This window comes from Rhodococcus triatomae, assembly GCF_014217785.1.
GTDB lineage: Bacteria > Actinomycetota > Actinomycetes > Mycobacteriales > Mycobacteriaceae > Rhodococcus_F > Rhodococcus_F triatomae.
Genome location: NZ_CP048814.1, coordinates 2681330 through 2739000, shown reverse-complemented (window position 1 = coordinate 2739000; position 57671 = coordinate 2681330). Strand labels below are relative to the sequence as shown.

Genomic DNA, 57671 nt, shown 5'->3' with positions numbered 1-57671 from the left:
CGGCGACCAGGCCCAGGCGCTCACCCTGGAGGTTGAAACGGCTGACCAGCCCGTCCAGGGTGGAGGTGAACATGTCCTGGTTGGAGGCCTGCGCGTACCGGCGGTCCGAACGCGCGAACGGAATGCGGTTACCGCCGACGATCGCGACGGGACGCTGCTGCCTTCCGCTGCGCTTGGTCGCCGCCGCTGACTTCGTGTTGGTGCGAGCTTTGCTGGTCACTGAGGTCTCCATGGTCTGGTGCGGTGTACCTGTTGGCTACTATTCTTACTCAGGAGTAAGTTACTTGTCGACACCGCATCGTTTTCGGTGGCGACCGAACCCGTACGAGACCCCCGCCAACACGACGACAGAAGGTAGGACCGTGGCAGCCAGCAAGGGAGCCCCCGACCTGTACTCGCAATTCCTCTCCTCCGCCCCCGGCGCGTTCATCGCGTCGAAGGCGGGCCTGCCGAAACCGGAGCCCCTGCGCCGGTACAAGGCGGGCGAACCGCCCCTCGCCGGGCCGGTGCTCATCGGCGGAAACGGCCGCCTCGTCGAGCCGCTGCGCGAGCTCCTCGCCGATTACCCGGTGGCCCAGCCGCACGACACCAAGCTCGGCGGCCTCGTCTTCGACGCCACCGGGATCGGATCGGCCGCCGACCTCGAGCAGCTCTACGAGTTCTTCAAGCCGGTGATCCGCAACCTCGCGCCCAGCGCCCGCGTCGTCGTCCTCGGCACCACTCCCGAGGACACCGCGAGCGTGGACGAGCACATCGCGCAGCGCGCTCTCGAAGGATTCACCCGCAGCGTCGGCAAGGAGGTCAAGCGCGGCGCCACGGCCCAGCTCGTGTACGTCTCGTCGAAGGCCTCCACCGGACTCAGCGGCGTCGAGTCCACCCTCCGCTTCCTCCTCTCGGCCAAGTCCACCTATGTCGACGGCCAGGTCATCCGCGTCGGCGCCGAGGACTCGGTCGCCCCGAAGAACTGGGAGAAGCCGCTCGACGGCAAGGTCGCCGTCGTCACCGGCGCGGCGCGCGGCATCGGCGCCACCATCGCCGAGGTCCTGGCCAGGGACGGTGCCCACGTCGTGTGCGCCGACATCCCGGCCGCGGGAGAGGCACTGTCGGAGACCGCGAACAAGGTCGGCGGAACCGCCCTCGCCCTGGACGTCACCGCCGACGACGCCGGCGAGAAGCTCGCCGAGCACGTTCTCGAGCGTCACGGCGGAGCGGACATCGTCGTCCACAACGCCGGCATCACCCGCGACAAGACTCTCGCCAACATGGACGAGGGCCGCTGGAACATGGTCATCGGCGTCAATCTCCTGGCACCGCAGAAGATCACCGACATCCTCGTCGCGAAGGGCGCCCTGAAGGAGGGCGGCCGCGTGATCGACGTGTCGTCGATCGCCGGCATCGCGGGCAACCGCGGCCAGACCAACTACGGCACGTCGAAGGCCGGTGTCATCGGTCTCGTGCAGGCCTCGGCACCGGTTCTCGCGGAGAAGAAGATCACGATCAACGCGGTGGCCCCCGGCTTCATCGAGACCGCCATGACGGCCGCGATCCCGTTCGCCACCCGTGAGGCCGGACGACGGATGAACTCGCTGCTCCAGGGCGGTCAGACGGTCGACGTCGCGGAAACCGTGGCCTACTTCGCGAGCCCCGCGTCCAACGCCGTGACCGGACAGATCGTCCGTGTCTGCGGCCAGAGCCTGATCGGCGCCTGATGGGAGGCAAGGTGATCGAGCTCTCCGAGGCCCCGGGGACCCTGGACGTCTACCTCGGGGCGGTGCGCAGCGCCCTCCCCGTCGTCGGCGCGAGCGGCACCTCCGTTCCGGACACCACCTTCGCCCTGAAGGGCCTGAAGGTGGATCCGGACAACCTCGCCGCCTACTGCAAGGCGACGGGCCTGCGCTTCGGCGACAGCCTGCCGCTGACCTATCCGTTCACCCTGGTATTCCCCGTGGTGATGAAACTGATGGTCTCGCAGGGCTTCCCGTTCCCGGCCATCGGTTCGGTGCACGCCGAGAACGTCATCGAGCAGACCCGTCCGATCTCGGTGAGCGAGCCGCTCGACCTGACGGTGCACGCGGAGAATCTCCGCGAGCACCGCAAGGGCCTGCTCGTCGACCTGGTCAGCGAGGTCCGGGTGGGCCGGGAACTGGTGTGGCGGCAGGTGTCGAGCTTCCTCAAGCAGCAGCGGACGTCGCTGTCCGACCAGCCGGGACCGGAGCCGAAGCCGGAGGAGGTGCCGCCCCCGGCGCTGCGTGTCGCCCGCGTCGACCAGGCCACCATCAGCCGCTACGCGGCGGTCTCCGGTGACCGTAACCCGATCCATGTCTCCTCGTTGGGCGCCAAGGCCTTCGGATTCCCGAAGACCATCGCGCACGGGATGTGGAGCGCCGCGGCCATCCTGTCCACCGTCGAGGGGCGGATCCCGGACGCGGTGACCTACAGTGTGCGCTTCGGCAAGCCGATCCTGCTGCCGGCGACGCTGAACATGTATGCCGACCGGACCCCCGAGGGCTGGGACCTGGCCATCCGGCATCCCAAGAAGGGCTACCCGCACCTCACGGCAACCCTGCGCTGACTCCTCACTGCCCCTGCCTCCGCCTCCCCACCGCCTGGGTGAACGGACCCTTCGGCTCGTCAGACCGGTCGAATGGTCCCTTCACCCAGCGGGGGAGGGAGCAGGGGGCGGCGCGGGGAGGCGAGGGACGCAGGGGCGCAGAAGGGGACTCGGGAGAAGCGGGTGGCGCGATGCCTACTCGGACTTCTTCTTTCCCGAGAGGCCGCGCCATGCGAGGGCCTCGAGCAGATCCGCCGCCGCGGCGGGGGTGATCTCCCCGCCCGCCACGCGGTCCGCGACGGCCTCGCCGGCACCGACCAGTGCCACGGCGACCATGTGGAAGTCCTGTCCGGGAAGAGGTTCCCGGGTACTCGCCGCAAGCAGCGCGGCGGTCAGTTCGATGAGGCGGTCGCGAGCGGACTGCACCGAACCCATGAACGCCTGCTGGCCCAGCGCCTGCCGGTACAGCACCATCCAGGAATTGCGGTGCTCCCCGACGAAATCGAGGAACACCTCGATGGCCTTCCGCAACTGCTCGCGCGGAGTCAGGCCCGGGTCGCCGGCGGGGGTGAACGCCTCCGCGAATCGCAGACCCTCACGCTGGATACACGCCGCGAACAGCTCGTCCTTCGACCCGTAGTAGAGGTAGAGCATCGGCTTGGAGATCTCGGCCCGGGCGGCGATCGCATCCATGGAGGTCTCGTGGAATCCCCTCTCGGAGAACACCTCGACGGCGGCATCGAGCATCTGCTGTTCGCGCACCGCACGCGGCAGTCGTTTCGTGCCGCCAGCCATCCATCCTCCAACCGTGGTAAGAGTCAGACCTTACTCTACGGTAGGAACGACCCGGACGAGACCCGTTCCGGGCTCAGTACGCGCGACCTTCCTGGTAGGCGCGCACCCGCTCCTTCTGGGCGATCGTCTTCTCGGTCGGCACGGCGTGCGGGTTGAGGCAGTACGGCTGCGGCTGCCACACCATCTGGCCACTCGACCAGTCCAGCTTCCACTCCCACGGGCACTCCACCGGCAGCTCGCACACGTGCCCCTTCGGGCAGGTCGCCTGAACCGGCGCGGCCGGAGTCGCGGACACCGGCGCCGCGAACGCGAGCGAGCCCGCACCGAGCGCACCCACCGCGAGGGCACCACCGATCAACGCGCGAATCTTCACCAGGAACTCCCCATCGGACGGCAACGGACGCAGCGACCCTAGCAGGGCACCGCACCCTTGGCGCGCGCCACCGTCAGCACCGCCTCGTCCACCCGCTGCGCGGGCAGTTCCCCGGACGCGACAAGGGTTTCCAGGTGATCGAGCACCCGGGGCACGTCGTCGGTGGTCAACCACAACGCGACATCGACGCCGGCACCCAACGCGGCGGCGACGGCATCGGTGATGTCGTATCGGTCCGTGATCGCCTGCATCCCGCTGAGGTCGTCCGTGAAGATCGGACCGGTGAACGGCGGGCCCCCGTACCCGACTCCACCGCGGAGCAACGCCACGGCGTCGGGGCTGACACTGGTCGGGACGTTCGGCGCCGTCAGGCCCGGCACCTCGAGATGGCCCAGCATGACGCCGACGCCGGTGTCGACGAGATCGCGGAACGGCTGCAGGTCCGAGGTCTGCAACTGCTCGAGCGGAGGTGTCGTCACCGCGCCGGTGTGCGAGTCCCCCGATCCCGAACCGTGGCCGGGGAAGTGCTTGATCACCGGCAGGATCCCGGCGTCACGCATGCCGCGTGCGTAGGCGTCCGCATACAGGGTGACCGTCGCGGGGTCGTCCGAGAACGACCGGTCGCCGATCACCGAGTTGTCCGGCTGGGAACTGACGTCGACGACCGGGGCGTAGTTGACGGTGATGCCCAGGTCGGCGAGACCGCGACCCCGCTCCAACGCCATCTGATACGTCTGTTCCACCGTCATGGTCGCGGCGGTCACTCGGGCGGAAGGGTCGGGCCCGAGCAGGTTCGACACCCGCGACACCCGACCGCCCTCCTCGTCGATGGTGACCATGAGCGGCAGCTCCGACGCGGACGCGACCTGCGGCACCTCCCGGTTCGCGAGCATGGACTCGTCCGTCCAGCTGCCGACGAAGATCCCGCCGATCTGCTCGTCCCGCACCACGGCGAGGGCGTCCGCGGTGCCCGTCACCCCGACGTTGAGCAGCTGGGCCAGCTTCTGCCGCTGGGACAGGTTCGCCAGCAGATCCGCACCGCACGTCTGCGCGAGCGTTCTCGGATCCGGCGTCGGCTCGCCTGCCGGGGTGGTCGGAGGGGCAGCCGCGGCCGACGGCGTCGGCTCCGCCCCGGTGTCCCCCGAGGCACACCCCGCGACCAGGCCGGCACACGTGAACGTGGCCGCCACGACAAGGGAAATCTTCGAACGCATGGCCCCGACGGTAGACGAGCACGTCGGGAAGGGGTCGATCGGCGCATCCTCTTGATAGTCTGACCTCGAACAGTGAGCTCGTACGATTCGTTCCCCCACCAGGAGGATCTCGTGCCCGCCGACCTCGTGATGATCGCCTATGACGGCTCCGAGAACGCCAAGCGAGCCGTCGAGTACGCCGCGCGATTCCTCCTCACCCGCCACGCCGTGGTCGTGACCGCCTGGGAGCCGATGGTGCGCCAGGCCGCCCGCATGTCCGGCCTGTCCGGGGTGATGCAGCCCGAATGGGTGCCCGACGAGGACCACGAGGACGTGGCACTGACCGACGCGAAAGCCGTCAACCAGGAGGGACTCGACCTCGCCCGCTCCGCAGGGGTCGACGCCGAGGGGCGGTGCGTGGAATGTGCCACCACCATCTGGACCGCCATCGTCGAAGCCGCCGACGAGATGGACGTCGACATCATCGTCACCGGAACACGGGGCACCACCGGACTGCGGTCTCTGCTGCAGAGCAGCGTGGCCGATCACGTGCTGCGGCACAGCCACCGGCCCGTGCTGATCGTCCCGCCCGGCAAGTGAGGTCCGCCGGGCGTCGGCACCGCGGTCACGTCCACAGATCGCCGGTTCCGGCACACCGATCCACCTGCGAGATCGTCCCGGGTGATACCTTGGCCCGAGAAATTCGTACGCGGCGGTAGCCGCGCAGGCGACAAGTGGGAGAGAAACATGGCGAAGTTCCTGGTGCCCGGGGTAGTCAGCGCCGTTGCCGGAGCAGTTCTGGGCACCGTGACCGTGCTGGGCGTCACCGCCGCAGCGCAGCAGAACAGCCGTCCGGAGATCGACCGCAGCGGCAACGCCAACTCGTCCGTGCTGAACCAGGTTGAGTACGGCGAGCGCTGACGCCGCAGACCGCAGTTCCGACGAGGCCGTCGCTCCCTCGGCCGATCCGCTGTCGCGGCGGAGCCCGACCGATCCGCTGTCGCGGCGGTGGCTGTTCGCCGCCACCGCTCTCGCGTTCGTTCTCAGTTTCCTGCAGTCGCCGGGGCTGATCGCCGCCGACACCAAGTACGACCTGACCGAGAATCCCCTCGGATTCCTCGGGCGCGCCGCACACCTGTGGAGTAGTCAGGCCCCGATGGGGCAGGTCCAGAACCAGGCGTACGGATACTTCTTCCCACACGGCGCGTTCTTCGCGCTCGGCGATCTCGCCCACGTACCCGCCTGGATCACCCAGCGACTGTGGTGGGCGTTGGTTCTGGTCGCCGGATTCTGGGGTGTGATCCGGCTGGCCGAGGCACTCGGTATCGGATCGCGCAGTTCCCGGATCATCGCCGCGGTCGCCTTCGCGCTGTCCCCGCGCGTCCTCACCACGCTCGGCTCGATCTCGTCCGAGACCCTGCCGATGATGCTGGCGCCGTGGGTGCTCCTCCCCCTCGTGTACGTCACCCGCCCGAGGCCCGGCGCACCGCCACGTTCGCTGCCCCGGCTGGCCGCGCAGTCCGCGCTGGCCGTTGCGCTCATGGGTGCCGTCAACGCCGTCGCCACGCTGCTCGCCTGCCTCGTCGCCGGTCTCTGGTGGATCGCGCACCGGCCGAACCGGCGGTGGTGGGTGTTCACGGCCTGGTGGATCCCGTGCCTCGTCGCCGCGACGGTGTGGTGGGTCGTCCCGCTGCTCCTGCTGGGCCGGGTCAGCCCGCCGTTCCTCGACTACATCGAGTCCTCCGGGGTCACCACCCAGTGGACCTCACTCGCCGAGGTGCTCCGCGGCACCGGGAGCTGGACGCCGTTCGTCTCTCCCGAACGCATCGCGGGTGCCGTCCTCGTCACCCAGCCCGCCGTCGTCGTCGCCACCGGCCTGATCGCCGCCGCCGGGCTGGCGGGGCTCGCGATGCGCTCGATGCCCGCCCGCGGCCGACTCGTCCTGATCCTGATGGTCGGTATCGCCGGCCTGGCCGTGGGGTACGCCGGGGAGCTCGCGTCCCCGGTCGCGGACCAGGTGCGGATGTTCCTCGACGGCGCCGGGGCCCCGCTGCGGAACGTGCACAAACTGGAACCGCTGGTGCGCCTGCCACTCGTCCTCGGACTGGCGCACCTGCTCGCGAAGGTGCCGCTGCCCGGATCCGTCCCCGGCCCGCGGTGGCGCTCGGCCCTCGCCCACCCCGAACGGGAGCCGATGGTCGCCGTCACCACCGCGCTGCTCATCGCGATCACCCTCACCACCTCCCTGGCCTGGACCGGCAAACTCGCACCGCGGGGGGCCTACGCGGAGGTGCCCGGTCACTGGCACGAGGCCGCACGGTGGCTGGAGGAGAACACCCGCGGTGACGGCCCTGGCGACTCCGACACCGGCCGTGCCCTGGTGGTGCCCGGTGCCCCGTTCGGCGACCAGGTGTGGGGGCTCACCCGCGACGAACCGTTGCAGGCGCTCGCCGACACCCCGTGGGCGGTACGCGACTCGGTCCCGCTGACCCCGCCCGGCACGATCCGCGCCCTGGACTCGGTCCAACGCCTGATCGCCGACGGCCGCCCCTCGGACGGCCTCGCCGCGACCCTGCTCGGGCAGGGCGTGCACTACCTCGTCGTCCGCAACGACCTGCACCCGGACACCTCGCGATCACCGCGGCCGATCCTCGTACATCAGGCGATCGAGGGATCGCCCGGCTTGACGAAGGTCGCCGAGTTCGGCGAGGACATCGGACCGGAACCGGTGGAAGACCTGGTCCGCGACGGCGACCTGCGACCCGCCTACCCGGCGATCGAGATCTTTCGGGTGGAGCTGCCCGGCACTGCCGGAACGGTCGCCCCCGGCCCGTACACCGTCGACGCCGCCACGGTGCCACGGGTCCAGGGCGGGCCGGAGTCGGTGCAGCGGCTCCACGAGAACGGCGCAGTACCCGGCCCGGGTCCGGTGCTGCTCGCCGCGGACGCCGAGCGCGCCGGCCTCCCCGTGGATTCGCTGATCGTCACCGACACCCCCCGCAACCGGGAGACCGACTACGGGCAGGTCGACAACCACAGCTCGGGACTCCGTGCCCCCGACGACCCGCGGCGTACCCACAACCTCGTCGCCGACTACCCCGTGCCCGACACCCCGCTCGTCGAGGGCGAATGGGAAGGTGCCCGCGTCAGCGTGTCGAGTTCCGCCGCGGACGCCACCCAGCTCGGGGGCACGTCGCCCGGTTCCGGCGCCGCCGCCGTCGTGGACGGGGACACCGCCACCGGGTGGTTCAGCAACGTGTTGCACGGGGCGCTCGGCCAGTGGGTGCAATTCGACCTCGACACCCCTGTCAGCAGCGGCGTCGTCCACGTCACCACCAGTCCGGCGGCGCTGGGGCCCGCGGTCCGCTGGATGGAACTGTCCACCGCCAACGGCACCACCGCGGTACGCGTGGACCAGCCCGGGGAGCCGGTGACGGTCGCGTTGCCCGGCGGCACGACCGACTGGTTCCGGATCACCGCCACCCGGACCGCGGACGGGAGCGGGGGCGTCCAGTTCGGTGTCGGCGAGATCGCGATCGAGGACTTCGGCACGGCGGACGCGGCGACGGGTATCGAGCCGCAGATGGTTCCGGTCACGCACCGCACGGTGCTGCCGCCCACGCCGCCGGGCGCCCAGGTCACCGGCTGGGACCTGAGCCAGGAGTTGCCGGGCCGCGCCGCCTGTGTGGAAGGACCGGACCGGGTGCGCTGCGGCAACGCGTTCGCCATGCCGCCCGAGGAAGGCAGCTCCTTCACCCGCACCCTGTCGGTTCCCGACGCGGCCACCGTCACCCCGCAACTGACCGTTCGGGCCAGGCCCGGCGCCCCGCTCGAGGACCTTCTCGCCCGGGACGCGCCGACTGCCCGGGGGCGCAGCGACCTCCCCGATCTGCGCGGCGGCGCCTACGCCGCGACCGACGGGGATCCCCGCACCTCGTGGACCGCGGCGCGCGACACCGTCGGCGGGCGGACCGAGAAACCGACCCTCACCATCGAGCTCCCCGCACCGACGGAGGTCACCGGGCTCGAACTGACCGCGAGCCCGGGGGATCTGCCCGCCACCGCGCAACGGGTGGCCGTCGACCTCGGCAACGGAACCCAGGTACGGGACGTCGGCGACGACGGCATCGTCGAGCTCGCCCCGTACGAGACCGATCGCATCGTCCTGAGCATCGTGTCGTGGGACGAGCTCTACGACGCGGGCGGATTCGGTCTGACGCGGCTCCCCGCCGGGCTGGCGGAAGTGGGTGTGCTCGGCGCGGACGGGCAGCCACTGCCCGGCTCCGGCGTCCTCCCCGAGTCGGAGGCGAGCGGCCGCATCGTGTCCGTGGGCTGCGACGCCGGCCCTGTGCTCTCGATCGGCGGTCACGTCGTCCGCACCCAGCTCTCGGCCACGGTCGGCGAATTGCTCTCCGGTGCACCGGTGGTCGCGACCGCGTGCGACGACGCCTCCGCTCCGCTCCCGTCCGGCCGGGTGGACGTCGCCGCGGACCCGACATCGGCATTCGTCGTGGACAGCCTGCGGCTGCCGGTTCTTCCGGAGGCCCCGCAGGCAGCGGACCGGAGCCCGGTCACGGCCACCGCGTGGACGGACTCCCACCGCGAGGTCACTCTCGCCCCCGCGGACGGGAGCGGGGAGGACCGGCTCCTGGTGGTGCCCGAGAGCACGAACATCGGGTGGGTCGCGACCACCGAGGACGGCACCGAACTGAGCCCGGTGGTGGTGAACGGCTGGCAGCAGGGTTGGGTCGTCCCGGCCGGGGCCACCGGAACGGTGACGCTGGACTACCCCCTCGACCGCTGGTACCGGACAGGCATCTTCGGTGGACTGCTGCTCCTGCTTCCCCTGGCTCTGCTGGCACTGTGGCCCACGCGCTGCGCCCCGCGCGAGTTCGGACCCGCACCGCGCCCGTGGCGCAGCACCACCGCGGCGTGGCTGGGAGTACTCGCCACGGCGACCGTCGCGGCGGGAGTCACGGGCGCCGTGATCGTGCTACTCGGCACGGCCGGGGCGCTGGGGCTGGCCCGGTGGCGTGGACCCGCCACCGCCGCCCGGACCCTGGTCGGCGTCGCCGGGGTGGCGACCACGACCGGGATGCTGCTGCTCTCCACCGGACCGTGGCGCGGCCCGGACGGCTACGTGGGCCACTCGTGGCTGATTCAGTTCGCGGTACTCACCGGGCTGGTGGCGGCCGGGCTCGCGGTGGTGCCCCTCGGACGGTCGGCCCGCCGGGCCTGGCGACGCTGGACCTCGCGGCGGGACGGTTCCTCGATCAGCGCGTAGCTGATCGAGGCGACGGCGATGCTGAGCACCGTCGTCGTCACCAGCACGAACACGAATCGCCCGGAGAACGGCGGGATCCCGAACGTCGGGAACACGATGGAGAGCACGGCCAGGTGCCAGATGAAGATGCCGTAGGACCAGCGGCCGAACGCCAGACCCACCGGGCTCACCAGGTAGCGGTAGCGCCGCTCCCGGCCGAGGACGAGGGGCGCGACCAGGGCGAAGCTCATCACCGCACCCAGCACGATCTTCACCGCGTACTGCCATGGTGCCGGCTGCACCAGCCCGGGCGGGCCGGCCAGGTCGGTCGTGGCGAGCCCGAACGCGACCGCGGCGATCACCGTCATCAGCCCGCGGCGATCGGCGAGTCGATGAATCCAGGTGCGCGGCACGACGGCCAGCTCCGCGATCAGCATGCCCGCCGCGAACCAGGGCACGAACCCGGGGAGCCAGTTGTCGTGATTGACGTGCTCCGGGGTCGGCACGGGCAGGAACGCCCACACCAGGCTCACCGCCGAGGCCGTGAGCAACACCGGGATCCGCAGCCGCGCCGACACGCCCCGCAACCGGACCATCGACAACGCGATCAACGGCAGGAGCAGATAGAACGCCACCTCCACCGACAGGCTCCACATCTGGGTCAGCCCGTCGGTGAGGGTCAGTGGGACGAACACCTGGACCAACGCCAGATTCGACACCCACGTGCGCACACCCGCGCCGTCCGCGGCAGGCAGGAAGGCGAGCACGACGACGACGGCGACCCAGTACGCGGGCAGGATCCGGGTCGCGCGCGAGAGCCAGTACCGCAGCATCGTGTGCGGCATCCCGATTCCGCGCGCCGCCGCCGCGTGCGGACGCCACAGCAGGAATCCGGACAGCGCGAAGAACAGGGCGACCGCCAGGTCCAGGCGGCCGAGCACACGTCCGAGCACGTCGGGACCGGTGGTGGCGGTCTGGAACGCGACGTGGGTGACGAGGACGCCGAGCGCTGCGAGGCCGCGCATGCCCTCGAGCGCCGGGATGAAACGGCGGGCGGTGTCGGCAGCGGGCGGTGTCGCGCGGACCCGACTGGGTGTACTGGTCATCGAGTCCAGTTTGCCTCGTGTCGGTGGAGGTGGGGGCAGCGCGGGGCCGGACGGGCGACGAGGACCTGCCTCCACCGTCCGCGCAGGCCGGGAGTCTAGGATCCGGAAGGACACGAATCGACATCGGGCTGTTAGTGTCATGCCTCACGTGGCGTCGAATGTCGGCACCACGCGATCCGTGCAGCCGTGCTGCCGGTGGGGGTACCTCGATAGTCGTCAACTCGGGATAGGAGAGACAGCATGGCGGAGCGCTCAGGGCCGAGCCGGATATTCGCGTGCATTCTGGTCGGTCTGGGGGCACTGCTCCTCGCAGTCGCCGTCCTCATCCCGTCCTACACCGTCGGCAAGCTGGAGAAGACGCCCCTCGATCTCGAGGTGACGACGATTGCCAGCGGCAAGGGCAGCGTCCTCGACTCGGCGGCACTGCTGCAGGGCAACGCGACGGTCGACACGGACGTGGACCTGGTCGCCCAGCGCTACGTCACCGTCGAGGAGCCGTCCGACTCCGAGATCATGACGGTGCAGGCCGGTCAGACCGTGCGACGCACCGACAAGCGGGGTGACACCGGCATCCTCACCGCCACCGTCGACCGCGTCACGCTGGACCGCGTCACGTCGATGCCGACGAACGACCCGGTCGGCACCGTGCAGACCCAGTCCGACGTCCCCGGCACCGAGGTCCCCCGCGAAGGTCTCCAGTACAAGTTCCCGTTCAACACCGAACAGCAGAGCTACCCGTACTTCGACCTCAACGCCCGTGAGACCAAGGACATCGACTTCGTCGAGGAAACCGAGATCAACGGCCTGAAGGTCTACCACTTCACGCAGGAAGTGGGCCCGGTCGATCTCTCCGCAGCAGTTCCGGAGGCACCGACCAACAAGCTCGAGCTCCCGGCCGAGACCTGGGGCGTCCCCGGCGGCGAGGTCCCGATCACGATGACTCGCTGGTACACCAACACCCGCGACCTGTGGGTCGAGCCCAAGACCGGCGTCGTCGTCAAGGGCCAGGAGCAGATGCACCAGTACTACGGCCGCTCGGCGAACCAGCCCGAGGTCGACGTGCTCAACGTGACGTTCCCGTTCGACGAGGAGACCATCGAGTTCCAGGTCGAGCAGGCACGCAACGGCCTCGACCAGCTCAGCACGTTCGGCCGCACCCTGCCGATCGTGGCCGGGATCCTCGGTGTCCTCGCCGTCATCGCCGGCGTGATCCTGGGCCTGCGCGGCGGACGCGGCGGCAAGGGCGACCCCGCTCCCGCGTCCGGGGGCTTCACTCCCCCCGGTGGCGCCGGTGCCGTCGACCCGAATGCCCCGACGACGGAGATCCCGCGCGACTGGACCACGGACCAGACCGAGCAGATCCCGGTCGTCGATCCGCGGGACGATCCACGCGACGATCCGCGGCGCTAGCTGCCACGGTTCCCCGCACCGACTCGGTCAGGCCCCCTCCGGATTTCCGGAGGGGGCCTGACCCGTTCCGGAGCAGCTGCGCACCGGTCCCCGTTCCCGGAGCCGGTTCACTCGACGGGACGCACCGCGTCGTATCGCGCGGCGCGGACGGCCAGCACTCCCATCACCACCGCGCACAGGACGGCGACGGAGGCCGCGACGGTGACGAATCGGCCGATGGTGGTGCCGACGGTGAGCAGGAGCGCGATCTCGACGGCCAGCCCGATCCAGGCGACGACGGCGAGGTGGGTGCGCTCGCCCGCGATCGCGGACAGCAGAGCCCCCTGGAGCACCGCCAGCGAGGCCCCCTGGAGCGCGAACACCCACAGCAGCGACTGCACCGGCCGGTACTCGTCGCCGACCACGAGCGGAGCCAAGGGTGCGGCGAGGGCGGCACCGACGACGAGCAGGCTCCCGAGCCCGACGAGGACCCCGAGCGCCGAGCGGATCGCGGCCGCCGACTGCGCGGGATTCGCCATCCGTGGGTAGAGCACGACACCGACCGCCTGCGGCAGCCAGAACGCCGCCTTGGTGGCGACCGCGCCGAGCGCGTACAGGCCGGCGTCGTGCTCGGAGAGCGCCATGCGGGCAAGGACCAGATCGATCGACGACAGCGCGATCAACGCGAGCTGCACCTGAGAGGCCGCGAGCACGTCGCGGACGCCGAAGTGCATCCTCGTTCCGGCTGCGGTGTCCCCGGAGAAGATCCGGGCACCGACCGCGACCGTGAGGGTGCCCACCGCGGAGGCGGCGAGCGCGGCGCCGGGTCCACCCCCGAATCCGAGGACGACCACGGCGGGAACGACCTTCCCGAGACCCGCGGAGGCCAGGACGGCACTGAGGGCGACGAAACGGCCCTGCCCCTGGAGAAGCCCCTGTTCCCCGGCGAGGAGCACCAGCACGGGGGCGGTGGCCAGCGCCGCCGAGGTCGCGAGGATGCCGGTGTCGAGAGCCCAGGACACCACCGGTACGGCGGCCGCGGCGAGGACCGCCACGATCACCACGCACCGGCCGGCCAGGGCACGGCCGGCGTGGGAACTCGCCCCGCGCACGACCTCGCGGGCCACCACGGTCTGCAGCGCCAGCGCGGGAACCGCGAGCACCAGTTGCGCGGCGAGCAGGCTGGCGAACTCGCCGTACCCGGCGGGACCGAGCCAGCGGCTCGCCGGCAGGTGGAGCAGGTATGCGGCGATGTTCGCGGCCATCGACCCCGCCGTCACCAGAGTCATCCCGGCCACGGCGGAGCGGGCGTCGGAGGACGACTCGGCGCGAGGTGACATTCGCTCATGATGCACCACGTAGGGTGCCGAACATGACCGTCCGGGCCCACCGCGCGCACACTTCGGCGCCCTGGGTTCGCCTCGTCCCCTGGATTCACAGCCTGGTGCTCACGGTCCTCGTTCTCGGGCCGCTGTTCGGCCCCGGTTACCTGCTGCTGCGCGACGCAGTGAGCACGCCGCGCTCGTACCTCACCGACACCGCCCTCGGCCTCACCGGCGCGGCGGCACGGGCCGTACCCCAGGACGTGGCGCTCGCGTTCGCGTCGTCGGTCCTCGACGGCGGGATCGTGGTGAAGGTGCTGCTCCTGGGGGCGCTCACCGCTGCCGGTGCCGGTGCGGCGGCCATGGTCCGCACGCTGCTGCCGACAGCCCGTCTCGGTGCGCAGCTGCTGGCCGCGACGGTCACCCTCTGGAACCCCTACGTCGCCGAACGACTGCTGCAGGGGCACTGGAGCCTGCTCGTCGGATACGCGGCGCTGCCGTGGGCCGTGTGCGCCGCCGTCGCGGTGCGACGCCGCCGTCGCGGCGGGTGGTGGGCGCTCGGGGCCACGCTGGCGGTCGCCGGACTCACCCCGACCGGTGTGGTGCTGGTAGCAGTGGCCGTGGCCGTGGTGCTGGCCGCACCCGGCGGTGGGCCCGTCCTCCGCCGCCTGACGGGCCTGCTCGGGCTGTTCCTGGTCGCGTCGGCGCCGTGGCTGACCGCGACGGTCGTCGCGGGGGGCGAGGGCACCTCGGACCCGGGCGGGGTCGCGGCGTTCGCGGCGCGGGCCGAGCCGGGGCTCGCCACGATCGGCAGCCTCGCCGGGCTCGGCGGAATCTGGAACTCACAGGCCGTACCCGGGACACGGACGACCCTGTTCGCCGTCGTCGGGACGGTGGCGCTCCTGGCGATCGTGGCCTGCGGAGTGCCCGCGCTGTGGCGCCGTCGACGCAATCCGGTGACGAGCGCCCTGGCGTTGCTGGCCGTCGCCGCCGTCGCGCTCCCCGCACTCGCCGCCACCCCGTGGGGACTCGAGGCAGGCGGCTGGATCGTCGAAACCGTCCCGGGGGCCGGACTGCTGCGGGACGCCCAGAAGTGGGTCGCGCTCGCGGTCCCCGGGTACGCGTGCGCGGCCGCCGCGGCGGTGCTGCCGCGGCGGCGCGGACCACTGTCGACGCCCGAGGGCAGCATCACCGCCGCGGCCGGGGCGATCCTCCTCGTCGTCGTCAGCCTGCCCGACCTCGCCTGGGGGGTCGGGGGAGCGCTCCGGCCGGTGCCGTACTCGCCGGAGTGGCGGGAGGTCACGCAGGCGGTGTCGGAGGATCCCGGCGACGTCGCGGTGCTGCCCCCCGGGATGTTCCGGATCGTCGGCGGCGCGCCCGCCCTGGATCCCGCGCCGCGGCTGCTGCCCGCGGACGTCCTGCAGAGTGGCGAACTCGTCGTCGGCGGGGAGGCCGTCAGCGGGGAAGGCACTCGCGCTGCCGAGGCCGAGCGGACCCTGCTGGCCGGGGGAGCGCCGGAGGAACTCGCCGCTCTCGGCGTCCGCTGGGTCCTGGTCGAGCACCCGGCGGAGGCGGACCCGGGTGATTTCGGAGCCGCGGCGGACACGCTCGATCGCCTCGCTCCCGTCGTGACGGGCGAGGAACTCTCGCTCTACCGGGTGCCGGGTGCGGTGGTCGATCACGCGCCGGGCAGCGGCGCGCGCGCCGTCTCCCTCGCGGCACACGCCGCCTGGGCCGGACTACTGGTGGTGGGGCTCGCCGGTGCGCTCGCGACCCGACGGCGCCACCAGCCCCGCCGTACGTCGCCCTGACACCGTCCCGGCGAGTACGTCGCGCACACCGGCGCCCGTCTGCGCCCAGGAGAACTCGGCGGCACGGACGCGGGCCTTCTCACCGAGCACGGACCGGGCCTCCGGATCGGTGAGCAGCGACCGCACGGCACCGGTGAGGGCATCGACGTCGGGGGCTTCCGCGCTGCCGACGAGGACGCCGGTGACCCCGTCCACGATCGAGTCGGTGAGGCCCTTGGAACTGCGATAGCCGACGGTGGGCACGCCGTGCTGGGCGGCCTCGACGACGGCCAGGCCCCAGCCCTCCTTCCGAGAGGGCATCACGTGCACCCAGGAGCGGGCGAGCAGTTCGTGCTTGCGACGCTCCTCGACGTGGCCGTGGAAGGTCACGGCGTGACCGATGCCCAGTGCGGCGGCGCGCTCGCGCAGGTTCTCCTCCCACCAGCCGCCACCGACGACGTCCAGGTGGAGTCCGTCGATCCGGGGCGCGAGCGCCGCCACCACCTCGAGGGCATCCTCGATCTGCTTGTGCGGAACCAGCCGGGACAGGACACAGATGCTGGGGTGCGCCGTGCGGGTGCGGGCACTGCCCGCCTCCACCTCGGCAGGCACCTCGTCGACTCCGTTGCGGACGACGGCGATGCGTTCCCGGTCGACGCCGAGCTCCACCAGTTCGTCCGCCGACGGCAACGACACCGTGAGGTACTGGCTGTCACGGTGCGTGCGCGGCGACAGCCGGGATTCGATCCACCAGCCGATCCGGCCCATGAGCCGGCCGGCCACCGGCCACTGCTCGCGATGGCAGTGGTGGACCAGGACCGTGACGGGGGCTCCGGCGACGAGCCGGGAGAAGAACGGGATGCCGTTCTGGGTGTCGACGACGGCGTCGGGGCGGATGCCTGCGAGCGGTCCGATGCCCGCCCTGCCCGCCGCGATCGCGAGCAGTGCCCGCGGGTAGACGGTGAGCCTCCCGCCGCCGCGGCTGATCCGCATGCCGTCGACGGTCTCGCTGCGCGCGGCACCGGGATAGCGCGCGGTGCGCAGGGTGACCGCGATGCCCCGCGCGGCGAGCTGCGCACCCACCTGCTCGAGGTAGCGCTCGCTCCCGCCACCCTGGGGGTGGCCGGTATCGCGCCAGCAGAGCAGCAGAACCTCTCGCACGTGCGTGTACTCCCGAATATGTGTCCGTGTTCGCGGCGCTCGCGAACTCCCGATCCGGCCGGCGCGGCCGACGGGCACCAGACTAGCCACCCACGCCGCCGCGTAGGGCGGGTGTGGCTAGGGTTCTTCCTCGTGAGCCCGTCTTCCGTCACCGCCGCGTTCGCGCGCCGAGCCACCCTGTCGCGCTCGTTCTCCCTGCTCAGCGACTTCAAGTACGAGCAGACGGACCCCGACGTCTTCTACGGAGCCCTGGCCCGCGATTCCGTCGAACTCGTCGGTGACCTGTACCTGGGCGCGACCGGCCGCTCGCTCGACGACGTCGTCGTGCTCGACGTCGGTGGCGGACCCGGCTACTTCGCGGACGCGTTCTCGGGCGCGGGCGCACGGTACGTCCCGGTCGAACCGGATCCGAGCGAGATGCACGCGGCCGGGCTGAGCGTCGGGTCCTCGGTGCGCGGATCGGGCCTCGCCCTGCCGATCCGGGACGGCTCGGTGGACGTGTGTTTCTCGTCGAATGTCGCCGAACACGTCGCCCGCCCGTGGGACATGGCGGAGGAGATGCTGCGGGTCACCCGACCGGGAGGAATCGCGATCCTGTCGTACACGCTGTGGTGGGGGCCGTTCGGCGGACACGAGACCGGGCCGTGGCACTATCTGGGTGGCGAATACGCGGCCCGTCGCTATCGCCGGATCACCGGCCACGAACCGAAGAACCGTTTCGGGGTGTCCCTGTTCGACGTGGGTGCGAAGGACGGGCTGCGCTGGGCGCGGCGCACCCCGAACGGCGAGTTGCTGGCCGCGTTCCCGCGCTACCATCCGCGGTGGGCGTGGTGGATGGTGCGCGTCCCGGCACTGCGCGAGCTGCTGGTGAGCAACCTGGTACTGGTGCTGCGCAAGCCCTGACACCGGATCGGCGAGGCGGGATCCCATGCGGTTGGCACTGGACGTCGGGGGCACGAAGATCGCGGCCGGAATCGTCTCCGACGACGCGACGGTGCCTCACCCTCGTGTCGTCCGGACTCCGCCGCGCGACGTCTGGGGCGCGGCGGAGGATCTGCTCCGTGCGCTCGCGGGCAGCGGTCTCGCAGGCGACCGCCGCGCAGCCGACGGTGCAGATGTCGAGGCGGTGGGAGTCTCCTGCGCCGGACCCGTCGATCTGGTGGCGGGGACGGTGGCACCGATCAACATCCCGGAATGGTCCGGCGGGTTCGCCCTGCGCACGGCGGTGCGCACGTCTTTTCCCGGGGCGAGCGTGCGCATGGTCGCGGACGGCGCCGCGATCGCGCTGGGCGAGCATAGGCACGGCGCGGGCCGGGGAGTCGACGACCTGCTGGCACTGGTGACCTCGACGGGGGTGGGTGGAGGAATCGTCCTCGGCGGGAGGCTGGTGCCCGGGCGCACCGGGAACGCCGGGCACATCGGCCACGTCGTCGCGGTGGGAGGGACGGAGCAGTGCGCCTGCGGTGGCATCGGCTGTCTGGAGACGGTCGCGAGCGGCCCGGCGGCGGTGCGGTGGGCCACCGCCCGCGGCTGGAGCGGTCGGACCGGCGTCGACCTGGCACGCGACGCCGGGGCCGGTGACCCGGTCGCGTCCGCCGCACTCGCCCGCGCCGGCACCGCCCTGGGCGAGGCGGTGGCGTCGGCGGCGGCTCTGCTCGATGTCGAACTCGCCGTCGTCGGGGGTGGATTCTCCGCCGCGGGCGCTCCTCTGTGGAATCCGCTGATCGCCGCGGCACGCCGGCACGCCCGACTGTCCTTCCTGGCAGAACTGCAGGTCGTCCCCGCGCAGCTCGGTTCGGCGGCCAGCCTCGCCGGTGCCGCGACACTCGCGGGCGAGGATCCGCCTGTTCCCTAATTCTGCAACGTGTTCTAGTGTTCGAGATCACAGAACATGTTGGGAGGTGCAGGTGAGTGCAATCCCCGCCGGCGACCAGGAGAACTTCTCCGAGGTCGCCCGGCCCAGCGATTCCCGTCGCGATCCGGACACGCTCCGCACACGGCTCGAACAGTGGCTGGCCACGAAGGTCCCCGGCGGCACACCCGTCGTCACCGAGGTGCACGAGCCCGACGCGAACGGTATGTCCAGCGAGACGATTCTCTTCGACGCCGTCTGGGACGACGAGCACCATCCGCTGGTGGCCCGGGTGGCGCCGACCGAGACCGCGATCCCGGTCTTCCCGTCCTACGATCTGCACCAGCAATTCACCGTCATGAACCGCCTGTTCGAACTCGGCGCCGCACCGGTGCCCCGGGTCTACTGGTCCGAGCCGGACCCGGAGCCACTGGGCGCCCCGTTCTTCGTGATGGAGCGGGCCGCCGGCCGCATCCCGCCCGACGTCATGCCCTACAACTTCGGCTCCTGGGTCACCGAGGGCACCGACGCCGACCGCACGCTCATGGAACGCGAATCCGTCGCGGTCCTCGGCGCGCTCCACGCGATCGCCGAGCCCGCGACCACGTTCCCGTTCCTGCTGTCCCCGGGCTGCGGGACGTCGGCGGGCGAAACCTTCCGCGCCCACGTGCAGGCTCAGCGCGCCTACTACGAATGGACCACCCGCACCGGCCCGCGCTCGCCGCTCGTCGAACGAGGCTTCGACTGGATCGAGCAGCGACTGCCCGACGATCCGTCCCCGGCGGTGTTCTGCTGGGGTGACGCCCGGATCGGCAACATCGTCTACGACGGCTTCCGGCCACGCGCGGTACTCGACTGGGAGATGGCCACGCTCGGCCCCCGCGAGATGGACCTCGGTTGGATGGTGTTCCTGCACCGCTTCTTCGAGGACATCGCCTCCGTCGCCGGGCTGGACGGCCTGCCGGACTTCCTGCGGATCGACGAGGCCGCGGCCACCTACCACGCCCTCACCGGACACGCACCGATCGACCTGCCCTACTACGTCGTGTACGCGGCGCTGCGGCACGCGACCATCATGCTCCGGATCCAGACGCGGGCCATCCATTTCGGTCAGGCCGCACCGCCGGACGATCCCGACGACATGATCCTGCACCGCAGTTCGCTCGAGGCGATGCTCGACGACACCTACTGGGAGAGGTTGCGATGATCCCCGACGACGCCCTGTCGCCGATGGACGACTATCCGATCCATCAGATCGCCGAACCGATTCGGCGGGTCGCGACGTCGGATCGCAACTTCTACGATCGCTACTATTTCAACTGCTATCCGTCGCCCGATCCGGATCTGTTCCTCATCGTGGGGCTCGGCCAGTACCCGAATCTCGGTGTGCAGGACGGGTTCGCGGTGCTCCGGCGCGGCGACGACCACCTCGTCGTCCGAGCGTCCGCCGCGCTCGGCACCGACCGTACCGACACCCGGGTCGGGCCGCTGCGGGTCGAGGTCCTCGAGGGCCTACGCCGGTTGCGGGTCGTTCTCGACGACAACGAGCACGGACTGGCCTTCGACCTGACGTTCACCGGCTCGGTTCCCGCCACCCTCGAACCCCGCCACTTCCGGCGCCAGCTCGAGCGAATCACGTTCGACACCAAGCGTTTCGTGCAGACGGGGTCGTGGGAAGGCACACTCACCGTCGACGGCACGAGCACCGCGGTGAACGGATGGCTCGGCAACCGGGACCGCTCGTGGGGAGTGCGTCCGGTCGGCGAGGCGGAGCCGCCGGGCAGGCGCGCCGTCGACGGCATCGCGAACTTCTTCTGGATCTACTCGGTGATGCAGTTCGACGAGTTCGCCGTATCCGTCATCGTCCAGGAGGACGAGCGCGGACGGCGGATCGTCGAGGAGGCCGTACGCATCTGGCCCGACGCCGCCACGGAACCCGAGTGGCTGGGCCGCCCCGAACACGAACTGCGTTTCGCCCCGGGCACCCGCGACGTGGTCGGTGCGTCCCTGAGTTTCCACCGGCCCACCGGCGAGGTGACGACCGTCGACGCCACCCTGCTGATCCCCAACTACATCGGCATCGGCACCGGATACGGACTCGAACAGGACTGGCGGCACGGGATGTGGCAGGGCGACCTCGTCGTCCAGGGGCTGAGGCGACAGGTCTCCGAGATCGACCCCGCGCTGCGCATGTTCTGTCCCGTCGACAACCTGGCGTCGTTCGAGTTACACGACGACGGCGAGAAGTTCACCGGCACGGGCCTGTTCGAAGTGGCCGCGATCGGGCCCCACGACAAGTACGGCTTCACCGGCTTCACCGACACGGCGCCCTGACCGGCGCGCCGAGAGCACACCGCACCCGACTCACGAGGAATGGACTGATGACCGACAACACGCTGACCGAATACGACCGGCTCTACATCGGCGGACGGTGGGTGGACGCCGCGACCGACGAGGTGCTCGACGTCTTCTCCCCCGCCACCGGCGCCAAGGTGGGCAGCGCACGCGTCGCGTCGGCCGCGGACATCGACACCGCGGTCGCGGCGGCCCGCACCGCGTTCGACGACGGGCCCTGGTCACGGACCACGCCCGCCGAGCGTGGCGAGATCCTCGCCAAGGCCGCGAAACTCATCGAGGAACGCGGCGCGAGCCTGGCCGAGCTTCTCTCCTCGGAAATGGGCCAGCCGCCCGCGATGGTCACGATGATGCAGCAGACGCCCTCGCTCGGCACCCTGAACTTCTATGCCGCCCTGGCGAGCGACTTCGAGTGGGAACAGACCCGGACCGGCATCTTCGGGCAGACGCGGGTCGTCCGCGAGCCCGTCGGCGTCGTCGCCGCCGTCCTGGCCTGGAACGTGCCGATGTTCCTCGCCGTGAACAAGCTCGCGCCTGCCCTGCTCGCCGGCTGCACAGTCCTGCTCAAGCCCGCACCCGAGGCGCCGCTCGGGGTCCATGCCATCGCCGAGATCTTCACGGAGGCCGGCGTTCCCGAAGGGGTGATCTCGGTACTTCCCGGTGGGGCGGAGACCGGCGAGAATCTGGTCTCGCACCCGGACATCGACAAGATCACGTTCACCGGATCGAGTGCCGTGGGGCGGCACATCGGCGAGATCGCCGCGCGCAATCTCAAGCGGTGTTCCCTCGAACTCGGTGGCAAGTCCGCCGCGATCATCCTCGAGGACGCCGACCTGGCGTCCACGATGCCGATGCTGGTGATGTCGGGGCTGATGAACACCGGGCAGGCGTGTGTCGCACAGACCCGGATCCTCGCCCCGCGGTCCCGCTACGACGAGGTGGTCGACGGCCTCGTGGCCGGCGCCCAGCTGATGCAGGTGGGCGACCCGTCCGATCCCGCAACCCAACTCGGCCCGCTGATCTCGGAGAAGCAGCGCGACCGGGTCGAGGAGTACATCGCGAAGGGCAAGGAGGAGGGTGCCCGGCTCGTCCTGGGCGGCGAGCGACCCGACGGCCTCGGTGACGGCTGGTACGTCACGCCGACCGTCTTCGCCGACGTGGACAACTCCATGACGATCGCGCAGGAGGAGATCTTCGGTCCCGTCCTGTCGGTCATCCCCTACGACTCCGAGGACGAGGCGGTCAAGATCGCGAACGACTCGGACTACGGCCTCGCGGGCTCGGTCTTCACCACCGACGTCGAGCACGGCGTGGAGGTGGCCAAGCGAATCCGTACGGGCACGTACGCGATCAACTGGTACGCCTTCGATCCCGGCTCCCCGTTCGGCGGGTACAAGAACTCCGGGATCGGCCGCGAGAACGGACCCGAGGGCCTCGAATCGTTCTGCGAGACCAAGTCGATCCTCATGCCGCTCGGCTACACCGGCTGACCCTCTCCGGCGCCGGCGCCCCACTCCGGCACGATGTCACACGGGTTCGTTCAGATCGAACCGGTGTGACATCGTGCAGGCAGCCGACGAGTCGGTTACCGGCGAGCGTCCGAGACATGAACGCTCGCAACCCTCCTGTGTCCGGCTCGTCGGCACGGCTACTCTGGCCGTCTCTCCGCCCCACCGCGGGGAGACGGCCAGAGCACGACCGAACCGGAGCGCGCATGTCGACCACCACCGACCACCCGAAACCCAGCCCCACGCTCGCCGTGGTGCGGGCCGCGCTGCCCACGCTGGGACCCAGCGAACAGCGGGTGGCGCGCACGATCCTCGCCCGTCCGCGGGAGATCTCCGACTTCTCCACCGCCGATCTGGCGAGCGCCTCCGGCACCTCGCAGGCCACCGTCGTCCGTGCCTGTCAGCGCCTCGGCTTCCGCGGGTACCAGCATCTGCGGCTCGAGCTCGCGCGCATCCCGGCCACCGAGGACCGGCAGACGGGCTCGCCGGTGGACGAGGCGTTCTCGGCCGCGTCGACCGCACTCACGGCCACCAGGAACGCCGTGGACGAGTCCGCCTTCGATGCCACGGTGGAGCGCCTCGTCCACGCCGGACGCGTCCTGATGGTCGGAAACGGGTTCTCGTCGCCGCCCATCCAGGACGCGGCGCTGCGGTTCACGACGATCGGCCGCACCGTGGAGGCTCCGTTGGACATCCTCGCCCAGCAGTTCTCCTCCCGGCTGCTCACCGGGTCCGATCTCTGTCTGGCCGTGAGCTACTCGGGTGCCAACACCCACACGCTGCGGGCGTGCGCGGCCGCGCGCGACCAGGGCGCGACCGTCGTCGCCGTCACCAGCTACAGCCACTCGCCGCTCGCCCGCCTCAGCGACCACCTGCTCTGGGCCGGCGCGGGCCTGCTCGAACACGAGGCCGACTCCTTCGGTTGCCGGATCAGCCAGTCCGCGATCCTCTACGCCCTGTGGCGCGCCACCCTTGCCCACCCCGCTGCACTTCCCGCGGCCCGAACGGCCGACTCCGGTGCCCGCGAGGTCGTCGCCGACGCCCTCAGCGACGAGGGCACCGAGCGTTAACCCAGTCGCCTTCACACATTCGCCTCCGCTCCGCCACCCATTCAGTCCGTCACCGCACGCTGTCGTCGGATGAAACGTCGTTCCCGGTCCAGTGGAACGTTGAGTGGAAGGCGAACCGTGACCACCCTCGAGGTTGCCGGCACCTACAACCTGCGCGACGCCGGAGCCGTCGCAGGCACACCGGGGGTGCTGTATCGCTCTGCCGCCCTGGACGGGCTCGAGCCCGCGGGCGTCCGCCGCCTCGGCGATCTGGGAGTGGGCACCGTTCTCGATCTCCGCGACGCCTCCGAACGTCCACTGCCCGAGACGGATCCGTCGTGGACCGTCGAGTGGGTTCCGCTCTACGACCCGGACACCGGGCCACCGACCCACGGCGACATCACCGACGTCTACCGGGACCTGCTCGACCGTCGTGGCCGACAGATGGCGGCGGCGGTCGCCGCGGTGGCGCGTGCGACGGCACCCGTCCTCGTGCACTGCACCGCGGGAAAGGACCGGACCGGACTGGTGGTCGCTCTCGCGCTGACAGCGGCCGGCGTGCCCGACGACGCCGTCGTCGACGACTACGCGAGGTCCGGGCCCCTGGTGCGCCCGCGCCGCGAAGGGACCGCCCGAGAACTGCTCGCCGCGCAGGACCTCACCGTCGACCAGCACCGTTCCTCGCTCGAGCTGCATCTCGACTCGCCTGCCTCGGCGCTCCACACGGCCCTGGCACACGTGCGCGACCGGTACGGCTCCGTCCGCCACTACCTTCTGCACCACGGTGCGAGCGCGGCCGATCTCGCACGTCTCGACGAGAGGCTCTCCCCCCGTGATGATCTCACTCTCCTCCACGTGAGCGACATCCACGGTTCGAGCGATGCCGGCTCGAGCGAGACCTCCGGACGGATCGACCGGCTCGCGCAGGTGGTCGACCACGTGCTGGGTTCCACGTTCGCCCCGGATGCCCTGATCGTCACCGGCGATCTCGTGCACGAGGGCGACGTCGCCGCCTACCGCCCGGTGGCCGACGCCCTGGAACATGCCGCCCGACGGCTCGCCTGCCCTGTCCTCACCGTGCCGGGAAACCACGACGACCCCGCACTCCTCCGTTCCGTTCTCGCTCCGCCGCGGGTACTGCGCGTGGGCGGATTCCGGCTGGTGGGCATCGACAGCAGCTCCGGCCGCGTCCACGACGACGAACTGGCCTGGCTGCGTGCCGAACTCGCGACTCCGTACGGCCGCGGAACGATTCTCGCGCTGCACCATCCGCCCATCCCGTCGGTGGCCGCCTCGCTCGCCGGGCGCGGGCTCCTGAACGCGGACGCTCTCACGGACGCCGTGCGCGGGTCCGATGTCGTCGCCGTGCTCGCCGGGCACTACCACCATCCGATGAGTGGACACCTCGCGGGAGTGCCCGTATGGGTCGGGGGTTCGCTGGCGTACCTGCAGGACGTACGAACGGGTCCGGACGCCGTCGTGGGTCTCGATGCGCCGTCCTACTCCCTCGTACGCGCCGGATCCACCGGGGTCACCTTCCTGCCGATGTCGCCCACCGACGAGAAGGTGCTGTTCCGAACGTCACCGTCCGCCACCGCCATAGCCACCTGAACCCCCTGCTCCACCCCACACACCCGTTCGAGGAGAAGAGAAACGTGACACCGCTACGTCGACTACTGGCCGGCGCCGCCCTCGGGGCCGTGACGGTCCTCGCCGCCGCCTGCTCCGAGCCCGCCGCATCCGACACCGCCACCTCCGACACCGGCTCGGGATCCGGAGACACGATCACCGTGTACACCTCCGAACCGCAGGCCAAGATCGACGCACTGACCGCGGCGTTCACCGAGGAGACCGGGATCGCCGTCGAGGTCTTCCGCGCCGGTACCGGAGACCTCAACGCGCGCATCGCTTCCGAGCGCGCCACCGGGAGCGTGGCGGCGGACGTGCTGCTGGCTGCCGACGCACCCACCTTCGAGGGATACAAGAAGGACGGGCTGCTGCTGCAGTACACCCCGGCCGAGGCCGGGGCCCTGAACCCCGACGTCGTGGACCCGGACGGCTACTACGTCGGCACCCGCATCATCCCGACGGTGATCGCGTACAACACAAACGACGTCACCGATCCGCCCACCTCGTGGCAGGACCTCACCGACCCGGAGTACTCCGAGCGGATCGTCCTCCCCAACCCCGACGTCTCCGGGGCGGCCGCGTACAACGTCGCCGTGTGGTCGACCACGCCGGGCCTCGGTGAGCCGTGGATCGAGGCACTGGCCGGGAACCGTCCCGTCGTCGCCGAGAGCAACGGTCCGGTCGCCCAGGCCGTCGCCGCGGGCACCCAGCCGGTCGGCATCGTCGTCGACTACCTCGTGCGGGAGCTGTCCGCGAAGGGCTCGCCCATCGCCCTCTCCTACCCGACCGACGGCGTACCGTACGTCTCCCAGCCCGCGGGGATCTTCAGCGATTCCGCGCAGCCCGAGGCCGCGAAGAAGTTCGTCGACTTCCTGATCGGCCGGCGCGGCCAGGAACTCGCCGTGTCGCAGGACTACCTGCCGGTGCGGGCAGACGTGGGAACGCCGGACGGTGCGCCCGCGCTCGAGGACCTCGAACTGCTGACTCCCGATCTCGAGGAGATCACCGCCGTCCAGCCCGAGGCGGTGCGGGCGTTCAATGCCCTCGTCGGTTAACGGCAGGCCCTCGTCGGCCAACGGCAGGCCCTCGTCGGCTGACGGCAGCGGCGCCGCCCGGGTTCGACCCGGGCGGCGCCCTGCCCCGCTCACCGGGAACGGACCGCGCCGGGCTCGGATCGACGGCGTCGACGGCGCCCGGGTGCTCCTGTGGGTGATCGTGGCGGCTCTCGTCGTCGCACCGCTCGGTACGGTCGTCTCGCTCGGTCTCGCCGACAACCACGTCCCGCAATTGGTGGACGACGGCGTCGTCGTGGCCGCGCGGAACAGCGTCGTCTCCGCCGGACTGTCCGCAATCCTCGCGGTCGTGCTCGCCACGGCGATGGCACTCCTCCTCGATCGCACGAACCTGCCCGGCCGCGCGGCACTCCGGCTGATGCTGTTGAGCCCCCTGCTGATTCCTCCGTTCGTGGGCGCGATCGCCTGGACCGGACTCCTCGGTCCCAGTGGGATTCTCAATACCTTCCGGTCCGGCCCGCTCTGGAACATCTACGGTGGCGACGGCGTGGTCTTCCTGCTGACGGTCCATTCGTATCCACTGGCCTATCTCGTCATCGCGGCCGCACTACGCCGCGTCCCCGGCGATCTCGAGCAGGCCGCGCGCATTTCCGGCGCCTCCGCCTGGTACGCGTTGCGGACGGTGACGTTGCCGCTGCTCCGGCCCGCCCTGCTCGCGGCATTCACTCTCACGGCGGTGTCGAATCTCGCCGACTTCGGCATTCCGGCGCTGGTGGGGCTGCCGGAGCGGTACGTCACCCTGTCGACGATGGTCTACCGGTACATCCAGTCCGGCACCGTGGATCGTCCCCTCGAGGTGGTCTCGACCATCGGCATCGCGTTGCTGGTGCTCGCGGTGCTCGCCGTCGGCGTCGACCGCCTCCTCGCCCGGCGCTCGTGGCATCTGGACGGACCGGTCACCGCACCCCAGACGCTGCCGCTGGGTGCGGCCCGCGTGCCCGCGGCCGTGATCGCGTGGACGGCCGGTTCCGCACTGACGGTCCTGCCGATCCTCGCGCTCGCGACCCAGGCGTTGCTTCCCGCACCCGGCGTTCCCCTGCGCTGGGAGAATCTCACTCTGGACAGTCTCGTCGCGGCAACGACGGCGCCGGGAACCCTCGTGGGCGTGAAGAACTCGCTGTTCCTCGCGGTCGGCGCGGCGATCGTGTGCACCGTGCTGGGGTTGGCCGTCGGCGTCCTCACGACCCGGACACGGTCGCGGGACAACACCGCGCTCACGCTGGTCGCCCTGTTGCCACAGGCCGTCCCGGGACTGGTCATCGCCGTCGGCTGGTTGATCGTCGGCCGCTATACGGGGCTCTTCGACACCCGTTGGATCATCCTGTGCGCCTACGTCACGGCATTCCTCGCCATCGTCGTCCAGGCGGTGCGCGCGCCACTGCTCTCCACCCCGGCCGCACTCGAGGAAGCCGCGCGATCGGCGGGCGCGTCGCGGATGCGTGCACTGTTCGACGTGCCCTGGCGCATGACGATTCCCGCCGCACTGACCGGCGGGGTCCTCGTCGCCCTCACCGCCGTGCGCGAACTCACCATGTCGGTCCTGCTCGTGGCCCCGGGCACGCAGACCCTGGGGGTGTCGATCTTCAACCTGCAGCAGGCCGGCGACTACAACGCGGCCGCCGCGCTGTCGCTCCTGGTGGCCCTGGTCGGCATCGCAGGGCTCGGACTGTTCGCGTCCTCGAAGGCGGCGCGATGATCGAATCCTCCATTCCGACAACGACCTCCGCCCGACCATTCCCCTATCCCCGGAGCACATCGCATGGCCGCCATCACGCTCACTGACGTCGATCTCGACTATCCCGACGGCACCGCCGGTCTGCGGCGGATCGACCTGGACATCGACGACGGTGAATTCGTCGCCCTCGTCGGCCCCTCCGGCTCCGGCAAGACGACGCTGCTGCGCACCGTCGCCGGCTTCCTCGCCCCGACCGCGGGCACCATCCGATTGGGAGACGAGGTCGTCGCCGACGGCCGACGGGCGACACCGCCGGAACACCGGCAGTTGGGCATGGTGTTCCAGCAGCACGCGATCTGGCCACACCGCAGCGTAGGCCGCAACGTCTCGTACCCTCTCGAGCGAGCCGGAGTACCGAAACGCACACGGGGACAACGGGTCGACGAGGTTCTCGAACTGGTCGGCCTGGCCGGTTTCCGAGACCGTGACCCGGCCACGTTGTCCGGAGGGCAGCGCCAGCGCGTCGCACTCGCCCGGGCGCTCGCGGCGTCGCCCCGGGCCCTCCTGCTCGACGAGGCGCTGTCCGCACTGGACGAGCCGTTGCGCGACCGGCTGCGGCTCGAACTCCGCTCACTCACTCGCGCGGCTCGCCTGACGGTCGTCCACGTGACCCACGACCGTGCGGAGGCTCTCGCCCTGGCCGACCGGATCGCCGTGCTCGACTCCGGCCGGATCCAGCAGATCGGCACACCGGAAGAGGTCTTGTCCCAGCCGGCCTCGGCGTTCGTGGCAGGCTTCCTCTCCGATGCCAATCTGTGGGACGGCCGAATGGAGCACGGCTCCTTCCGGACGCAGCGTCATCGGTGGGAGGTCCGGGGCGAGCTGATCGAGCGCGCTCGCGCGGGAGCGGGGACGATCGCAGTGCTGCCCGGCGACGTCGAACTGTGCGGCTCCGACGAGGCCGTCTTCGAGGGCATCGTCAGTTCGTCGTTGTTCGGTCGCGACGCCAACGACGTCGTGGTCACCAGCCGAGGTACGGACATCCGGTGTGCGGTGCCGGGCCGGCGACCCGTCGTCGGTGACCGGGTGTCGCTGCGAGTGCGACGCGCACTGTTCTATCCGAGCGACGACGCCGCACGCGGAACGACCACGGCACCGGCAGTACTCGAGGAGGTCCGATGAGCGGCCGTGACGGATCGACCCGAATCGCGCTGGTGCGGCACGGCGAGACCGAGTGGAATCGGCGGCGTCTCCTGCAGGGTGCCACCGACATCCCGCTGAACGACACCGGCCGGTCTCAGGCCCGCCAGACCGGCGCCGTCCTGGCAGCCGAATCCTGGACGGCCCTGGTGAGTTCACCGCTCGTCCGCGCCCGGGAGACCGCCGAGATCATCGGCGCCGCACTCGGACTCGCCCCGTGCCGTACCGACCCGGACCTGATCGAGCGGAGCTACGGTGCAGCCGAAGGGCTGACCCGCGAGCACGCCCACCGGGAATGGCCGCACGGACCGGCTCCGGGCACGGAGGAGATCTCCGCGGCGGTGCTGCGTGGGCGACGCGCCCTGCGCACTCTCGTCGAGGACCTTCCCGGCGCGTCGATCGTGGCAGTCACCCACGGCGCCCTGGTCCGCGGGCTGCTCGAGTCGCTGCTGGGCGAGCCGGTACCCCGCATCCCCAACGGCGCGATCTCCGTGGTGCGCCACACGGCAGGCGACTGGACCGTCGAGAGCGTGGGGACCGGCCCGCCCACCCGGCCTGCCGTCGGCTCACCATGTCGTTGATCCAGACGGCGCACGTCGGATAACCCTCGAGGGACGTGTGGGACGGCCACCGCTCAGATGTACATCGCGGGATCGATGTACGTCGTCGGGTCCACGAGGTCCTGGTGCTGGGCCTGCGTGCGCCTGCGGACGGTCGCGGGGATTCCCACGGCAATGGCATCCGGCGGGACGTCGCGGGTGACGACGGCGTTGGCGCCGACGGCACTGTCGTCACCGACGACCACCGGTCCCAGGATCTTCGCCCCGGCGCCGACGGTGACGCGGTTACCGAGGGTGGGGTGCCGCTTCGTCGCCTCGAGCGAGCGACCGCCGAGGGTGACGCCGTGATAGAGCATCACGTCGTCACCGATCTCCGCGGTCTCGCCGATCACCACCCCCATGCCGTGGTCGATGAAGAACCGGCGCCCGATCCGCGCAGCGGGGTGGATCTCGATCCCGGTGAGGAAGCGGGTGAACTGGGCGAGGATCCGGGCGGGGCCACGGAGTGCCGGGCGCTGCCACATCGCGTACGCGACGCGATGCGACCAGATGGCGTGCAGGCCCGAGTACACGACGGCGTTCTCGACGTCGCCGCGGGCCGCCGGGTCGTGGCTGCGCGCGGCCCGCAAATCCTCGTGCAGGATGCGCAGCAGCCTCGTGTCGCCGATGCGCAGCAGTGCCACGATCAGTCCCGGATGTGCTCGAACAGCGGAGTGGAGATGTAGCGCTCGCCGAAGTCGGGAACCACGACGACGATCAGCTTGCCCGCGTTCTCCGGACGCTTGGCCAGCTCCAGCGCGCCCCACACGTTGGCGCCGGCGGAGATGCCACCCAGGATGCCCTCGTCGGTGCCGAGCGCCCGGGCCACCCGCACCGCATCGTCGAATTCGACGTCGATGATCTCGTCGTAGATCTCGCGATCGAGTACATCCGGCACGAAGTTCGCCCCGATGCCCTGGATCTTGTGCGGGCCGGGCTCGCCGCCGGTGAGGATGGGCGAGTCGGCGGGTTCGACACCGACGATGGTGACCTCGGGCTTGTACTTGCGCAGCGTGCGGCCCACACCCGTGAGCGTGCCACCGGTGCCGATACCCGCGACGAAGATGTCGACGGCGCCCGCGGTGTCGGCCCAGACCTCCTCGCCGGTGGTGGCCTCGTGGATGGCGGGATTGGCCGGGTTCGCGAACTGGCGGGCCAGGATCGCGTTGTCGGTGGTCGCGACGATCTCCTCCGCCTTGCGCACCGCTCCCGCCATGCCCTCCGCACCGGGGGTCAGCACGATCTCGGCACCGTAGGCGCGCAGCATCACCCGACGTTCCGTCGACATCGTCTCCGGCATCGTGAGGATCACCTTGTAGCCACGGGCGGCGGCGACCATCGCCAGCGCGATGCCGGTGTTGCCGGAGGTGCCCTCGACGATGGTGCCGCCCGGCTTCAGCTCGCCCGCCTTCTCGGCGGCGTCGATGATCGCGACGCCGATGCGATCCTTGACGCTGTTGGCCGGGTTGTAGAACTCGAGCTTGGCAACGACCTGGGCTCCGAGGCCTTCCGTGAGACGGTTCAACCGCACCAGCGGCGTCCGTCCGACCAGCTCGCTGACGTTCTCGTGGATTCCACTCATCGGTCGATCCTCCTCCTGGCCGGGTTCCGACCGGTATGTGACGTTTTCACCATTGGACCGCCCGTCCCCGACGCGCCGGCACTCGGGGCCTCTCGACTTCGGGCGTACTACCTGCAGAAACAGCGAATGTCACATTCTCCCGCAAATTCGGGAGAATGTGACATTCGTCGTGAGCGAAAAGGTTGACGATCAGCCGAGACGCTGCTTGAGTGCCTCGAACTCGTCCCGGACGCCGGACGGCACCTTCTCACCGAGGAATTCGAACCACTCCTCGATCAGCGGCACCTCTTCCTTCCATTCGTCGACCGAGACGGCGAGCGCCTCGTCCACGTCACCGGCTTCGACGTCCAGGCCGTCCAGGTCCAGATCCGCAGCGGTCGGCACGTACCCGATCGGAGTGGGCTGGGCACCGGCCTTGTGCTCGATCCGGTCCACGATCCACTTGAGGACGCGGGAGTTCTCGCCGAAACCGGGCCACAGGAAGCGGCCGTCGTCACCGCGGCGGAACCAGTTCACGTAGAAGATCTTCGGCAGCTTCTCCGCATCGGCGTTCTTGCCGATGTTGATCCAGTGGTTGATGTAGTCGCCGGCGTTGTAGCCGATGAACGGCAGCATCGCCATCGGGTCGCGGCGGACGGTGCCGACCTTGCCCTCGGCGGCCGCGGTCTGCTCGGACGAGAGCGTGGCACCGAGGAAGGTTCCGTGCTGCCAGTCGAGGGACTCGCTGACCAGTGGAACCGTGGTCTTGCGGCGCCCACCGAACAGGATCGCCGAGATCGGCACACCCTGCGGGTCGTCCCACTCCGGGGCGAGGATCGGGCACTGCGACATCGGGGTGCAGTACCGCGAGTTCGGGTGCGCGGCCTTGGTGTCGGACTCCGGCGTCCAGTCGTTTCCGAGCCAGTCGATCAGGTGCTCGGGGGTGCCCTCGAGGCCCTCCCACCACACGTCACCGTCGTCGGTGCGCGCCACGTTCGTGTAGAGCGTGTTGCCCGCGTCCACGGTCTTCATGGCGTTGGGGTTCGAGCCGTGGTTGGTGCCGGGAGCGACACCGAAGAAGCCGAATTCGGGGTTGACGGCGTAGAGGCGGCCGTCCTTGCCGAAACGCATCCATGCGATGTCGTCGCCGAGGGTCTCGGCACGCCAGCCCGGGATGGTCGGCTGGATCATCGCGAGGTTCGTCTTGCCGCAGGCGGAGGGGAACGCTGCCGCGATGTAGTAGTTCTTGTTCTCCGGCGAGATCAGCTTGAGGATGAGCATGTGCTCGGCCAGCCAGCCCTCGTCGTGGGCCATCGCCGAGGCGATGCGCAGCGAGTAGCACTTCTTGCCGAGCAGGGCGTTGCCGCCGTAGCCGGATCCGTAGGACCAGATCTCCCGGTCCTCCGGGAAGTGGGTGATGTACTTCGTGTCGTTGCACGGCCACGGCACGTCCTGCTGGCCCGGCTCGAGCGGAGCGCCCACCGAGTGCAGTGCCTTGACGAACGGTTTGTCCGTGCCGAGCTTGTCGAGGGCGGCCGCACCCATGCGGGTCATGATCTTCATCGACACCACGACGTACTCGGAGTCGGTGATCTCGACGCCCAGTTTCGGATCCTCCGCGCCGAGCGGGCCCATGCAGAACGGCACCACGTACATGGTGCGTCCGCGCATGCTGCCCCGGTAGAGCTCGGTCATGATCGACCGCATCTCCGCCGGGTCCATCCAGTTGTTGGTGGGGCCGGCGTCGATCTCCTCCTTCGAGCAGATGTACGTGCGCGACTCGACACGTGCCACGTCCGACGGGTCCGAGTTGCCGAGGAACGAATTCGGCTTCTTCTCGTCGTTCAGGCGGGTGAAGGTACCTGCCTCGACCAGCTGCGACGTCAGACGATCCCATTCCTCTTCGGATCCGTCTGCCCAGACGACACGATCGGGCTGGGTGAGCTCGGCAACCTCGCGCACCCAGGCGAGCAGCTCACTGTGCTGCGTGGGGGGAGTGCCATCGGTTCCGTTCAGACCGGGAATGGTCGCTGAGGTCATCAAACTCTCCTGGGGTGGGCCGGGATCGGATGCGTGCACCATCCGATTTCCCCTCTCGGCGGGGCCACGCCAGGCCGTCCACAGGCGCATGGACGACGCGGGCGCCGGGTGTCCTATTCATAGAGGTTAACTCGACAAGTACCCCCATCGACAACCGGGTGCGGTCGGATCTGTCACAGGATCGATCCAGTACCACCCGGTGACGCGACACCCCGCAGCGCAGGAGAGGTGGCTCACCTCACAGGCCGGAGAGACTGCCCTCGTCCGTCCGGGTCCAGGACTCGGACCCGTCGTCGGCGCGCCGGAACTCCCAGGATTCGAATCCACCGTCCGAGTCGAACATCGTGAGGTGGTCGGCATCGCCGTCGCCATCCGTGTCCGAGGCGACGACGGTGGAATCCCCGACCGAGAAGGTCTGGGTGTCGAGGACCCCGTCTCCGTCGATGTCGTGGGTCAGGTGTGTGAGAGCGACCGGGCCGGAATCGTGGCCGAAGGTCTCCGGATCGAGCTCGGGCAGCAGTGGACTGTCCATGGTTGCCATCGGGTCTCCCCCTTCACGCACGGTCGGTGAGACGACGGTAGCGCGCTCACCCCGGTCCGCGGGAGCCCCCGGCGTCGTTTTCTCGCTCAGTATGACGCACGACATGCCGACCGTCCTCGCTCGCGAGCTCCTGCGCGGCCTCTGCCAACACTTCCAGGTCCTTCTCGCAGGCGGCGAGCTTGCCGGCCCGCTGACCGTTGAGCCTGCGCAGCTCGAGATCTATCGCGGCCAGCCGTTCGTCGACCTCGGCGGCGTGGGCGCGAGCATCGGCGATGATCTGTTCACCGAGCCGCGATTCCGCCTCGAGCAGCCGGGCGAGAACGATCTGTTCCCATCGGCCCCGCACGTGCGCGACGGTCTCGTTCGCCCACTGGCGCATGTGGGCGCGATCGGCGATGTGCGCACGCGCACGCATCAACCACCAGGCGGCACCGGCGCCGAGCACCAAGGTCACGGGTATCGACGCGATGTCCAGGGCGGGGACCGTGGTCAGCGGCGACACGGCGAGCCGCCCGAGCCCCAGTCCCGCGGAGGCGCCGAGGAGGATCGCCATCTGGTCCTCGAGACCACGGCGGCGGCGCTCGGGGCCCTCGAAGTCGTCGGAGTCACCCCCGGGACCGGCGGAGACGGACGGGACGGGGGCGGCGGCCGGCACCCCCGGTCCGGCAGCCGACACGGTGGTACCGACCGACCGCGCCAGATCCTCGACCCGGCGCGCGACCAGATCCTCGACGATCGCGGTGTGCTCGGCCGACTGCTCGGCCAGCCGGGACGGGAAGTCGGCGAGCGCGCGGCGGTCGGCCCGGTCGATGTCGGTACGGGCCGTGGTCGTCGCCGTCCGGGCCAGGCCGGCGACCTCGTGCAACAGTTCCACCTTGGCCAGTTGGACCCGGCCGCGCAGCGCGGCGACCCGCTCGGCACGGCCACCGTCACGACGCGCGGCGACCCGGACCCGTTCCGCGCGCAGCGCGGCCTCCGCGGTGCCGGCTCGGACGGCGCGGGCAGTGCCGGCGATCATCTCCTCGGTGTTCGCCACCAATGCACGCGAACTCTCGACACGACGCTGCGGTGTCCGGCGCGCCCGAGCCGCGTCGAGAATCGCAGTGAGCAGCTCCTCGACGCCCGACGGGCCCCGCGCGGACACCGGGTGGATGGGTGTCCGGCCGAAGCGGGAGTCGTGCCGGGCCAGCAACTCGGCGTTCCGCTCCGCCACCGACGGCCAGTCCCGGTGCACGTCCGTCTTGTTGAGTGCGAACACCACGTCGACGGGCAGCGGCACCGTCGAATCCACCGGCCTCGGCGCGGCGGCGTCGAGAACGGCGAGCTCTTCGCGGCCCAGCGCCGCGGAAGCATCGAGCAGCATGAGCACGACCGAGGCCTCGGCGGGGTCGGCGACGATGTCGACGCCCGCCGGTACGCGGCGGCGCAGTTCGTCTTCGATCGTGCTCTTTCCGGATCGAGGCGGTCCCGCCACGTGGACACCGTCGGCACCGAGCCGGCGCAGCCCCTCGGGGTTCCATCGGGCGATGACCGACCGGGCGGCCGACGGGACGGCCGAGGACGGATCGTCTCGGACGGAACCTGCGGGGCCGGTCGTCACGTGCCGTGCCCGACGGTCGGGGTCCGTGCCGACCTCGCCCAGATCCTGATGCACTCACGATGGATGTCGCGGATCCGGCTGCGGCGCCGCGGCGAGCCCTCCTCGGCGAGGCGCGCCTTCCACCACGCCGCGCAGCGCAGCGCATCCTCGGCGGTCGCGGGATACTCCGGTTCCCGTGCGGCGAGGTCCGGCAGCCCGGCGCGCGCCACCCGAGCGGCGAGGCCGACCGCACGATCGCCGACGAGGAACGTCTCCAGAACGTCGCGGGCCGAACTCCTGGCCGCCTGGATCCGCACCTCGTCCAGCAGAGCCGCCCCGCGGGACGCGAGCACCTGCTCGATCAGGTCGGTCAGCGCGGGCCGCAACACCGTGCCGTTGGCGTGCGCACCCGCCGCGACGAGCGGCAGCGTCCGGACGCCGAGATCGTCACCGCAGGCTCGTGCGCGCGACTCCGGGTCCTCGAGGGTGTCGGCCTTGTTGAGTACTGCCACCACCTGGTCGAGCCGCGCCAGCACGGCCCGGTCGGCATCCCGCGGTGGGTCGACGAGCACATAGACGACGACGTCCGCGTCGACCTCGGGATCCTCGGCCCCGGGGGCGTCGACGGCCCCGGTCTCGGACACGAGGACGGTCCGCGCCGACGGGTTCGCCGCGCCGAACCGCCCCGCAGCCGACTCCGCGCCCAGCGCGCGCACCAGTTCGGCGACCGACGTCCGCCCGACCCCTGCCCGGCCGACCACCTGGATCCGGACCGGTGCGAGATATACCTGCACCGCGTCGCGAACCGCCTCCGCGGCATCCGGGTCCACGGCTCCGGCCGCGCGATCGAGTGCATACAGCTCGTCGATCAGATCGCGGGCGTGCACCTCGTGGGCGTGTACCTCGTGGCCGTCCATCGCCGGTCCCCCTTCTCTCCTTCTGCGCTTCCCGGGCCCACCCGGCCCGCCCCGCCGTCCGCCGATTCTGTCAGACCCACCACATACCGGCCGCTCAACCGGGCAGGCACGAGGGCGAACAGGCACAAAGTCTCGACCAGAACTCGAGACCCGTGTGCCGCAACCCGGGTTCATACGTGACAATGGTCCGGTGAACCACGCAGATCAGGAAACCCCGGCGTCCGCCGGCCCGGCACCCGACGACGCGGCCGCCTCGTTCGACGGACGTCAGGGCGACGGGGACACCGGGCGCTCCCGCGGATCCCGGCTGCACCCCCGGGTGACGAGTTTCCGGTCCCGCCGCGGTTCCCTCACACCCGCGCAGCAGCAGGCCTGGGACCGGATGTGGCCGCAGGTCGGCGCCGAGGTCGGGGACACCCTGCTCGACACCACCGCATGGTTCGGCCGACAGGCGCCGCTCGTCCTCGAGATCGGGTCCGGCACCGGCACCGCGACCGCGGCGATGGCGAAGGCCGAACCGCACGTGAACCTCCTGGCCGTCGAGGTGTACCGGCCGGGCCTGGCCCAGCTGCTGCAACAGATCGAGCGCGACGACATCCCCAATGTCCGGGTGCTGCGCGGCGACGCCGTCGAGGTCCTCGAGAACATGGTGGCACCGGCCTCTCTCACCGGGGTCCGGGTCTTCTTCCCGGATCCGTGGCCGAAGGCGCGGCACCACAAGCGGCGGCTGCTGCAGGCGTCCACCTTCGCGCTGATCGCGAGCCGGCTGCGGCCCGGCGGCGTCCTGCACGTCGCCACCGATCACGCCGAGTACGCGGAGTGGATCGCCGAGGTCGGTGGCGCCGAGCCCGCACTGACCGCTCTCGACTGGGAGTCACCGATGACGCACGAACGCCCGGTGACGAAGTTCGAGGACAAGGCCCATCGCGCCGGAAGCACGATCAACGAGTTCATCTGGGGCAGGATCAGATCATGAGTGTCAGCGAACAGGTCGCAGGTCTCCCCGGCACCGCCTCGGAGCCTTCGGCCGCCGATGCGTCCCGTGACGTCCGCCACCCCGGCCGAGTGCTGCTGGTGTGGGACGCACCGAACCTCGACATGGGACTCGGCGCCATCCTCGGTGGCCGGCCCACCGCCGCCTACCGGCCACGATTCGACGCACTCGGACGCTGGCTACTGAGCCGGACGGCCGAGATTTCCGCCACCTCCGGCAGCGCGCTCGAGCCGGAAGCGACCGTCTTCACGAACATCGCCCCTGGTAGCGCCGATGTCGTCCGTCCGTGGGTCGAGGCCTTGCGTAATGTGGGTTTCGCGGTGTTCGCCAAGCCGAAGATCGATGAGGACAGCGATGTCGATTCCGACATGCTCGACCACATCGCCCTGCGGCAGAGCGAAGGGCTGGCCGGGGTCATGGTGGCGTCGGCCGACGGTCAGGCGTTTCGTGAACCGTTGGAGGACATCGCAGCAACCGGGATTGCAGTCCAGGTGCTCGGATTCCGGGAGCATGCCAGCTGGGCTGTGTCCTCGGAGTTGTTGGACTTCGTCGACCTCGAGGACATCCCGGGCGTGTTCCGGGAGCCGCTGCCGCGGATCAGTCTCGACACGTTGCCCGACGAGGGCGCCTGGTTGCAGCCGTTCCGACCGCTCTCCGCCCTGCTCGTCGGGCGGAAAAGCGCTGCCGAGTAGGAGTTGATCAGTGTTCGCCAGCTGGGGAAGCATCGTCTACCGAGCTCGATTCACCGTCATCGGTGTCATGGTCGCGGCAATGCTCGGGCTGGCGGGCTACGGCTTGTCCCTCGAGGATCACCTGAGCCAGAGCGGATGGGACGATCCCGCCTCGGAGTCGGTCGCGGCGTCCATCCTCGCTGACGAGACCTTCGGCCGCGACACCATGGGCGACGTCCTCGCGCTGTACAAGGCCCCGGACGGCACGACGGTCGACGACCCGGAGTTCCAGGAGACGGTCTCGGCCCATCTCCAGCGGGCCCTCGACGAGAACCCCGACCAGATCCTCAAGGCCAACGGCGGGTTCTTCGAGGTCGGCAACGCCCCCAAGTTCGCCCAGTTCGCGTCCGAGGACCGTCAGTACGCGATCGAGTCGATCGCGATCGCCGGTGCCAACGACACCGAGGTGACCGCGAACTTCCGGGCGATCAAGGACGTCTTCTACATCGACGGCATCGACGTCGAGCTCGCCGGTCTCCAGCCGGTCGCGGGCGCGCTCAACGACACGATGGCGCAGGACATCAAGCGGATGGAGCTCCTCGCGATCCCTGCGGTGGGCATCCTGCTCTTCTTCGTGTTCGGCGGCATCGTCGCGGCCGCGCTGCCGCTGATCATCGGCGGCCTCACCGTCGTCGCCGCCAACGGCGTCGTCCGGCTCATCACCAACTTCACCGAGGTGAACTCGTTCGTCGCTCCGGTCGTCTCCCTCGTCGGCCTCGGGCTGGCGATCGACTACGGGCTGTTCATCGTCAGCCGGTTCCGCGAGGAACTCGGCGAGGGGTACGAAGTCGGCGCCGCGGTGCGGCGCACCGTCATGACGGCGGGCCGGACGGTGGTGTTCTCCGCGACCACGATCGTCGCCGCCCTCGGCGGACTGGTCCTGTTCCCGCAGGGCTTCCTCAAGTCGGTCGCCTACGGCGCCATCGCCACGGTGACCCTCGCCGCGATCGCCTCGATCACGATCCTGCCCGCGCTGCTCGGCATCATCGGCCGTCGTGTCGATGCGCTCACCTTCAAACGCCTGCGCCAGACCAAGAGCGCGGAGGAGATCGAGGCCAGCGTCTGGGGCCGCCTGACCCGCTGGGTGATGCGCAACCCGCTCAAGGTGACGATCCCGATCGTCGTCGGCCTGCTGCTGCTGATCGTCCCGCTCACGGGCATCAAGTTCGGCGGTATCAACGAGACCTATCTGCCCCCGGACAGCTCCACCCGCCTGGCGCAGGAGCAGTTCGACGAGATGTTCCCCGGCCAGCGGACCGAGCCGGTCAAACTCGTCGTCACCGATGCCGACGGCCGCGAGCTGGGCACGATCATCCGGGAAGCGAGCGGTGCGCCGGGCCTGGTGGAGCAGTTCACCCCGACCGGCCCCACCAAGGACGGCGTCACCGTCCTCAAGGCCGGGCTGACCGACCGCAACGACTCCGCCGCGACCATCGAGTACCTGCGCGGCATCGACGTGCCCGACGGCGTCCAGATGCTCGTCGGCGGCACGCCCGCGATCGAATACGACTCGATCGCGGCCCTGCTGCACCATCTGCCGATCATGGTCATCGGCGTGGTCCTGTTGACGACCCTGTTGATGTTCCTCGCGTTCGGCTCCCTGGTGCTGCCCATCAAGGCCGCCCTCATGAGTGCCCTGGGACTGGGATCGACGCTCGGCATCCTGACCTGGATCTTCATCGACGGTCACGGCTCGGAACTGCTGAACTTCACCCCCGGTCCGATCATGTCGCCGGTGCTGGTGCTGATCATCGCGATCGTCTACGGCCTGTCCATCGACTACGAGGTGTTCCTACTCTCGCGGATGGTCGAGGCGCGGGCGCAGGGCGCGAGCACCACCGAGGCCATCCGGATCGGCACCTCGCACACCGGGCGGATCATCACCGCGGCCGCACTGATCCTCATCGTGGTGACCGGCGCGTTCGGCTTCTCCGAACTGGTGATGATGAAGTACATCGCCTACGGCATGATCGCCGCGCTGGTCATCGACGCCACCCTGATCCGCATGTTCCTCGTCCCGGCCGTGATGAAGCTTCTCGGCGACGACTGCTGGTGGGCCCCGGCCTGGATGAAGCGCCTCCAGGAGAAGATCGGACTGGGTGAACCGATCCTGGACAACGAACTGATGCCCAGCGACGTCCCGGAACTCACCCCGGTGGGCGCGGTTCCCGCCGCGGCCGGTGCCGGTGTCGCCACCGCCGTCGCCCCACAGCGTCAGGCCCCCCGCAAGCCGGAGCCACTCACCGAACCGATTCCGCTGGTCACCGCTCAGATGCTGGCCCAGCAGATCACCGACGAGCAGAAGGCAGCCGAGCAAGCCCGCAACGAGGCCCGCCGGTCGGCGACGGGACGCCCGGAACGGGCTCCGGAGATCCCCGACGACGTTCCCGGTGCGACCGCCGCTCCCGCGACGAGCGCCCTGCCCACCGAACGGCCTGCGGCCCCGAGCGCACCGGGCGGCGGCCGACCCGGTGGACCGCACACCGAGTCGCGACCGATCGAGAGTTGGCTCGCGGACCTGCGGAGCACCTCCGGACGGGAGCGCCCACGGCCCGACATCGAGCGCTCCTCCCCTGCCCCGACCGGGGCGAACGGCTCGCCCGGACACGGAAGCAACGGCAACGGGGCCAATGAGTTCACGGGCGCCAACGGGCACGGCGCTACCGGGAACGGCGCGAACGGTCGGCCCGCGAACGCATCGCCGTCGAGCGGTGGAAGCACGCGCAATCCGCTCCCACCGCTCCCCCCACGCAGCCGGCCTCAGCCGCCGTCCGCTCCCGATTCGGGACCGACCGGGGCTGCCCCCGTCACACCGTCGCCGAGACGCCCACTCACTCCCCCCGCCACCGAACCCCGGGACGAGGCGGACGCCACCGAGCAGCCCAGCGGACGCCGCCACCGGGAGGAGCCGACGCAGGGAACCGCGGGGAGGCACCGCGCGGAGGATTCCAACGCGGTGAGTGTCAGCGAACTGATCGCGCGCCAGAACCGCCACTGACGGGCGGCCGATCGGCACGGGCCACGCGGACGGTCCGGTGCCGGTCGCCGATAATGGATCGATGCGGTCACGGAACAAGATTCTCGATGCGGTGCGAGACGTCATCGCCCGGTCCGGGTTCTCCGGCGTCACGATAGCGTCGGTCGCCCAGACCGCCGGCGTGACGAGGCAGACCGTCTACTCCATCTTCGGTACCCGCGAGGACCTGGTGTCCCAGGCCGTCGCCGAGCACCTGACCGAGATCGTCGACGGCGTGCACGAACGGCTGCGCACCGCGCCCACTCCCGCCGACTACGTCGTGGATCTGATCGTCGCGTGCCGGACCATCGTGCGGTCCGATCCGGTCCTGGCCGCCCTCCTGCGTACCGACGGCGACAACCCACTCTTCGATGCGGGCGCACTGGATCGGGCGCGGGCAGTAGGGCTCCGCCTTCTGTCCCCGTTGCAGGAGTTGTTCCCCGAGACCGCGCTCCGGCTGGACGACATCGTCGACATCTCCGTCCACCTGGGCTGGTCCGCAGTGTGTTTCGACGACCCGTCCGTCCGCACGGACGAGGACCTGCGCCGCTTCCTGGGCAGGTGGCTGGCGCCGGCATTCGCCGCATCCGTGGAGGAGTGATCACCCCGGCCTTCAGCCGGGCTCCTGCCGCCTCGCCGGGTGACTCTTTGCCGCGTGATTCTTGACACTATCATCCAGAAGCGTCTAGTTTTCTCCTCGTGTCCATGCGCAGTATCACCCGCAGAACGTTCCTGACCTCCACGGTCGCCGCCGGGATCGGGCTGGCCGGAGCATCGTCCGCAGCCGCTGCCACCGGCATCGGGGCCCGGGTTCGCGGCATCCCGACATCCAGGGAGGAGCATCGGGTCGTCATCGTCGGTTCCGGGTTCGGCGGAGGCGTCGCCGCCCTGCGCCTCGCCCAGGCGGGCGTGCAGACCCTGGTCCTCGAACGCGGACGGCGCTGGCCCACCGGCCCGAACTCGGACACCTTCCCCACGCCGACCAATCTGGACAAGCGGGCGCTCTGGTATCGCTCGAGTCCCGAACTCTTCGGTCGCCCAGTGGCATTCGACCCGTACGTCGGACTGGTGGAGGCAGTCACCGGAGAGAACATGACCGCGCTCTGCACCTCGGGTGTCGGTGGCGGCTCCCTCGTCTATCAGGGCATGACGCTGCAACCGGCCGAAGAGGTCTTCTACGAGTGGTTTCCCTCGGACATCGACTGGGCGGCGATGAACGAGATCCACTACCCGACGGTGGCACGCATGCTGCGTCTCGCCGTCGCACCGGACGAACTGGTCGACTCCCCCGACTACCGGGCGCCGCGCGTCTTCGCGGAGAACGTGCGCCGAGCCGGGCTCCCCCTCGCGAAGATCCCGATGCCCATCGACTGGAACTACGCCCTCGCCGAACTCCGGGGTGAGATGAAGCCGTCGTACACGAACGGAGACGGCGCGCTGGGGGTCAACAACGGCGGCAAGCACTCGATCGACGTCACCTACATCGCCGAGGCCGAGGCCACCGGCCGAGCGGAGGTCCGCACCCTGCACGAGGTCACGGACATCGAGCGTGCCGGTGACGGACGATGGAACGTCCACGTCGATCGAATCGACACCGGGGGAAACGTTCTCGAGAAGATCGTCGTCACGACGCCGACCCTCGTCATGGCGGCGGGGAGCATCAACACCACCAAACTCCTCGTCCGTGCCTCGGCGACCGGATTGGTGCCGGACCTACCCGACGATCTCGGAATGCACTGGGGAACCAATGCCGACCGCATCTACCTGTGGACGGATCCGGGCGCCGACTTCGGTGTGTCGCAAGGCGGTCCGGTCGTGTACGGAAGCCTGAACTGGGACACGCCCGCACAGGCACACACCGTCATCCAGGCATCCCTCCCGTCGCTGTCCGTCGACACACACAGCACCGTCCTCGTCGGATACGGCGTGAGCAACGACCGTGGGCGATTCCGCTTCGACTCCCGTTCCGGCCAGGCCGTCCTCGAATGGCCGCGTGGGGGAGACGACTGGATCCTGCGCACCGCGATCGCACCCACCGCCGAGAGGATCGCCGGCCCGTCGGGCATGCTCACCGATACGAACGCGATCGTCAACTCCACCTGGCATCCACTGGGCGGGGCCAACATCGGCAAGGTCTGCGACCTGTCGGGCAGGGTGCTGGGCCAACGCGGACTGTACGTGCTCGACGGCGCGCTCATGCCGGGCACGGCCGCGGCCTGCAACCCCTCGATGACGATCGCCGCACTGGCCGAGTACGCGCTCGCCGACATCGTGTCCCGTGACATCGGCCGAATCATCTGAAATCCCATCACCTGAAACCCCTGCACCACCCACTCGTCCCTACGAACGAGAAGAGACATCGATGTCCGCACGAACCTGGGCGCACCGGCTCCGGCGCGCCGTCGCCACCGCCACGGTCGCATGTGCCGGAGCCGCTGCTGTGACAGCGCTGACGGCACCACCCGCGGCGGGAGCGCCGGTCGACGACTTCTACCTTCCCCCGGCACAACTCGCCGAGGCCCGCGGATCGATCCTGAAGTCCGAGCCGCTGCCCGTGCTGGCGCTGCCGCCGACCGACGGCGGCACCTGGCCGGTGAGCGCCGAGCGGGTGATGTTCACCTCCCGTACCCAGGACGACGTTCCGGTGGCCGTGACCGGGGTGTACGTCGATTCGTCAGCTCCCTGGACCGGGCCGGGTGAACGACCGACCGTGATCATCGCGCCCGGCACCGTCGGCCAGGGCGACAAGTGCGCGCCGTCCGTCGCCTTCGCCAACGGCGTGCACGTCGACGTCGACCCCGGCATCCCCTCGATCTCGGTCAACCAGGAAGCGGTCTCCACCGCACTGTGGACGGCTCGGGGAGCGCGCGTGTTCGTCACCGACTACATCGGTCTCGGCACACCCGGAATCCACACCTACGTCAACCGGCGTGAGAGTGCGCACGCCGTCCTCGATGCAGCGCGGGCCGCGAACACCCTGTCCGGCACCGGACCCGAGACCCCACTCCTGTTCTGGGGTTACTCGCAGGGTGGCGGCGCCACCGCCGCGGCGGCCGAGTTGCAGCCCAGCTACGCACCCGAACTCGATCTGCGGGGCGTGTGGGCGGGAGGACCGGTCGCGGACCTCACTGCCGTCCTCGCGCAGGTCGACGGGAGCCTCATCGGCGGAGCGATCGGCTTCACGCTGAACGGCCTGGCGGACCGCTACCCCGTACTCGAACGCCGGATGGCCGAGGTGCTCACCACCGAGGGCCGCGCGACGCTGAAAGCGTTGGAGTCCGAGTGCATCGGCGACGTCATCTTCTCGCGGCCGTTCCTCCGGACCGACACGTTGACAGTCGACGGTCGCAGCCTCCTCGACTGGCTGTCCGAGATCCCGGAGGCGAAGCCTGTCCTCGACGAGCAGCGCATCGGCCGCCTCACTCCGACGGCCCCGGTGATCATCACCAGTGGCATCAACGACGACAGCGTCCCGTACGGACAGGCTCGACAGTTGGCCGAGGACTGGTGTGCCGGTGGCGCCTCGGTGACCTTCCGGACCAATCACCTGCCCCCGATCGCCCCTGGAACGACGCTGCCGAATCACTTCGGGCCTCAGATCATCGACGGATACGTCGACGACACCGTGATGCGCCATCTCGTCGACCAGCTCGGGGACCGTCCGGCGCAGGGTTGCTCGTTCGACTGACCCTCCCTCCGTTGGCACGATGTCACACCGGTTTCGTCAGATCGATCCGATGTGACATCGTCCCAACAGCTTTCGCCCACCCGACGAGGGACGGGATCAGGCGGCGGAGCCGGGAGGACTGCCGGAGTCTCCCGGCGTGCTCATGCGACGACCGAAATGCGCTGCGGCGAAGAGCAACAGCAAGCCGGCGACGAGGAATGCCGCGACCCGGAACATACCGTCGAGGGTCGCGAGGTCGAAGAAGAACAGTTTCACCAGCGCCGCGCCGGCGAGCACCAGCCCGGCGCCGATCGCGGTCCGGCGATGCGCCGGGGTGTGGAGCCCGAACACGATCGAGCCGGTGGCGGTCAGCATCCACAGAATCGTGGCGGCGCAGTGACCGGCGACGAATCCGGTGCTCGTCGGGCTCACCGACGTCCCGATCGTCACCGCCGTCGCGGTGGCCCCGTACAGCGCGGCCCCGCCTGCCACCGCGTAGAGCACGCCCACCGAGTCGTCGCCCACCAGCCCCAGCGAACGGGCACCGCGTACGGCGAGGAAGGCCGAGATCGCGAGCGCCACACTCGCCGCCACGGCACCCGCGCCGAGGACGTCGATCGCCTCGCGGGATTCGACCAGGGCCTCGGGCGGGACGGTGACCGCATAGGCGAGCCCACCGGCGGCCAGGAACACCAGACCCGAGCCGAGGACGAGGCGGGAACGCACCTGCCGGGCGAGTTCCAGGAACACCGCCGCGTTACCCAGCAGCAGCACCGCGGACAACGAGCCACCGCCGACGAACAGGCACACCTCGAGCAGTGCGACCGTCGCGACACCGGCCACCACGGTCTGCAACGCGCCGGGGATGCGGGTGGCGAAGGCGACGACCGTGAACAGGACCACCGCCGTCACCAGTGCGATCACCGCGCCCCCGAGCGGCGGGAAGGCGGTACCGACCGCGAGGATCGGCACCGCGGCGAGGGCGCACGCCACGCTCGACCCGACGTCCTCCGGATCGCGCGCCGTCAGGGTGACGGCACTCGCCAGACCGAGGAGCGCCACCGCCGCCGCGGCACCGAGGGCCCACCAGGCATCCGCGTCGGGGTATCCGCCCGTCGACACCACGACGGCGATCAGGGCCAGAACCACCGGAACCGTACGGACGACCGACAGGGAACGCCAGCGCCGGTACCACTGCGCCGGGAACGGCGCGAGCTGGACCACCAGGAGGAACGCGACCAGGGTCAGCGTCACGCCGTCCGTCACGACCGCCCCGAGAATCGCGATCGCACCGATCAGCGCCACCGCGAGTGCCTGCACGTCCCAGTGTGCGGCGAGCGCGACACCGGCTCCCGCCACGACCAGCGCGACGGCCAGGGCCAACGGCACGGGAATCCACTCGTAGACGACCGACACCGCCATGATGTCGAAGTACAGGCCTGCGAACCCCGTCGTGGCGAGCGCGATCGCGCCGTACCTGCCGCCGGGCCGGGCGTGCACCCGGATTCCGGCCGCCACCAAGACGAACGACAGCACCGCTCCACCCACCACGCGCGGCACCGGCCCGAAGAACCCGGACTGGGCAGCGAGGACCAGCATCATCACGACCCCGATGAGGGTGACGACACCACCGGCGGCAGCGAGGACCTTGCTCACGGCGCCCTCGCGCTGCCACCACGGCGTCGGGGTGGGAAGCGGCGACCGGGCGGGCGCGGGCATCCGTCCGGGCCCCGGGGGCCCGGTTCGCGGCGGTGCGCCGGCCGGAGGCGGTGCCACCCTGGGTGCAGACGCCATCGGTGGAGCCATCGGCACCGGTGGGTGGGTCGGCGCCGGTGGCCGATACATCGGGGGCGCGGCAGCGGAGACGACGGGCGCACCCGCCAGTTGGTGCTGCAGGACCGCCAGGTTCTCGCCGAATCGGCGTAGCTGCCAGTTCAGCGACGCGGTATCGGCCGACAGCTGTGCCACGAGACGAGGATCGACAGACATGTACTCATCGTTCTCGCCTGCGCCGCCGGGCACATGAGTAGACCTACTCGAGGACGGTGAGGGGATACCCGGCGGTCACGGGAACGGCCGCGGCCTGCCGGTCGCGTCAGCCGCGGCCGAACATGCGCCGGATGGTCGTCCCGAGCGGGTAGCGCACGTTGACGGTGCCGAACCGGACCTTGCCGTGCACCACCAGGTGCAGCGGCCCGTACGGCGGGCCGGTGCGGACCTTGCTCGACGCGGTGGCGCCGATGGTCTCGATGCCGTTGATGTCGGCGGTCGCCTCGGGGGGCACTGTGAGGGAGATGGAGCTGCAGTAGTCGTCGATCGTCAGGTGCACCACCTGGGTGGACATCACCGCTCGGGTGAAGTCGAGGCTGACGTTGGACATCTTGCTGTCCACCAGCAGTTCCGGGGGCACCGTCCATCGACCGCTGCGGTCCACCGACGACATCCGTCCCTTGACGACGGTCTGCGGGGCCGCGTGCGGCGGCAGGCCGGGTGGCACCGGCGGGTGCGGGGAGTGCGGGAGCGGCGGGTGCTGGACGGAGTGCGGCACCGGGGGCGGTACGTGCACCGGATCGGGTGCGGGCAGGTACTCGGGCGAGAGCTGCACACCGGGGAGGTCGACGAGCACGGCGTTCAGCTCGCCGCGGGTCTTGGCGGCCAGCGCCGTGTCCATCCGCTCGGTGAACTCGCCCAGCGACAGCATTCCCTGCCCCACGGCACGCTGGAGCAACTCGCCGACGTGTTCACGTTCCGCATCGGACACCCGCAGATTCCTCGCCTCCATACCTGCCAGGATAGGCCTGCGCGCCGGAACAGGCACGGATGTCCCGGAGTGACCGGTCGCTCGAGGGTCTCGGTAGCGACGGGTCACTCGAGTCCCTGCTCGATCGCGTACCGGGCCAGCTCGACCCGGTTGGCGAGCTGCAGCTTCCGGAGCGTGGCCTGCACGTGGTTCTCGACCGTGCGGTGACTCAGGCTCAGCCGGGTCGCGATCTGTTTGGCACTGAGCCCCTTCGCGACCAGTCGCAGCACCTCGGTCTCCCGCGGCGTCAGCACCGGGGTGGCGTCCACGTCCGGATTCGACGTGTCCGCCGACATGCGCCGGTACTCGCCGAGCACCAGCCCGGCCAGACCGGGCGTGAACACCGCCTGCCCGTCGGCGGTGGACCGCACCGCCCCGATCAGCTCCTCCGCGGACGCACTCTTGACGAGGTAGCCGCAGGCACCCGCCTTCACGGCCTCGAGGACGTCGTCACGCTCGGACGACGCGGACAACACCAGCACCCGACTGCGTGGGGACGCGTCGAGCACCTGCGCGGTCGCCGCGGCCCCGGTGCCGTCGGGAAGGTGCATGTCCATCAGTACGACGTCGGGCTGCGCCGCCGCTGCCCTACGCCGGGCGGCCCCCATTCCGTCCGCGGTGGCGACCACCGCGAAGCCGGCGTTCTCGAGGTCCCTGGCGACGGCGTCGCGCCACATCGGGTGGTCGTCCACGACCATCACGGTGATCGCGTCCGAGCCGGTCCGGCCCGGTTCTCCCTGCGGCACGGTCTCGTTCTGCTGTCCGGTCACTGCCCCGGCGTTCCCTTCGGTACCTGGATCTCCCATTCGGTGCCCTGCCCCGGCTCGGTGTCGAGCGTCGCCGCCCCACCCAGCGACTCGACCCGCCCCAGGATCGACTTCGATACTCCCATGCGGCCTTCCGCCTCGGCCTGCTCCAGCCTGCCCGGGGCGATGCCGACACCGTCGTCGCGCACCGTGACCACCAGATCCTCGCCGAGGTCCTCGAGCAGGACGTAGGCCCGTGCCCCGGCACCGGCGTGGCGGGCGACGTTCGAGAGCGCGGTGTCGATGACGGCGGTGAGTTCCTTGGCCCGCGCCCGCGCCAGCATCACCGGTTCTGCGGGCATCGCCACCGAGACGTTCGCGGACCCTCTGGTGGCGAACAGCTGCCGGACGTCGACGTCCGGGCCGACGTCGACCGGTTCCCGGATCCCCGAGATCAACGTCCGCAACGCCGTCTCCTGCTCGCTCGCCATCTCGGCGAGTTCCCTTGCCGGTCCGCCGATCTCGTTTCCCCGACGACTCACCAGGGCGAGCACCTGGAGAACCCCGTCGTGCACCTCGCGGGCCAGCCGCTCCCGTTCTTCCGCCGCGGCAGCGAGTTTCACCGCGTGCTCGAGCTGGGCCTGGGCCCGTCGCGAGGTGAGCGTCGCCATCCCGAGTGCGAGCCCGACCGACCACAGGACGGGGGCGGTCGCGTCTCGCCACAGATCCCAGTTGATCTGATCGCGCACCACCGCACTGACACCGGCCATCAGTGTGGCCGAAGCGATCCCGAGCCACGGTCCGCCCAGAACGGCAGCCGAGATCACCGCATTGGTGACCCACAACGTCGTCGGCAGGGTCTGGTGTTCGCTGTACCAGGCGTGGTCGGCGACCACCCGCGTCGCGCACATCGCACCGATCGCGACGATCTGGTCCGCGAGGACGACCTGGTATCGCGGCACGGCGCCGCGGGAGAGCAGCACCGCCGAGACGCCGGACCACGCCGCCATGATCGCGACCACCACCCAGCTGAGCGTCTGGTGGGTGTAGAACGGCACGGACGCGATGTGATAGCTGATCGCGTACAGCAGGGTGATGAGGCGGAAGACCTGCGCGGCCTGCCACAGCGGCGCATCCGGCGCGGTGTCCGGTCCGTCGGCCGGGCGGTAGCTCGCTCTCTTCCAGAGCTCACTTCCCTGCGTCCTGGTCGCTGTCCTGATCGCTGTCATCGCTGTCTTCCGGCTCGTCGGGCTCGTCGGGTCGGGCGGGGTAGAGCGGCACCGAGGGGTCGTCCACCTCGATCTCGTCGACCGCGGCCTCGGGATCGTCGGAGAGTAGCGAACGTACCGCGGTGTCGAGGACCGCGACCACCGGCACGGCGAGGAGACCACCGACGATCCCCGCCAGCACGATGCCGGTGGTGATCGCCAGCACGACGGCCAGCGGATGCAACCGCACCGCGCGCCCGAGCAGCAACGGCTGCAGCACGTGTGCCTCGAGCTGCATCACCGCGATGATGATGCCGAGCACCAGCAACGCCGTCAGCAGACCCTTCGCCACCAGCGCGACCAGGACGGCGAGGAAGCCGGCCAGGAATGCGCCCACGATCGGGACGAACGCACCCAGAAACACCAGCGACGCCAGCGGAAGCGCCAGCGGAACGCCGAGCAGCACCAGGCCGGCGCCGATACCGACCGCGTCCACCGCCGCGACAGCCACGGTCGCGCGGACGTAGCCCGTGAGCGAGGCGAATCCCTGCGTGCCGGCGAGCCGGACGCGTCCGCGTGCGCGATGCGGCACGATCCGCGTGACGAACTCCCAGATCTGTCGTCCGCCGTACAGGAAGAAGATGAGGGTGAACAACGTGAGGAACGCGCCGGTGACGATCTCGCCGACCAGCCCCGCGGTGGTGAGAGCCCCGCTGGTGAGCGCCTCGCGGTTCGACTGAACGGCCTGCACCACCGACTCCCCCGCGTGGTGGATCTGGTCGTTGCTGAAATGGAACGGCCCCGCGGTGAGCCAGGACTGGATCTGCCCGATCGAATCGGCGAAGCGGTCCGCCAGCCCGGGAAAACCGACCACGAACTGTTCGACGACGAAGGCCAGGATCGCCGCGACCACGCCCAGCGCCGCGACGAGGACGAGTGCGACCGACACGCCCCTGGTCAGACCCCACCGTTGCAGCCGATCCACCGCGGGGGTGAGCAGCGCGGAACCCAGCAGGGCGAGAGCGACGGGGACGGTGACGGTGTCGAACTTCGCGACGAGGTAGCCCACGACGACGACACCGGCGAACAGGATCAGCAGGCGCCAGGTCCATTCGGCCGCGACCCGGACGATCGGATGCACCGCGTCGGCCGCCGGGGCGGGGGATGCGGGATACTCATTCGCGGTCACGCGCGCGACCCGATCGCGCTCACATCGCGGAGCGTATCGAGAATTCGGGCCGCTCACCCCCGCTTCACGGGAGGTTCGGCAGCGCGGGCGACCCGGAAACGGGCAGTACGGACACGGACGCGTTGGGCACGCACGGAGCACGTGACGCTAAATTGAACGCGTGCGGAGATCATACAGAGCGATTGCGGTGACCATCCGCAGCCGATGGCCGCTCTATATGCTCTCGATGCTCGCCGCGAACTTCATGGGCGCGGTGATGGTCTTCGCCTTCATCCGATACGGCCTGCCCATCCCCGAGTCGGAGAGCATCGTCGCCGACCAGCCACGCAACGTGGTGGTCTTCGGTGTCTACCTGGCAGTGGCGGCAGCCGTGAGCCTCGCCGTCGCCGCGATGATGTTGCGCTCGGTGATCCGCTGGCAGCTGCGCGGCGGTCCGCCGACACGCAGCGAACAGATGTCGGCGCTGCACGCGCCGCTGCGCCAGGCGATCGTCCACCTGGTGCTGTGGATACTCGGCGGCGTCCTGTTCGTGTTCCTCACGGTCGGCGAGATGCCGTCGCTGGCGGTCGCCGTCATCATCACCGTCTGCATGGCGGCCACCACCACGTTCGGGTTCACCTACATGCTCGGCGAACGGATCCTGCGTCCGGTCGCCGCCCGCGCGCTCAGCGAGGGCGAGTTCGACCGGACCATGGCGCCCGGTGTCGGTACCCGGTTGGCGATGACGTGGGGGCTGGGCACGTTGATGCCCGTGATCGGGATCATCCTGCTGTGCGTCACCCAGTTGTCCACGGACCTCGTCTTCTCCCCCAACGCGCTGGCCTGGGCGATCATCCTGATCTCGATCATCACCATCGGGCAGGCGTTCGTCCTGTCGATGCTCACCTCGAGCCAGATCTCGGACCCGATCAAGCAACTGCGTCGGGCGATCGAGCGGGTGCAGCGCGGGGCGACGGACGTCCGGGTCGAGGTGTTCGACGGCAGCGAGATCGGCCGATTGCAGGTCGGGTTCAACCGGATGATGCGCGAGTCGGACGAACGCCGTCTGCTCCGGCAGCTGTTCGGTCAACACGTGGGCGAGGACGTCGCTCGCCGGGCACTGAAGTTCGGCACCGAGCTCGGTGGCGAGACGCGCTTCGTCGCGGTCCTCTTCGTGGACATGGTCGGTTCCACCGGTGCGGCCGCGGAACGGCCGCCCGGTGAGGTCGTGACGTTGCTCAACGAGTTCTTCCGCGTCGTGGTCGACGTCGTGGACCGGCACAACGGGTTCGTCAACAAGTTCATGGGTGACGCGGCTCTCGCCATCTTCGGGGCACCTCTCGACCGGCCGGATGCCCCGACGGCGGCGCTGTCCGCCGCCCGGGAACTGCGGTTCGCGCTGAACGAGATCACCGGCCTCGACATCGGGATCGGCGTCTCCGCAGGCCTGGCGGTCGCGGGGAACATCGGCGCCGCCGAACGCTTCGAGTACACGGTGATCGGCGACCCGGTCAACGAGGCCTCCCGGCTGACCGAGCTCGCCAAGATCCACCCGAGCCGAACCCTGGCCTCGACCAGCGCTTTGTACTTCGCCGACGAGAGCGAGCAGGATCGCTGGGAGCTCGGCGACATGGTCAAGTTGCGCGGGCGCCGTCGCAACACGCACCTGGCCTGGCCGGTCGAGTATCCGGAGTGACGCCGAGACCGTTCGTTACGCTGGCCCGGTGGCACAGCCTCGTTCCGACCCACCTTCTGCCGATACTCCTCGGCCGCGCAGGCGATTCTGGTGGGTCAAGTGGGTGCTGGGCGTTGCCCTGATCGCCCTGCTCACGGCCGAGGCCATCTACCTGTGGCCGACACTCAACGAATCGTGGCGGGCACTCACGGAGATCCACTGGGGCTGGCTGGCCGCCGCCCTCGTCGCGCAGGTGGTCTCCCTCGCCGGATTCGGCGCCGTGCAGCAGCGACTGCTGCGTGCAGGCACGGTGGTGATCAGTCAGCTCGAGTCGCTGTCGGTGATCTTCGCGAGCACCGCGATGGCCGTGACCCTGCCGGCAGGGCAGGTGTTCTCCACCGCCTTCACCTACAAGCAGACCCGGCGCTGGGGTGCTACCCCGGTCGTCGCGTCCTGGCAGATCGCCATCTCGGGGGTCATCGCCGCGGGCAGCCTGGCGCTGCTCGGCGGCGTCGGGGCGATCGCGGTCGGCACCAAGGTCAGCCCGGTGACGCTGCTGCTCACCGGCGGCGCCGCCGTCGCCCTGTTCTTCCTGCTCCGCTACATCGCCCAGAACCCCGAATCGCTGGAAACCATCGGCATCAAGGCGCTGGCCCGCTACAACCGGCTGCGCGGCAACCCCGAGGACACCGGCGCCCTGCGCTGGCAGGCGATCCTGGACCAGCTCGACTCCGTCGAGCTCGGCCGCCGGGATTCGCTGGTGACGTTCGGGTGGTCGGCGGTCCACCGCGGTGCCGACGTCGCGTGCCTGGGCTTCGCCTGCTGGGCCGTCGGTGCCGACCCGTCGTTCGCGGGACTGCTCATCGCGTTCGCCGCGGCGAAGGCGGTCGGGAGCATTCCGCTCGCGCCCGGTGGCCTCGGCTTCGTCGACGGCGCCCTGATCGCGACGCTCACGGCCGCGGGTGCCACTGCTCCCCAGGCGCTGGCCGCGGTGTTCGTCTACCGCATCGCGAGCTACATCATGGTCGCCGTCGTCGGGTGGATCGTGTTCCTGGTGCTGTTCCGCAACAACCAGACGGACGAGGTCGACATGGATCTCGAATTCGAGCAGCACAAGCAGGCCATGCCGAGAAGACGACCGGCTCCCGAGCCGGAGGGAAGACGACCGGCTCCCGAGCCGGAGGGAAGACGACCGGCTCCCGAGCCGGAGGGAAGACGACCGGCTCCCGAGCCGGAGGGAAGACGACCGGCTCCCGAGCCGGAGGGAAGACGACCAGCTCCCGAACCGGACGGACGACACCCGTCCCCCGAACCAGAGCACTGACCGGCCGGGACCCGTCGCACCACCCGTGCGCCCCTATCGGGCGGCGCCACCCAGCTCCCGCAGGAGCGCATCGAGAGGCTCTCGACTCAGCTCGACCGCGCGGGCAGCGTCACCGGAGATCACCGCCTCGACGAGTGCGTGATGGAGATCGGCGTGGTGCTGGTGGAGTGCTCGGTGGACGGCCACACCTCGTGGAGCCTCGGCATGCACCGCTCGAGTATGGCGGCCGCGTTGCGCGCCGTCGTGGCCGCCGTCGATCACGCCCGCCGGAGGGGCACGAAGTCGCGGATCGCCGAGACGATCGCTTCCGGGCAGTCCTCCGGCACGAGCGTGTAGCTGTCGTCCACCTCGTGTAGTTCGCCCCGCGGGTACAGTTCCGCCAGTCGGCGCCCGTGCTCGCGGGGCATCACCCTGTCCTCGGTGGCCCACAGCACCCGCACGGGCCGGTCGAAAGCGCGGTTCGCCTCCGCCCAGCGCAGCAGCGTCGCGTCGGCGGGGACGGATCGGGCGTACTTCACCAGGTCACGCCGGATCAGCGGGTCCTCGGTGGCCGGGCGGAACCAGCCGTCCATGACCTCGTCGGGGATCGGCCGCTTGCTCATCCACCCCCAGCCACCCGGGGCGCGGCGCATCGCCCGGAACTTCAGGGACCACATCAGGGCACGCGCGCCGCCGGGGAGTGCCACGGCGACGGCGACGGCGCGCCCGGGCAGTCCGGGCGGGTAGTTGTCGAACGCCTCGCTCGGAGTGAGGACGACACCGGCGAGCCGGCTCGTGTCGCCGTGCGCGATCAGCACCTGCACCCCGCCCCAGTCGTTCTGCACGAGGGTGACCTCCCGCAGATCCAGCGCCGCGACGAACTCACCGACCAGCAGGCCCATCGCCCGCAAGGACAGGTCGGCGTCCGCGCGCATCGGAATCCGGTGGGAACCGAGCGGCAGCGTGGGAAGGATGCACCGGAAGTCGGGGACCAGCGCGTCGACGACCTTGCGCCACACTGTGCCGTCCATCGTGAGCCCGTGGACGAACACGAGGACCGGCCCCGCCCCGCCGGTGTCCAGGTACTCGACGGTCCCCGCCGAGAGATCGATCCGTTCCATGACCCACTCCGTCCCGGGCTCCTCGATGATCGTGGCGGCCGACGTCCGCCGTTCTTGATAGATCGTTCTACTCAGTTCACGGTACGATCGGGCACCCGGCGGGCACAAGACCTCCGCCGAGATCGGTGGGAGCAGGCATGCACGACACACGAGCCCGGATCCTGGCTGCGAGCAGCGCATTGTTCCGGCGTGCCGGGTACACCGGGACGGGCCTCAAACAGGTCGCCGTCGAGTCCGGGGCGCCGTTCGGGTCGATCTACCACTTCTTCCCCGGCGGCAAACAGGAACTGGGCGAGGAGGTCATCCGCACTTCGGGTTCGGCGTACCAGGATCTGGTGCTCGGCATCCTGCGCAGCACCGACGGCCTGCCGGAGAGCATCGAGGTGGCATTCCGCTCCGCCGGGAGGACGCTGGCCGCCTCCGGCTTCGCCGACGCCTGCCCCATCGCCACGGTGGCGATGGAGGTGGCGAGCACGAACGAGCCGTTGCGTGAGGCAGCCGCGGAGGTCTTCGACGGCTGGCTGACCGCCTGCGCCGCCTACATTCGGGAGTACGGCATCGACGACGCCGGCGCCCGCCACCTCGCCCTCACACTCGTGACCGGCCTGGAAGGCGCGTTCGTCCTGGCCCGCACCCTGCGGAGCACCGAGCCCCTCGACGCGGCCGGAGCCACGGCGGCCGGCCTGGCCCGCACACTCCTCGAGAAGTGACCGACGACACATCCACTCCGGAACAAAGTGGACCACAGTCCGGTTACAGTCGGAGTCGATTGAATTTTCAAATACTTACTCGGAGGAGACACCCGATGAGCACCACCGCCACCACCACGCTTCCCGGCCTCACCCCCGGCACCTGGGCCATCGACCCGGTCCACTCGACCGTCGGCTTCTCCATCCGGCACCTGATGGTCAGCAAGGTCCGCGGCAGCTTCAACGACTTCTCCGGCTCCATCACGGTGGCCGAGGACGGCACCCCGTCGGTCGTCGCCGTCATCAACGTCGACTCCGTCGACACCAAGAACGCCGATCGCGACGCGCACGTCAAGTCGGCCGACTTCTTCGACCACGAGCAGTTCCCCACCGCCACGTTCACCTCGACCGAACTGCGCGCCAAGGGCGACGACTACGTCCTGGCCGGCGAGTTCACCCTGCGCGGCGTGACCAAGACCGTCGAACTCGCACTCGAGTACAACGGCGTGAACCCCGGCATGGGCCAGGGCCCGGTCGCCGGATTCGAGGCGACGACCGTTCTCAACCGCAAGGACTTCGGCATCAGCATCGACATGCCGCTCGAGGGTGGCGGCGCCGTCCTCGGCGACAAGATCACGATCACCCTCGAGATCGAGGCCGGTCTCCAGGCCTGAGCCTCCCCTCACCTCACACAGCGCGCCGTCACCCACGGGTGGCGGCGCGCTGCGTTCCGGTCACGGGACGGCCCACCCCGCACCGAACGCGCGGGCCGTGCGAATCTAGGCTGGGGTCGTGAAGAAGCAGTGGTTCCTCGCACTCGCCGCCGACGTCGTCGTCGTGATCGTGTTCGCTGCCATCGGCCGACGCAGCCACGGCGAGGCCACCGCACTCGCGGGCCTCGCCACCACGGCGTGGCCGTTCCTCACCGGCCTCGCGATCGGCTGGGCCGCGACGTTCGCGCTCTACCGCGACAAGTTCGACGCCTACCTCGTCGTCCCGACGGGAATCCTGGTGTGGCTGTCCACCCTGGTGGTCGGCATGCTCGCCCGGGTGATCAGCGGGCAGGGCACCGCATTCAGCTTCATCCTCGTGGCCGGTACGTTCCTGGCCCTGTTCCTCGTCGGCTGGCGCGCCGTGTTCCGGCTGATCGAATCCCGCACCGGCCCGGCGCGCTGACACCTCGCACGACTGCGGTGCGCTCGATCTCTCACCGCGCGCTTCCCCGCGATCCACCGGCGCCGGTGAGAAAGTCCTGACAGGAACGAAGGCCAGACATGAACTGATGCCGGCGCCGCGGCGCACCACACCCGGACGGTCGCGCTGTTCTTCCTGTCCGTGGCTCTGGGGACCTCGATGGCGGGCACGCTCGCCAAGTACTACGACGAGAACGACGAGGTGCCGTACTTCCGCACCATCGGCATCGCCTCCGTCGCGACGGGCGTCGTGCTCGCCCTGTGTTCGCCGTGGATCTCCCGACTGATGCGTGGGGTGCACTGACCACCGTCAGCGCAACCACAGCCACCCGGCCAGGCCGAAACCGGCGAGTGCGATGACGATGCGCAGGATCGTCGGCGGGACGAGCTTCACCAGCGGTGGCCCACACCAACCGCCGGCGACGGCACCGACGGCCATCGCAACCGCGGCACCCCAGTGCACCGGTCCGAACACGGCGAAGCCGACGGCGGCGACCAGGTTGGCGACCCCGAGAAGGAAGCTCTTGAGGATCGTGGCCCGCCACACCGACTCCGAGGTGAGGATCAACGACGCCGCCAGGAAGATCACGCCCGCACCCGCTCCGAAGTATCCGCCGTAGATCGCGACGAGAAACACCGAGAACGTGTACGTGCGGGACAGATCGCGGCCCCCGGACAGGGCCCGGATCCGCGGCTGCAGAATCAGCGCGAGTGAGGCGAACGCCACCATGAACGGCACGACCGTCTCGAACGAACCGGCGGGAGCCACCAGGAGAATCGTGGCACCGAGGGTGCCGCCGACCGCGGCCCAGACCGTCCAGCGCACCAGCTTCCGGCCG

At 70.2% G+C, this 57671-nt stretch carries 49 protein-coding genes and 2 pseudogenes (2 of these 51 running past the window's edge); 30 read left to right on the top strand and 21 right to left on the bottom strand.

The window, feature by feature from the left end; translation table 11 throughout:
* Positions 1–220, bottom strand: partial view of an acetyl-CoA C-acetyltransferase gene (locus tag G4H71_RS12875; protein ID WP_072737086.1) — the start only. The gene continues 1115 nt to the left of window position 1, outside the view; the window shows 220 of its 1335 coding nt (coding positions 1–220); it begins with the start codon at positions 218–220; the stop codon falls past the left edge of the window.
* 142 nt (positions 221–362) lie between these two features.
* Between G4H71_RS12875 and G4H71_RS12870 the strand changes: the two genes are divergently transcribed.
* Together G4H71_RS12870 and G4H71_RS12865 are read left to right on the top strand one after the other, a co-directional pair.
* Positions 363–1709 carry a 3-oxoacyl-ACP reductase gene (locus G4H71_RS12870; RefSeq protein ID WP_072737087.1) on the top strand — a complete coding sequence of 449 codons (1347 nt, stop codon included), beginning with the start codon at positions 363–365 and terminating at the stop codon, positions 1707–1709.
* Positions 1709–2572 carry a MaoC/PaaZ C-terminal domain-containing protein gene (locus tag G4H71_RS12865; RefSeq protein WP_072737088.1) on the top strand — a complete coding sequence of 288 codons (864 nt, stop codon included), beginning with the start codon at positions 1709–1711 and terminating at the stop codon, positions 2570–2572. Before G4H71_RS12870 ends, G4H71_RS12865 begins: the two co-directional genes overlap by 1 nt.
* 174 nt (positions 2573–2746) lie before the next feature.
* Here G4H71_RS12865 and G4H71_RS12860 read toward each other — a convergent pair whose 3' ends face one another.
* The 3 genes from G4H71_RS12860 to G4H71_RS12850 all read right to left on the bottom strand — a co-directional run bounded on the left by G4H71_RS12860 (position 2747) and on the right by G4H71_RS12850 (position 4933).
* Positions 2747–3346, bottom strand: a complete 600-nt coding sequence (locus tag G4H71_RS12860) for a TetR/AcrR family transcriptional regulator (RefSeq protein ID WP_072737089.1) — start codon at positions 3344–3346, stop codon at positions 2747–2749.
* A gap of 73 nt (positions 3347–3419) precedes the next feature.
* Positions 3420–3719 carry a hypothetical protein gene (locus tag G4H71_RS12855; RefSeq protein ID WP_072737090.1) on the bottom strand — a complete coding sequence of 100 codons (300 nt, stop codon included), beginning with the start codon at positions 3717–3719 and terminating at the stop codon, positions 3420–3422.
* 38 nt (positions 3720–3757) lie between these two features.
* Positions 3758–4933, bottom strand: coding sequence for a glycoside hydrolase family 3 N-terminal domain-containing protein (locus tag G4H71_RS12850; protein WP_072737091.1), 1176 nt, complete (start codon positions 4931–4933; stop codon positions 3758–3760).
* Between the two features lie 111 nt (positions 4934–5044).
* On the opposite strand from G4H71_RS12850, the gene G4H71_RS12845 reads away from it, so the two are divergent.
* From G4H71_RS12845 to G4H71_RS12835, 3 genes are all read left to right on the top strand, one after another.
* Entirely contained in the window at positions 5045–5512 is a 468-nt protein-coding gene (locus G4H71_RS12845; protein ID WP_072737261.1) for a universal stress protein, read from the top strand.
* Positions 5513–5659: 147 nt separating this feature from the next.
* Positions 5660–5833: a DUF2613 domain-containing protein gene (locus G4H71_RS12840; RefSeq protein ID WP_072737092.1), complete on the top strand. Its 174-nt coding sequence runs from the start codon at positions 5660–5662 to the stop codon at positions 5831–5833.
* Between the two features lie 49 nt (positions 5834–5882).
* Positions 5883–10196: an alpha-(1->3)-arabinofuranosyltransferase gene (locus G4H71_RS12835; protein ID WP_072737262.1), complete on the top strand. Its 4314-nt coding sequence runs from the start codon at positions 5883–5885 to the stop codon at positions 10194–10196.
* 23 nt (positions 10197–10219) lie between these two features.
* On the opposite strand, the pseudogene G4H71_RS12830 reads toward G4H71_RS12835, so the two are convergent.
* Positions 10220–11281: pseudogene (locus G4H71_RS12830) on the bottom strand (acyltransferase family protein); the annotation flags it as partial.
* 240 nt (positions 11282–11521) lie between these two features.
* Here G4H71_RS12830 and pgfA point away from each other — a divergent pair.
* Positions 11522–12691, top strand: a complete 1170-nt coding sequence (gene pgfA, locus G4H71_RS12825) for a cell envelope lipid trafficking protein PgfA (RefSeq protein ID WP_072737094.1) — start codon at positions 11522–11524, stop codon at positions 12689–12691.
* Between the two features lie 107 nt (positions 12692–12798).
* Here pgfA and G4H71_RS12820 read toward each other — a convergent pair whose 3' ends face one another.
* Positions 12799–14010 (bottom strand): polysaccharide biosynthesis protein, encoded by a 1212-nt coding sequence (locus G4H71_RS12820; RefSeq protein WP_072737095.1) that lies wholly within the window; start codon positions 14008–14010, stop codon positions 12799–12801.
* Between the two features lie 32 nt (positions 14011–14042).
* Between G4H71_RS12820 and G4H71_RS12815 the strand changes: the two genes are divergently transcribed.
* Positions 14043–15803: an MmpA family trehalose lipid delivery protein gene (locus tag G4H71_RS12815; RefSeq protein ID WP_072737096.1), complete on the top strand. Its 1761-nt coding sequence runs from the start codon at positions 14043–14045 to the stop codon at positions 15801–15803.
* Here the strand turns inward: G4H71_RS12815 and G4H71_RS12810 are convergent.
* Positions 15732–16943: a glycosyltransferase family 4 protein gene (locus G4H71_RS12810; protein ID WP_072737097.1), complete on the bottom strand. Its 1212-nt coding sequence runs from the start codon at positions 16941–16943 to the stop codon at positions 15732–15734. The two genes, G4H71_RS12815 and G4H71_RS12810, sit on opposite strands and share 72 nt — an antisense overlap.
* Before the next feature lie 132 nt (positions 16944–17075).
* Here G4H71_RS12810 and G4H71_RS12805 point away from each other — a divergent pair, with 132 nt between their 5' ends.
* The 11 genes from G4H71_RS12805 to G4H71_RS12755 all read left to right on the top strand — a co-directional run bounded on the left by G4H71_RS12805 (position 17076) and on the right by G4H71_RS12755 (position 29865).
* Positions 17076–17846 carry a class I SAM-dependent methyltransferase gene (locus tag G4H71_RS12805; RefSeq protein ID WP_072737098.1) on the top strand — a complete coding sequence of 257 codons (771 nt, stop codon included), beginning with the start codon at positions 17076–17078 and terminating at the stop codon, positions 17844–17846.
* A gap of 25 nt (positions 17847–17871) precedes the next feature.
* Positions 17872–18798, top strand: coding sequence for an ROK family protein (locus G4H71_RS12800; protein WP_072737099.1), 927 nt, complete (start codon positions 17872–17874; stop codon positions 18796–18798).
* Between the two features lie 52 nt (positions 18799–18850).
* Positions 18851–20002 carry a phosphotransferase family protein gene (locus G4H71_RS12795; protein WP_083343013.1) on the top strand — a complete coding sequence of 384 codons (1152 nt, stop codon included), beginning with the start codon at positions 18851–18853 and terminating at the stop codon, positions 20000–20002.
* Entirely contained in the window at positions 19999–21129 is a 1131-nt protein-coding gene (locus G4H71_RS12790) for an Rv3169 family protein (RefSeq protein WP_072737101.1), read from the top strand. Before G4H71_RS12795 ends, G4H71_RS12790 begins: the two co-directional genes overlap by 4 nt.
* A gap of 62 nt (positions 21130–21191) precedes the next feature.
* On the top strand, positions 21192–22640 hold the full coding sequence (locus G4H71_RS12785; RefSeq protein WP_072737263.1) for an aldehyde dehydrogenase: 1449 nt from the start codon (positions 21192–21194) through the stop codon (positions 22638–22640).
* Between the two features lie 224 nt (positions 22641–22864).
* Positions 22865–23728, top strand: a complete 864-nt coding sequence (locus G4H71_RS12780) for a MurR/RpiR family transcriptional regulator (RefSeq protein ID WP_072737102.1) — start codon at positions 22865–22867, stop codon at positions 23726–23728.
* A gap of 117 nt (positions 23729–23845) precedes the next feature.
* Positions 23846–25318: a tyrosine-protein phosphatase gene (locus tag G4H71_RS22795; RefSeq protein WP_281392598.1), complete on the top strand. Its 1473-nt coding sequence runs from the start codon at positions 23846–23848 to the stop codon at positions 25316–25318.
* A 44-nt stretch (positions 25319–25362) separates the two neighbouring features.
* Positions 25363–26391 (top strand): ABC transporter substrate-binding protein, encoded by a 1029-nt coding sequence (locus G4H71_RS12770; protein ID WP_072737103.1) that lies wholly within the window; start codon positions 25363–25365, stop codon positions 26389–26391.
* The gene (locus tag G4H71_RS12765) at positions 26375–28105 is read left to right on the top strand and encodes an ABC transporter permease (RefSeq protein ID WP_139183201.1); all 1731 of its coding nucleotides are present in this window, start codon (positions 26375–26377) and stop codon (positions 28103–28105) included. The genes G4H71_RS12770 and G4H71_RS12765 overlap by 17 nt, the downstream gene beginning before the upstream one ends.
* A gap of 63 nt (positions 28106–28168) precedes the next feature.
* The gene (locus G4H71_RS12760) at positions 28169–29266 is read left to right on the top strand and encodes an ABC transporter ATP-binding protein (RefSeq protein WP_072737104.1); all 1098 of its coding nucleotides are present in this window, start codon (positions 28169–28171) and stop codon (positions 29264–29266) included.
* Positions 29263–29865: a histidine phosphatase family protein gene (locus G4H71_RS12755; RefSeq protein ID WP_072737105.1), complete on the top strand. Its 603-nt coding sequence runs from the start codon at positions 29263–29265 to the stop codon at positions 29863–29865. The genes G4H71_RS12760 and G4H71_RS12755 overlap by 4 nt, the downstream gene beginning before the upstream one ends.
* Positions 29866–29918: 53 nt before the next feature.
* Here G4H71_RS12755 and epsC read toward each other — a convergent pair whose 3' ends face one another.
* The 6 genes from epsC to G4H71_RS12725 all read right to left on the bottom strand — a co-directional run bounded on the left by epsC (position 29919) and on the right by G4H71_RS12725 (position 36521).
* Entirely contained in the window at positions 29919–30518 is a 600-nt protein-coding gene (gene epsC / locus G4H71_RS12750; RefSeq protein WP_246442956.1) for a serine O-acetyltransferase EpsC, read from the bottom strand.
* Between the two features lie 11 nt (positions 30519–30529).
* Entirely contained in the window at positions 30530–31465 is a 936-nt protein-coding gene (gene cysK, locus G4H71_RS12745; protein WP_072737106.1) for a cysteine synthase A, read from the bottom strand.
* 189 nt (positions 31466–31654) lie between these two features.
* The gene (locus tag G4H71_RS12740; RefSeq protein ID WP_072737267.1) at positions 31655–33484 is read right to left on the bottom strand and encodes a phosphoenolpyruvate carboxykinase (GTP); all 1830 of its coding nucleotides are present in this window, start codon (positions 33482–33484) and stop codon (positions 31655–31657) included.
* A 238-nt stretch (positions 33485–33722) separates the two neighbouring features.
* A complete protein-coding gene (locus G4H71_RS12735; RefSeq protein WP_072737107.1) occupies positions 33723–34025 on the bottom strand; it encodes a DUF6802 family protein in 303 nt (100 codons plus the stop codon).
* Between the two features lie 46 nt (positions 34026–34071).
* Positions 34072–35679 carry a GTPase Era family protein gene (locus tag G4H71_RS12730; protein WP_139183200.1) on the bottom strand — a complete coding sequence of 536 codons (1608 nt, stop codon included), beginning with the start codon at positions 35677–35679 and terminating at the stop codon, positions 34072–34074.
* Entirely contained in the window at positions 35622–36521 is a 900-nt protein-coding gene (locus tag G4H71_RS12725) for a P-loop NTPase family protein (RefSeq protein ID WP_083342987.1), read from the bottom strand. The genes G4H71_RS12730 and G4H71_RS12725 overlap by 58 nt, the downstream gene beginning before the upstream one ends.
* Positions 36522–36693: 172 nt before the next feature.
* Between G4H71_RS12725 and trmB the strand changes: the two genes are divergently transcribed.
* From trmB to G4H71_RS12695, 6 genes are all read left to right on the top strand, one after another.
* A complete protein-coding gene (trmB, locus tag G4H71_RS12720; protein ID WP_072737270.1) occupies positions 36694–37497 on the top strand; it encodes a tRNA (guanosine(46)-N7)-methyltransferase TrmB in 804 nt (267 codons plus the stop codon).
* Positions 37494–38207 (top strand): NYN domain-containing protein, encoded by a 714-nt coding sequence (locus G4H71_RS12715; RefSeq protein WP_072737108.1) that lies wholly within the window; start codon positions 37494–37496, stop codon positions 38205–38207. Before trmB ends, G4H71_RS12715 begins: the two co-directional genes overlap by 4 nt.
* Positions 38208–38217: 10 nt before the next feature.
* Positions 38218–41244 carry an MMPL family transporter gene (locus tag G4H71_RS12710; protein WP_072737109.1) on the top strand — a complete coding sequence of 1009 codons (3027 nt, stop codon included), beginning with the start codon at positions 38218–38220 and terminating at the stop codon, positions 41242–41244.
* Between the two features lie 61 nt (positions 41245–41305).
* Positions 41306–41863, top strand: coding sequence for a TetR/AcrR family transcriptional regulator (locus G4H71_RS12705; protein WP_072737110.1), 558 nt, complete (start codon positions 41306–41308; stop codon positions 41861–41863).
* A gap of 104 nt (positions 41864–41967) precedes the next feature.
* On the top strand, positions 41968–43563 hold the full coding sequence (locus G4H71_RS12700) for a GMC oxidoreductase (protein WP_072737111.1): 1596 nt from the start codon (positions 41968–41970) through the stop codon (positions 43561–43563).
* Between the two features lie 61 nt (positions 43564–43624).
* Positions 43625–44950, top strand: coding sequence for a lipase family protein (locus G4H71_RS12695; RefSeq protein WP_072737112.1), 1326 nt, complete (start codon positions 43625–43627; stop codon positions 44948–44950).
* A gap of 96 nt (positions 44951–45046) precedes the next feature.
* On the opposite strand, the gene G4H71_RS12690 is transcribed toward G4H71_RS12695, so the two are convergent.
* The 5 genes from G4H71_RS12690 to G4H71_RS12670 all read right to left on the bottom strand — a co-directional run bounded on the left by G4H71_RS12690 (position 45047) and on the right by G4H71_RS12670 (position 50872).
* Positions 45047–46897: a DUF2339 domain-containing protein gene (locus G4H71_RS12690; RefSeq protein ID WP_139183199.1), complete on the bottom strand. Its 1851-nt coding sequence runs from the start codon at positions 46895–46897 to the stop codon at positions 45047–45049.
* Positions 46898–47024: 127 nt separating this feature from the next.
* Positions 47025–47711, bottom strand: coding sequence for a DUF1707 SHOCT-like domain-containing protein (locus tag G4H71_RS12685; RefSeq protein ID WP_072737113.1), 687 nt, complete (start codon positions 47709–47711; stop codon positions 47025–47027).
* An 83-nt stretch (positions 47712–47794) separates the two neighbouring features.
* Complete coding sequence (locus G4H71_RS12680; protein ID WP_072737272.1) at positions 47795–48427, bottom strand: response regulator; 633 nt, start codon at positions 48425–48427, stop codon at positions 47795–47797.
* A gap of 68 nt (positions 48428–48495) precedes the next feature.
* On the bottom strand, positions 48496–49704 hold the full coding sequence (gene macS, locus G4H71_RS12675; protein WP_072737114.1) for a MacS family sensor histidine kinase: 1209 nt from the start codon (positions 49702–49704) through the stop codon (positions 48496–48498).
* Positions 49664–50872 carry an AI-2E family transporter gene (locus tag G4H71_RS12670; protein ID WP_072737115.1) on the bottom strand — a complete coding sequence of 403 codons (1209 nt, stop codon included), beginning with the start codon at positions 50870–50872 and terminating at the stop codon, positions 49664–49666. Before G4H71_RS12670 ends, macS begins: the two co-directional genes overlap by 41 nt.
* A 217-nt stretch (positions 50873–51089) precedes the next feature.
* On the opposite strand from G4H71_RS12670, the gene G4H71_RS12665 reads away from it, so the two are divergent.
* Both G4H71_RS12665 and G4H71_RS12660 read left to right on the top strand, forming a co-directional pair.
* Entirely contained in the window at positions 51090–52547 is a 1458-nt protein-coding gene (locus G4H71_RS12665) for an adenylate/guanylate cyclase domain-containing protein (RefSeq protein WP_072737116.1), read from the top strand.
* 28 nt (positions 52548–52575) lie between these two features.
* Complete coding sequence (locus tag G4H71_RS12660) at positions 52576–53850, top strand: lysylphosphatidylglycerol synthase transmembrane domain-containing protein (protein WP_083575198.1); 1275 nt, start codon at positions 52576–52578, stop codon at positions 53848–53850.
* A 33-nt stretch (positions 53851–53883) separates the two neighbouring features.
* Here the strand turns inward: G4H71_RS12660 and G4H71_RS12655 are convergent, their stop codons facing one another.
* Positions 53884–54060, bottom strand: a complete 177-nt coding sequence (locus tag G4H71_RS12655; RefSeq protein WP_169847128.1) for a hypothetical protein — start codon at positions 54058–54060, stop codon at positions 53884–53886.
* 47 nt (positions 54061–54107) lie between these two features.
* Positions 54108–54950 (bottom strand): alpha/beta fold hydrolase, encoded by an 843-nt coding sequence (locus G4H71_RS12650; RefSeq protein ID WP_072737117.1) that lies wholly within the window; start codon positions 54948–54950, stop codon positions 54108–54110.
* 137 nt (positions 54951–55087) lie between these two features.
* Between G4H71_RS12650 and G4H71_RS12645 the strand changes: the two genes are divergently transcribed.
* The 4 genes and pseudogenes from G4H71_RS12645 to G4H71_RS12630 all read left to right on the top strand — a co-directional run.
* Positions 55088–55660 (top strand): TetR/AcrR family transcriptional regulator, encoded by a 573-nt coding sequence (locus G4H71_RS12645; RefSeq protein ID WP_072737118.1) that lies wholly within the window; start codon positions 55088–55090, stop codon positions 55658–55660.
* A gap of 95 nt (positions 55661–55755) precedes the next feature.
* Positions 55756–56313: a YceI family protein gene (locus G4H71_RS12640; RefSeq protein ID WP_072737119.1), complete on the top strand. Its 558-nt coding sequence runs from the start codon at positions 55756–55758 to the stop codon at positions 56311–56313.
* Between the two features lie 118 nt (positions 56314–56431).
* On the top strand, positions 56432–56815 hold the full coding sequence (locus tag G4H71_RS12635) for a DUF3054 domain-containing protein (protein WP_072737120.1): 384 nt from the start codon (positions 56432–56434) through the stop codon (positions 56813–56815).
* Between the two features lie 120 nt (positions 56816–56935).
* A pseudogene (locus G4H71_RS12630) lies at positions 56936–57136 on the top strand (MFS transporter); the annotation flags it as partial.
* A gap of 6 nt (positions 57137–57142) precedes the next feature.
* Here the strand turns inward: G4H71_RS12630 and G4H71_RS12625 are convergent.
* Positions 57143–57671, bottom strand: partial view of a sulfite exporter TauE/SafE family protein gene (locus tag G4H71_RS12625; RefSeq protein WP_072737121.1) — the 3' portion only. The gene runs 209 nt beyond the window's last position; only the last 529 of its 738 coding nucleotides appear in the window; its start codon lies off the right edge, out of view; it ends in the stop codon at positions 57143–57145.

Bases quoted from the DNA above. Each gene is read 5' to 3' on its own strand.
- G4H71_RS12800 (WP_072737099.1), top strand. From the start codon at position 17,872: ATGCGGTTGGCACTGGACGTCGGGGGCACGAAGATCGCGGCCGGAATC.
- G4H71_RS12725 (WP_083342987.1), bottom strand. From the start codon at position 36,521: ATGGACGGCCACGAGGTACACGCCCACGAGGTGCACGCCCGCGATCTG.
- G4H71_RS12650 (WP_072737117.1), bottom strand. From the start codon at position 54,950: ATGGAACGGATCGATCTCTCGGCGGGGACCGTCGAGTACCTGGACACC.
- G4H71_RS12695 (WP_072737112.1), top strand. From the start codon at position 43,625: ATGTCCGCACGAACCTGGGCGCACCGGCTCCGGCGCGCCGTCGCCACC.
- G4H71_RS12765 (WP_139183201.1), top strand. From the start codon at position 26,375: ATGCCCTCGTCGGTTAACGGCAGGCCCTCGTCGGCCAACGGCAGGCCC.
- G4H71_RS12640 (WP_072737119.1), top strand. From the start codon at position 55,756: ATGAGCACCACCGCCACCACCACGCTTCCCGGCCTCACCCCCGGCACC.
- G4H71_RS12705 (WP_072737110.1), top strand. From the start codon at position 41,306: ATGCGGTCACGGAACAAGATTCTCGATGCGGTGCGAGACGTCATCGCC.
- G4H71_RS12700 (WP_072737111.1), top strand. From the start codon at position 41,968: ATGCGCAGTATCACCCGCAGAACGTTCCTGACCTCCACGGTCGCCGCC.
- G4H71_RS12740 (WP_072737267.1), bottom strand. From the start codon at position 33,484: ATGACCTCAGCGACCATTCCCGGTCTGAACGGAACCGATGGCACTCCC.
- G4H71_RS12715 (WP_072737108.1), top strand. From the start codon at position 37,494: ATGAGTGTCAGCGAACAGGTCGCAGGTCTCCCCGGCACCGCCTCGGAG.
- G4H71_RS12865 (WP_072737088.1), top strand. From the start codon at position 1,709: ATGGGAGGCAAGGTGATCGAGCTCTCCGAGGCCCCGGGGACCCTGGAC.
- G4H71_RS12860 (WP_072737089.1), bottom strand. From the start codon at position 3,346: ATGGCTGGCGGCACGAAACGACTGCCGCGTGCGGTGCGCGAACAGCAG.
- G4H71_RS12645 (WP_072737118.1), top strand. From the start codon at position 55,088: ATGCACGACACACGAGCCCGGATCCTGGCTGCGAGCAGCGCATTGTTC.
- G4H71_RS12780 (WP_072737102.1), top strand. From the start codon at position 22,865: ATGTCGACCACCACCGACCACCCGAAACCCAGCCCCACGCTCGCCGTG.
- cysK (WP_072737106.1), bottom strand. From the start codon at position 31,465: ATGAGTGGAATCCACGAGAACGTCAGCGAGCTGGTCGGACGGACGCCG.
- macS (WP_072737114.1), bottom strand. From the start codon at position 49,704: ATGACAGCGATCAGGACAGCGACCAGGACGCAGGGAAGTGAGCTCTGG.
- G4H71_RS12760 (WP_072737104.1), top strand. From the start codon at position 28,169: ATGGCCGCCATCACGCTCACTGACGTCGATCTCGACTATCCCGACGGC.
- G4H71_RS12790 (WP_072737101.1), top strand. From the start codon at position 19,999: ATGATCCCCGACGACGCCCTGTCGCCGATGGACGACTATCCGATCCAT.
- pgfA (WP_072737094.1), top strand. From the start codon at position 11,522: ATGGCGGAGCGCTCAGGGCCGAGCCGGATATTCGCGTGCATTCTGGTC.
- G4H71_RS12840 (WP_072737092.1), top strand. From the start codon at position 5,660: ATGGCGAAGTTCCTGGTGCCCGGGGTAGTCAGCGCCGTTGCCGGAGCA.
- G4H71_RS12755 (WP_072737105.1), top strand. From the start codon at position 29,263: ATGAGCGGCCGTGACGGATCGACCCGAATCGCGCTGGTGCGGCACGGC.
- G4H71_RS12815 (WP_072737096.1), top strand. From the start codon at position 14,043: ATGACCGTCCGGGCCCACCGCGCGCACACTTCGGCGCCCTGGGTTCGC.
- G4H71_RS12850 (WP_072737091.1), bottom strand. From the start codon at position 4,933: ATGCGTTCGAAGATTTCCCTTGTCGTGGCGGCCACGTTCACGTGTGCC.
- G4H71_RS12820 (WP_072737095.1), bottom strand. From the start codon at position 14,010: ATGTCACCTCGCGCCGAGTCGTCCTCCGACGCCCGCTCCGCCGTGGCC.
- G4H71_RS12680 (WP_072737272.1), bottom strand. From the start codon at position 48,427: ATGGTCGTGGACGACCACCCGATGTGGCGCGACGCCGTCGCCAGGGAC.
- G4H71_RS12735 (WP_072737107.1), bottom strand. From the start codon at position 34,025: ATGGCAACCATGGACAGTCCACTGCTGCCCGAGCTCGATCCGGAGACC.
- G4H71_RS12665 (WP_072737116.1), top strand. From the start codon at position 51,090: ATGCTCTCGATGCTCGCCGCGAACTTCATGGGCGCGGTGATGGTCTTC.
- G4H71_RS12685 (WP_072737113.1), bottom strand. From the start codon at position 47,711: ATGGAGGCGAGGAATCTGCGGGTGTCCGATGCGGAACGTGAACACGTC.